A 57,049-nucleotide genomic window follows, 5' to 3' on the forward strand; every position below is an offset into this window, starting at 1 on the left:
CGGTCGAAGAGCTGCTCGAAGTCAATGATGTCGGCCCGATCGTGGCCGAGGCCATCCACAATTTCTTCAGCGAGGCGCACAACCAGCACGTGATCGAACAGTTGCGCGCGAAGGTTTCGTGGCCTGAAGGTCCGCCCGCCCCGAAGGCGCCGCAAGGCGTGCTGGCGGGCAAGACCGTCGTGCTGACGGGCACATTGCCCACGCTCTCGCGTGAAGAAGCCAAGGAAATGCTTGAGAACGCCGGGGCGAAGGTCGCCGGTTCGGTGTCGAAGAAGACCGACTATGTCGTGGCGGGCGCGGAAGCCGGCAGCAAGCTTGCAAAAGCGGAGGAACTCGGCGTTCCGGTGCTCGACGAAGACGGTATGCGCAAGCTCTTGGAAGGAGCCATTCAATGATTCGTGAAATTTTGAAGATGGGCGATCCGCGTTTGTTGCGGATCGCGCAGCCGGTCGAGCATTTCGATACGCCGGAACTGCACGCGCTCGTGCAAGACATGTTCGACACAATGCGCGACGCCAACGGGGCGGGACTGGCCGCGCCGCAAATCGGCGTGGATCTCCAGGTGGTGATCTTCGGCTTCGGGCACAACGAGCGTTATCCCGACGCGCCGTCGGTGCCTGAGACGGTGCTGATCAATCCGATCATCACGCCGAACGGGCATGACATGGAGGAGGGCTGGGAAGGGTGCCTGTCCCTGCCGGGGTTGCGCGGTGTGGTGCAGCGGTTCTCGATGATCCGCTATCAGGGCTTCGACCAGTATGGCCACGCTATCGAGCGGCTTGCCGAAGGGTTTCATGCGCGCGTCGTGCAGCACGAGTGCGATCATCTGATCGGCAAGCTTTATCCGATGCGCATCACCGACTTCTCGAAGTTCGGCTTCACTGAAGTGCTGTTCCCTGGTCTCGATCCGGCGCACGACGACTGACGCCGGGCCGGCGGCATGCACGTACTGCATGCGCCGCCAAGGCTCGCAAGGAAGCTTGACAGAAGGCCGCTTCACTTCACATGGAGCGGCTTTTTGTTCAGGCGAGGGTTTTGGGACTGCCGGAGAGGTCCGGCTGACGGAACAACGCGACGTGTTCAGGATTGGCAGTGGCTTGCAGGCGGCCATCGGGCAAGCGCGCGATCACCATTTCACCGACGCCGGGACTCATCACGACGACTTCGTCGCGCAGGGCAAGCAGGGCTTCGAGGCGTCGTCGGCCGCTGACGATTTCGAGGCCGGTTCCCGTTTCCCGCACGATGATTTCAACTGACATGGTCATTCTCCCTCGATGCCGTTCAATGCTGCCGCCGCTCATCCGGCCGGCGTGGCCACGCGCGTCGTGCCCTGGCCTGCCAGATGTATCGGATCGATGATTCATTTTCTTTAACCAAAAAGCGGTCAAAAAAGAAAAGGCACGATCCAGTGCGGATCGTGCCTTTCTGAGCGGTAAAAGTGGCGTGTTTGCGACGCGCCAGACTTGTCCCGATGCGCGCGGCGCTTAGAACGACTCGTTGTGGCCGAGATAGCGCCACTGTCCCGGCGGCAGGTCTCCAAGCATGACGCCGCCCATGCGGATGCGCTTCAGCCCGACGACTTCCAGCCCCACGAGTTCGCACATGCGGCGAATCTGCCGCTTCTTGCCTTCGCGCAGCACGAAGCGCAGTTGCTCGCCGTTTTGCCAGCTGACCTGGGCGGTCTTGAGCGGCACGCCGTCGAGTTCGAGGCCGTGGCGCAGCAGCGCGAGTTGTTCCGCGGGCAGATGCTGGTCGACATCGACGGTGTGCTCCCCGAAGCGCACGCGCACCAGGTATTCCTTGTCGACTTCCGAGTGACCGCCGATCAGCTGTTTCGCGATGCGGCCGTCCTGGGTCAGCACGAGCAGGCCGGTGGAGTCGATGTCAAGCCGTCCGGCGGGCGCGAGCGTGCGCAGGTGACTCGGTACAAAGCGAATGCCCGCGCGATCTTCTTCCCAGCGGTTGGCCGGGTTGATCAGCGTGATGGCCGGCTCGTAGCCGTCTTCCGCCTGACCCGACACATAGCCGACCGGCTTGTGCAGCAGGATGGTCACCAGTTGCGACTGCGCCGAGCGCGCGGCGGGCAGCACGTCGATTTCCTGCGTCGGACGGATGCGCGTGCCGAGCGTATCGATCACTTCGCCATCGACGAGCACCCAGCCTTTCTCGATCCACTCGTCGGCTTCGCGGCGCGAGCAGAGACCGAGTTCCGACATGACTTTCGAGAGACGCACGAGGCCGTCGTGGTGGTCATGATCGCGGGGCTTCGGTGCGGATTCGGCGGAGGGCGGCTGGCGCGTGTCTGTTTGACTTGTGCGCGCAGGTCCGCGGCTTTCCGCGTGCTTTCGCGGAGCCGGGCCGGAGCGCGCGTCGTCACCGAATGACTTGCGCGGGCCGCGGTCGCGGTCACCAAACGACGGACGCGGGTCGTCGCCACGCGGCTTGAATGGGCGACGCTCGTCACCGCCCTCAGGGCGCTCGCCGCGTGCAGGCGGCCGGCCTTCGAATGACTTGCGCGGGCTGCGCTCACGGTCACCGAACGATGGACGCGAATCATCGCCACGCGGCTTGAATGGGCGACGCTCGTCACCGCCTGAAGGACGCTCGCCACGCGCAGGCGGGCGACCTTCGAACGACTTGCGCGGACCACGGTCACGATCACCAAACGGCGGACGCGAATCGTCGCCACGCGGCTTGAACGGGCGACGCTCATCACCGCCCGCAGGACGCTCGTCACGCGCAGGCGGGCGACCTTCGAACGACTTGCGCGGACCACGGTCACGATCACCAAACGACGGACGCGAATCATCGCCACGCGGCTTGAATGGACGACGCTCATCACCGCCCGAAGGACGCTCGCCACGCGCAGGCGGGCGACCTTCGAACGACTTGCGCGGACCGCGGTCACGGTCACCAAACGCCGGGCGCGAATCGTCGCCACGCGGCTTGAACGGGCGACGCTCATCACCGCCCGCAGGACGCTCGCCGCGTGCAGGCGGGCGACCTTCGAACGACTTGCGCGGACCACGGTCACGATCACCAAACGGCGGACGCGAATCGTCGCCACGCGGCTTGAACGGACGACGCTCATCACCGCCCGAAGGACGCTCGCCACGTGCGGGCGGGCGGCCTTCGAACGACGTGCGCGGACCACGGTCACGATCACCAAACGCCGGACGCGAATCGTCGCCGCGCGGCTTGAACGGACGACGCTCGTCACCGCCCGAAGGACGCTCGCCACGCGCAGGCGGCCGGCCTTCGAACGACTTGCGCGGACCACGGTCACGATCACCAGACGGCGGACGCGAATCGTCGCCACGCGGCTTGAACGGGCGACGCTCATCACCACCCGCAGCTCGCTCGCCACGTGCAGGCCGCGCCTCGTCCGGTGCAGCGGGCCGCGTGGGCTTGCGCCCCGTGGAGGTGCCGGTCCGGACCGGCGAACGCGTCGACGAGGTCGGACGCGGATGTTTGGCTGTCAGTTTGACGCGCATAAAGTCTCAGGCTGCGATCGCGCGCAGCAGTTCGGTTTCGACCTGGATCTGGGTGCGGTTGTTCGACAGGCTCTTGCCGTCGATCAGGAACACGTCCTCGACGCGTTCGCCGAGCGTATTGATCCGCGCCGCCTGCACGCCGATCCGGTGTTGCGCGAGCACCCGCGCGATCGAATAAAGAAGGCCCTGCCGGTCGTTGGCGGACACGGACAGGATGTAGTACTGGCCGCGGTCGTCGGGACGCAGGTCCACGCGCGGCGTGATCGGAAACGTCCGCACGAGCCGCGAGACGCGGCCCTTCGACGGTTCCGGAAGAATGCGCTCGTCGGTCAGCAACGTGCTCAGTTGCTGCTCGACGAGATTCGCGATGTCGCGATAACTGCCGTCGTGCTCGGGATGCGCGACCAGAAAGTTGTCGAGCGCGTAGCCATGGCGCGTCGTCGTGATGCGGGCATCGAGCACGGACAGGCCATTGCGGTCGAAATACCCGCAGATGCCGGCGAACAGATCCGGCCGGTCCTGCACATACACGAGCACCTGCAACGCCGCGCCGATCGGCGAGGGCCGGGCGCGCACGATGGGCCGGTCGCTTTCGACGTGACGGTAGAGCACGCGCGTCTGCCAGGCGATATCGGCGGGATCGTGCCGCAGGAAATAGCCGACGTCGAGCTGATCCCACAGTCGTTTCTGCGCGCCTTCCGGGACGGTTTCGAGCCGCAGCAGCGCGAGCGCCGCTTCCTGACGCGACTTCAGTTCCGAGTGCGCATCCGGCTCGGCGCCGCCGAGCACCGCTTGCGTCGCGCGGAACAGATCCTCGAGCAGCTTGCCCTTCCAGTTGTTCCAGACTTTGGGGCTGGTGCCGCGGATATCGGCGACGGTCAGCAGATAGAGCGCCGTCAGGCGCCGCTCGGTGCGCACGACCGAGGCGAACTGCTTGATGACCTCGGGATCGCTCGTGTCCTGTTTCTGCGCGACCTGGCTCATGGTCAGATGCTGCTGCACGAGCCACACCACCAGCTCCGTGTCTTCCTGCCCGATCTCGTGTTCGCGGCAGAAGCGGCGGGCGTCGACCATGCCGAGCGTCGAATGATCGCCGCCGCGCCCTTTGGCGATGTCGTGGAACAGCGCCGCGACATACAGCACCCACGGGCGCTCGAAGTTGCCCATTAGCTGACTGCAGAACGGATACTCGTGCGCGTGCTCCGCAATCGCGAAGCGGCGCAGGTTGCGCAGCACCATCAGGATGTGCTGATCGACCGTGTAGACGTGATAGAGGTCATGCTGCATCTGTCCGACGATGCGCCGGAAGTTGATCAGATAGCGCCCCAGCACGCTCGTCTGGTTCATCAGGCGGAAGGCGTGCGTGATGCCTTCGGGCTGCTTCAGGATCTCCATGAACAGCCGGCGGTTGTCCGGGTCGCGCCGCCATGCGCGGTCCATCAGGTCGCGTGCGTTGTAGATCGCCCGCAGCGTGCGCGCCGAAAAGCCCTTCACGCCGCGCGTCTGCTCGTACAGCAGGAAGGCTTCGAGAATGGCGTGCGGTTCGTGCTCGAAGACATCGTCGCGGGCGATTTCCAGCATGCCCTGTTTCTCGACGAAGCGGCTGTTGAGCACCCGCGTGATGCCGCTCGTCGACGGAAACAGCTGTGCCTCGACGTTCTGGATCAGGATGGTTGCCAGTTGCGTGACGGCTTTCGCGGCCCAGTAATAGCGGCGCATCAGCTGCTCGCTCGCGCGCTTGGCGGCGGTCGCTTCGAAACCGAAACTTTCGGCCAGCGGCGTTTGCAGATCGAAAACCAGAATGTCCTGGCGCCGCTTGGCGATCACGTGCAGCCGTGCGCGCAGCGCCTTCAGAAAGCCTTCGTTGCGGCGCAGTTCGCGCGCTTCGCGTTCGGTGATGAGGCCACGTGTGTCGAGTTCGCGCCAGTTGCTGCCGAAGCCCGCCCCGCGCGCAATCCACAGGATCAGTTGCAGGTCGCGCAGGCCGCCGGGGCTTTCCTTGATGTTCGGTTCGAGGCTGTAGGGCGTGTCCTGGAACTTGGCATGACGCTGGCGCATTTCGAGCACCTTCGCCTGGAAGAACGCGCGCGGGTCGAGGGTCTCGTGATAGCGCTCCGAAAAGCGCTGGAACAGGCGCGTGTCGCCGCAGATGCGCCGTGCCTCGAGCAGCGAGGTCTGCACGGTGATGTCGTTGGCGGCCTCCGCGATGCACTGCTCGACCGAGCGCACGCTGCTGCCGATATCGAGCCCCAGATCCCACGCCATGCCGATGAAACGCTCGATCCGGCCGTTGAGTTCGGTGTCGGTGTCGGAGGCGCTGTCCGGCAGCAGGACCAGGATGTCGACGTCGGAAAACGGCGCGAGCTCGCCGCGTCCATAGCCGCCCACCGCGACGAGCGCCGCGTTCTCCGGCATCGCGCAGGCCTTCCAGGCGCCCTTGAGGGCGTCGTCGGTGGCGCGCGCGAGCGCGTGCATCAGCGGCTCGACGTTCGAGGTCGTCTGGAAGCGCTCGATGAGCGCGGCCTTCGCGGCCTTGTAGGCGGCGCGCAGGGTTTCACAGGGCGTGGCGACGGCGATGACGCTCATGGCTCGGATCGGCGGGCGGGAGAAGTGGCGGCGCCGCGCGGTTGCGGCGCGCGCCGGAGAGAGTGGAACGCGTTCAGGCGGTGGCCGCGATCAGCTGCGACGGCGCCTGCGTGCCCGCCGAAACCGTCAGCACGTCATAGCCCGTGGGCGTCACGAGCACGGTGTGCTCCCATTGCGCGGACAGGCTGCGGTCGCGCGTCTTGACGGTCCACTGGTCGGGCATCGTGCGGATTTCGCGGCGGCCGGCGTTGATCATCGGCTCGACCGTGAAGATCATGCCCGCCTGAAGCTCGATGCCCGTGCCCGGACGGCCGTAGTGCAGCACCTGCGGCTCTTCGTGGAAGACCTGGCCGATGCCGTGGCCGCAGTATTCGCGCACGACGCTATAGCCTTGCGACTCGGCATGCTTCTGGATGGCCGCGCCGATATCGCCGAGATGCGCGCCGGGGCGCACCTGGTCGATGCCGAGCCACATGCAGTCGAAGGTCGTCTGGACGAGGCGCTTCGCGAGGATCGAGCCCTCGCCGACGATGAACATCCGGCTCGTGTCGCCGAAGTAGCCATTCTTGATGACCGTGATGTCGATATTGAGCGCATCGCCGTTCTTGAGCACCTTCTCGCCCGGGATGCCGTGACAGATCACGTCGTTGACGGAGATGCAGGTGGCCTTCGGGTAGGGCGGGTAGCCGGGCGGCTGATAGTTGAGCGGCGCGGGAACGGTGCCTTGCTCCTTGAGCATGTACTCGTGGCACAGGCGGTCGAGTTCCTCGGTCGTCACGCCGGGTACGATGTGCGGCGTGATGAAATCGAGCACTTCGCTGGCGAGCCGGCAGGCGACGCGCATCTGCGCGATATCGTGGTCGTTTTTCAGCGTAATGGACATGACTTGGCTCGAAAGGACGCGAGTGTGCGTGAGGTATGCGGGTAATGGCTGGCGTACGCGGGTTTCGTACGCGTTCTGCAGCAATGCTGTTAGGCAATCCAGGCGGCAGTGAGCCGCCAAAGCGGCATTATCGCACCTTAGGAAATGTGCCGCACCCGGATACTTTGGGGCACATGACGCTGCGGCAAGGCGTCGGGGCTTGCCCGCCACGACTTCGGCACCTGACAGGCGGCTTGAGCCGATCAATCCTCACATGCTATACTCACGGGCTAAGTCTTGATCTACATCCACAGTGTCGTCACGGTTCGCCGGGACAATCTCCGGGGTAGTCCAACGATCAAGGCTCAGGAAATCATCAAATCGAATCCGAATCGCAAGCCGGCGCACCCAGGGTGTCCGGCGTCCGTCAGGCGAGTATCGACTATCGCCACCCGGGCGCAGGATGCGGCAGCCGGCTTAAGACCCAACCCTCGCGGAGAATTTCATGGCAGTCACGATGCGTCAAATGCTGGAAGCCGGTGTCCACTTCGGTCACCAAACCCGCTTCTGGAACCCGAAGATGGCCCCTTACATCTTCGGTCATCGCAACAAGATTCACATCATCAACCTCGAAAAGACCCTGCCGCTCTACAACGACGCGCTGAAGTACGTGCGCCAGTTGGCAGCCAACCGCGGCACGATCCTTTTCGTCGGCACGAAGCGCCAGTCGCGCGACACCATCGCCCAGGAAGCAGCACGCGCCGGCATGCCGTTCGTCAATGCGCGCTGGCTCGGCGGCATGATGACCAACTTCAAGACCCTGAAAGTGTCGATCAAGCGCCTGAAGGACATGGAAGCGGCGCTGGAATCGGGTGAAACCGAGCGCATGAGCAAGAAGGAAGCCCTTCTGTTCGAACGCGAAATGGTCAAGCTGCAAAAGTCGATCGGCGGCGTGAAGGACATGGGCGGCATTCCGGACGCGATGTTCGTCATCGACGTCGGCTACCACAAGATTGCCGTGACCGAAGCCAAGAAGCTCGGCATTCCGGTCATCGCCGTGGTCGACACGAACCACTCGCCGGAAGGCATCGACTACGTGATCCCGGGTAACGACGACGCGTCGAAGGCCGTGGCCCTGTACGCCGAAGGCGTGGCCGACGCGATCCTCGAAGGCCGCGCGAACGCGGTCAACGACGTGGTCCAGGCTGTGCGCGGCGGCGAAGGCGACGAGTTCGTCGAGGTCAACGAACAGGCGTAATCGAGCCCTGTGGCCGACAAAAAAGGGGGCTTTGCGAAAGGCCCCTTTTTTTTAGCCGAAGCGCTGGACACCCCTATTTTCCTGTCGTGGGTGAGACGTAAGGCCCGCGGCACGTATCAAACAGACTCAAGGAGCGAATGATGGCGGCAATTACCGCAAGCATGGTGGCAGAACTGCGCGCGAAGACCGACGCGCCGATGATGGAATGCAAGAAGGCGCTGACGGAAGCCGACGGCGACATGGCGCGCGCGGAAGAGCTGCTGCGCGTGAAGCTCGGCAACAAGGCAAGCAAGGCGGCATCGCGCGTGACGGCTGAAGGCATCGTCTCGGCATTCGTGGACGGCAACGTGGGCGCGCTGGTCGAACTGAACTGCGAAACCGACTTCGTCGCGAAGAACGACGATTTCCTGGCCTTCGGCAAGACCATCGCCGAACTCGTTGCCCGCAACAACCCGGCCGACGTGGCCGCGCTGTCGGCGCTGCCGCTCGAAAGCTCGACGGTCGACGCCGTGCGCCTCGCGCTGGTCGGCAAGATCGGGGAGAACCTCTCGATCCGCCGTTTCGTGCGTTTTGAATCCGCCAACAAGATTGCTTCGTACCTGCATGGCACGCGCATCGGCGTGCTGGTCGAGTTCACGGGCGCGGACGAGCAAGTGGGCAAGGACGTCGCCATGCACGTCGCCGCCATGAAGCCGGTGTCGCTGTCGTCGGACGAAGTGCCGGCCGATCTGATCGCCAAGGAACGCAGCATCGCCGAGCAGAAGGCCGCGGAATCGGGCAAGCCGGCTGAAATCGTCGCGAAGATGGTCGACGGTTCGGTGCAGAAGTACCTGAAGGAAGTCTCGCTGCTGAACCAGCCGTTCGTGAAGAACGACAAGCAGACCATCGAGCAGATGCTGAAGGCCGGCAACGCGTCGGTGCAGAAGTTCGCGCTGTTCGTGGTGGGCGAGGGCATTGAGAAGCGTCAGGACGACTTCGCCGCAGAAGTCGCGGCACAGGTCGCGGCCGCCAAGCAGTCGTAAGGCTTGCTTTAAGGCGCTGCTAAGGAGCGTCTGCTGAAATAGCGCGGCCGTGCGTCGCGCTGGCTGGTCCGGCGGCGGTCGCACCGCCGCCCGCATTCAGCGATCCGGTTCGCCTCATGCAGCGGGCGCGGCAGACCAGGGTTAACCCTTGGTTTCCGCGCCCGCCGCCCGATCCGGTCCGCTTGCAGTAAATATTGTTTCACCCCTACAGTTCTACGTTGTTGCAACCCTCCTCGGCGCGATCGGAACCTCATATGCCCACAGCCTACAAACGCGTACTCCTCAAACTCTCCGGCGAAGCCCTGATGGGCGACGATGCCTTTGGCATCAATCGGGCAACAATCGAAAGGATGGTGGCGGACATCGCGGAAGTAGTGCGGATCGGGACCCAGCTGGCGGTAGTCATTGGCGGCGGCAATATCTTCCGCGGCGTCGCGGGCGGCGCGGCCGGCATGGACCGCGCCACGGCCGACTACATGGGCATGCTCGCCACCATGATGAACGCGCTGGCGCTGCAGGACGCCATGCGTCACGCCGGGATCGAGGCGCGCGTGCAGTCCGCGCTGCGCATGGACCAGGTGGTCGAACCGTACATCCGTCCGCGCGCCATCCGTCAGCTCGAAGAAGGCAGGGTGGTGATCTTCGCGGCCGGTACGGGCAATCCGTTCTTCACCACGGACACGGCAGCCGCGCTGCGTGGTTCGGAAGTGGGCGCCGAAGTCGTGCTGAAAGCCACCAAGGTCGATGGCGTATACTCCGCCGACCCGAAGAAGGATCCGCACGCAACGCGCTACAGCACGATCAGCTTTGACGAAGCCATCGGCAAGAATCTGCAGGTGATGGACGCAACCGCCTTCGCGCTGTGCCGTGACCAGAAGCTGCCGATCCGCGTGTTCTCGATCACGAAGCCCGGCGCTCTCAAGCGCATCGTACAGGGCGACGACGAAGGGACGCTCGTCCACGTGTAAACTCTCGCAATATCGGGCGCGGCGCGCGGTGGCTCAGTCCCTGCGCGCCAGGCGCCGCTATTGCAGGTAAAACTCAGGTTTGGAGGTTCAAATGAGTGTGGCTGACATCAAAAAGGGCGTCGACCAGAAGATGCAACGGTCGATCGAGGCATTCAAGGCCGATCTCGCGAAGATCCGTACGGGCCGTGCCCATACTGGCCTGCTCGACCATATCCAGGTCGACTATTACGGCTCGAACGTGCCCATTTCGCAAGTCGCGAACATGACGCTCGTCGATGCCCGCACCATCGGCGTTCAGCCGTGGGAAAAGAAGATGGTCCCGGTGGTCGAGAAGGCGATCCGCGAATCGGATCTCGGGCTGAATCCGGCGACGCAGGGCGACCTGATCCGCGTGCCGATGCCCGCGCTGACCGAAGAGCGCCGCCGCGAGCTGACGAAGGTCGTCAAGAGCGAAGGCGAAACCGCCAAGGTTGCAGTGCGCAACCTGCGCCGCGATGCGAACGACCAGCTCAAGAAGCTCGTGAAGGACAAGGAAATCTCCGAAGACGACGAGCGCCGCGCCAGCGACGAAGTCCAGAAATTCACGGACAAGTTCGTCGCCGAGATCGACAAGCTCGTACAGACCAAAGAAGCGGAAATCATGACGGTGTGAGGCCGCTGGAACGGTCCCGCCGGCCTCGGCGCCTTACATTGAGGCCGGCTCTCACTCCTTCAGATTTCAAGATTCAGCGGCCATGACCTATACCAGCTCTACCGTTACCGTGCCCGATGTCGCAGCCGTACCGCGTCACGTCGCGATCATCATGGACGGCAACGGCCGTTGGGCGACCGAGCGGCGCCTGCCGCGCGTCGCCGGTCACACGCGCGGCGTCGATGCGGTCCGGGCGACCGTCGAAAGCTGCGCGCTGCGCGGCGTCGAATTCGTCACGCTGTTCGCGTTCAGTTCCGAGAACTGGCGCCGTCCGACCGACGAAGTCTCCTTCCTGATGCGTCTTTTCGTGACCGCGCTGGAGCGCGAGATCGGCAAGCTGCACGCGAACGGCATCCGTCTGCGCGTCGTCGGTGACACCTCGATGTTCAACGACCGCATCCGCGCGCTGATCCAGCGCGCCGAGACCAAGACGGCCCGCAACACCCGCCTCACGCTGACCATCGCCGCCAATTACGGCGGGCGCTGGGACATCATGCAGGCCACCAAGAAGCTCATCGCCGAATCGCTGGAGAGCGGCGTGCCCGCGCGCGTCGACGACGAATCGTTCGCCCAGCATCTCGCCATGGCCTATGCGCCGGAGCCGGACCTGTTCATCCGCACTGGCGGCGAGCAGCGCATCAGCAACTTCCTGCTGTGGCAGCTCGCGTACACCGAGTTTCATTTCACCGATACCTACTGGCCCGATTTCGACGCCGCCGCGCTCGACCGCGCCATCGCCTCGTATGGCGGCCGCGAGCGCCGTTTCGGGCGCACCAGCGCGCAAGTCGAATCCCAATCGCAGAAGGCCGACACCCTTTCATGCTAAAGACCCGTGTCATCACGGCAATCGTTCTGCTGGCCATTCTCGTGCCGGTCACGCTGTACGCGCCGATCGGCGGGTTCGCCGCGCTGATCGGATTCGTCGTGGTGTTCGCGGCGTGGGAATGGGGGCGTCTCCTCAAGCTGAACGGCGCCGGGCCGGTGGCTTACGCGCTGGTCGCGGGCCTCGCGCTGATTTTCAGCGCCTGGCTCGGCGTGGCGGGCAAGCCGCTGTACCAGATGGCGGCCATCTTCTGGGTGCTCGCCGGGCCCTACGCGCTGATCCGCAAGCCTGCGCTCGCCGCGGGCGCGTGGCGAGCGTTCCTGCTGTTTGCCGGGATCGTCGTGTTCATCGCCTGCTGGCACGCGGTCGTCGATGCCCGGATTCGCGGCGTGGCCTTCGTGCTATCGCTTCTGCTAGTAGTCTGGCTGGCTGACATAGGCGCATACTTCGCCGGCAAAGCCATCGGCCGGCACAAGCTCGCCCCGTCGATCAGCCCGGGCAAGACCTGGGAAGGCGCCATCGGCGGCTGGCTGGCCGTCATCGTGATCGGCGCGCTCGCCGCCGCCACCGGTTTTTACGCACCCACCGTATTTACGGCCTTCGCGGAGCGTCTCGGCTGGGACCGCGCGTTCGTGGCGCTCAGCGTGCTGGTCGCGTTCAGCGTGATCGGCGACCTGTTCGAGTCGCTCCTGAAGCGTCAGGCCGGCGTCAAGGATTCGAGCGGCCTGCTGCCGGGTCACGGCGGCGTGCTCGACCGCATCGACGCATTGTTGCCTGTTCTGCCGATCGCATTGCTCATGCTCGGCTAATCGGCTAGAGAAGAATTCATGCAAAAACGTCTCACATTGCTCGGCTCCACGGGCTCGATCGGCGATAGCACGCTCGACGTCGTGGCGCGGCACCCGGACCGTTTCTCGGTCCATGCGCTTACCGCACACCGCAACGGCGACAAGCTCATCGCGCAGTGCCTCCGGTTCCAGCCCGACGTGGCGGTCGTCGGCGACGCCGAGACGGCCGCGCGCGTGGCGTCCGCCTTGCGCGCCGAGGGCTGCAGGACCGAGGTCACGCACGGCCCCGAGGCGCTGGTGGAGGTAGCCCGCGCGCCGCAGTGCGACACCGTGGTCGCGGCGATCGTCGGCGCGGCGGGCCTCGCGCCCACGCTCGCGGCCGCGCGCGCCGGCAAGCGCATCCTGCTGGCCAACAAGGAAGCGCTGGTAATGTCCGGCCAGATCTTCATGGATGCCGTGCGCGACAACGGCGCGATCCTGCTGCCGGTGGACAGCGAGCACAATGCCGTGTTCCAGTGCCTGCCGCCCTGCGCGGACAAGGAAGCCAAACTGCACGGCGGCGTCTCGAAGATCATCCTGACGGCCTCGGGCGGTCCGTTCCGCACGCGCGAGCCCGCGTCGCTCGTCAACGTGACGCCGGAAGAGGCCGTCAAGCATCCGAACTGGGCGATGGGCCGCAAGATTTCCGTCGATTCAGCGACGATGATGAACAAGGGCCTCGAAGTGATCGAGGCGCACTGGCTGTTCGATCTTCCCGGCTCGCGCATCGAGGTGCTGATTCATCCGCAGAGCGTGATCCATTCGATGGTCTCCTACGCCGACGGCTCGGTCCTCGCGCAGCTCGGCAATCCGGACATGCGCACGCCGATCGCCCACGCGCTGGCGTATCCTGACCGGGTCGATTCGGGCGTCATGCCGCTGGATCTGGCGCAGATCGCCACGCTCACGTTCGAAAAGCCCGATTTCAAGCGTTTCCCGTGTCTTGCGCTGGCCATCGAGGCGCTGGAGGCGGGCGGCATCGCCAGCGCCGCGCTCAATGCGGCGAACGAGATCGCCGTGGAAGCGTTCCTCGAGCGCCGCATCGGCTTCATGGCCATCGGCGAAGTGGTGGAGCGCGTGCTGAATGCGCTGCCGAACACGAGCGCCGCAGCGCTCGACGACGTCCTCGCCGCCGATGCGAACGCGCGCCGGCTTGCCGCCGGTTTCGTCGCAGCGCTCACCGCGAGCGCGCCGGGCGCCGAACCCATCGCCCATTGAGGCCGTCATGAACTTTCTGACCGAAATCGTTGCCTTCGTCGTCGCGATTGGCGTGCTTGTCGTCGTCCACGAATTCGGTCACTACAGCGTCGCGCGATGGTGCGGCGTCAAGGTGCTGCGTTTCTCCGTCGGTTTCGGCAAGCCGCTGGTGCAGTGGACCAGCAAGAAGACCGGCGTCGAATGGACCATCGCCGCGCTGCCGCTCGGCGGCTACGTGAAGATGCTCGACGAGCGCGAGGTCGATCCCGACGGCGGCACGAAGATTCCTTCCGAAGACCTGGCGCGCGCGTTCAACCGCCAGAGCGTCGCCAAACGCATTGCGATCGTCGCGGCGGGGCCGATCGCCAACTTCCTGCTGGCCATTGCGCTGTTCTCCGCGGTGTTCGCGGCCGGCGTCACCGAACCCGCCGCGATCGTGTCGCAACCGGCGCCGGACACGGCCGCCGCGCGCGCCGGCTTCGAGGGCGGCGAGACGGTGGTCGCGATGCGCGACGCTTCGGGCGGCGAAACGCACACGATCCGCTCCTGGTCCGACCTGCGCTGGAAGCTGCTCGACGCCGCGTTCGATCATCGCCGCGTGGTGTTGTCAGCGAAAACGCACGACGGCACCTTCGACTTCCCGGTGAGCGTCACAGGCATCACCGACGCCGACGCCGATCAGGATTTCATGGACAAGCTCGGCTTCACGCCGGGCGGCGGCACGCTCACGGTCGCGGCCGTGGAAGCGGGCAGCGCGGCGCAGAAGAGCGGGCTCAAGGCCGGCGACACGCTGCGCACCATCGACGGCCGCACGGTCGACAATGCGACCAGTTTCATCGATTACGTGAAGGCCCACGGCGGCAAGCCGGTGACGCTCGGCATCGAGCGCAATGGCAAGCTCGATGCCGTGCAGATCACGCCCGACCTCAAGCACGACGCGACGACCGGCAAGGAAATCGGCCGGATTGGCGCGGCGCTCGGCAATGTGCTGCCTTCGGTCAAGGTGCGCTACGGGCCGATCGAAAGCCTGCGTCTGGGCGTGAACCGCACCTGGGACATCAGCGCGTACTCGCTGCGCATGTTCGGGCGGATGATCGTCGGCGAGGCGTCGCTCAAGAATCTGTCGGGACCGGTCACCATCGCGGACTATGCGGGCAAGAGCGCGAGGCTGGGTGTGTCGGCGTTTTTGTCGTTTCTGGCGCTCGTCAGCATCAGCCTGGGTGTGTTGAACTTGTTACCGATTCCGGTTCTGGACGGTGGGCATCTGTTATATTATTTGGTTGAGGCTGTCACCGGCAAAGCCGTATCCGATCGCTGGCAGCTGGTTCTGCAAAGGGCGGGCCTGGTCTGCATCGTCGCGCTCTCGATGATTGCGCTGTTCAACGACCTCGCGCGTCTGATTCGTTTCTGATCCACTTTGACAATTTCTGGCGGCGTCGCTCGGGCGACCGCTGGAACGAATGCAGCTTTAAATACTGGGGAAGCACGTTGTTCAAACCTCATCGCTTTGTTCCTAAGACGGCTGTGGCCGCGGCGCTCGCCGCGACGGGTATGGCGGCACACGCCACCACGCCGTTCGTCGTGCAGGATATTCGGATCGACGGTCTTCAGCGCATCGAACCGGGCTCCGTGTTCGCATATCTGCCGATCAAGCAAGGCGACACCTTCACCGACGACAAAGCCTCCGAAGCGATCCGCGCGCTCTACGCAACGGGCTTCTTCAACGACGTGCAGATCGCCACGGAAGGGAACGTGGTGGTCGTGCAGGTGCAGGAACGTCCGGCCATCTCGAGCATCGACTTCGCCGGCCTGCACGAGTTCGACAAGGAAAACCTGACGAAGGCGCTGCGCTCGGTGGGTCTGTCGCAAGGGCGCTCGTACGACAAGGCGCTGGTCGACAAGGCTGAGCAGGAACTGAAGCGGCAATACCTGACGCGCGGCTACTACGCGGCGGAAGTGACCACCACGGTGACGCCGGTGGACCGCAACCGCGTGTCCATCCTGTTCTCGGTGGCCGAAGGCCCGAGCGCGAAGATCCGCCAGATCAACTTCGTCGGCAACAAGGCGGTCAGTTCGAGCACGCTGCTGGGCGAAATGCAGCTCTCCACGCCGAACTGGTTCTCCTGGTACACGAAGAGCGACCTCTACGCGAAGGAAAAGCTCACGGGCGACCTCGAGAACGTGCGCTCGTACTACCTGAATCGCGGCTATCTCGAATTCAGCATCGACTCGACGCAGGTGTCCATCTCGCCGGACAAGAAGGACATGTACCTGACGATCGCCGTGCATGAAGGCGAGCCGTACAAGATCAGCAGCATCAAGCTGTCGGGCAATCTGCTCGACCGCGAGGCCGAGCTCAAGAAGCTCGTGAAGATCAAGCCGGGCGACCGCTTCTCGGCCGAGAAACTGCAGGCCACCACGAAGTCGATCGTCGACAAGCTCGGCGAATACGGTTACGCGTTCGCGCAGGTCAACGCGCAGCCGGACATCGACCAGAAAGATCACACCGTCGCGCTGACATTGCAGGTGGATCCGAGCCGCCGCGTGTATGTGCGGCGCGTGAACATCGTCGGCAATACGCGTACGCGCGACGAAGTGGTCCGCCGCGAAATGCGCCAGCTGGAAAGCTCGTGGTTCGATTCGAGCCGTCTCGCGCTCTCGAAGGACCGTATCAACCGTCTGGGCTACTTCACGGACGTGGACGTGGCCACGGTGCCGGTCGAAGGCACGAACGACCAGGTGGACGTCGACGTCAAGGTGGCCGAAAAGCCGACCGGCGCCATCACGCTGGGCGCGGGCTTCTCGTCCACGGACAAGGTGGTGCTCTCGGCGGGCGTGTCGCAGGACAACGTGTTCGGTTCGGGCACGAGCCTCTCGGTCAACATCAACACTGCGAAGACGTACCGCACGCTGACCGTTACGCAGGTCGATCCGTACTTCACCATCGACGGCATCAAGCGCATTACCGACGCGTACTACCGCACCTACCAGCCGCTGTACTACTCGACCGATTCGAGCTTCCGGATCGTGACGATGGGCGCGGACACGAAGTTCGGCATTCCGTTCTCGGAACAGGACACGGTGTTCTTCGGCCTCGGCGCCGAGCAGAACACCATGGACCTGGACGCCGCCACGCCGAAGGCCTACACGAACTACGTGAACGAGTTCGGCCGCGTGGTGAACAACTATCCGCTGACGGTGGGCTGGTCGCGCGACAATCGCGACAGCGCGCTCGTGCCTAGCCGCGGCTACTACCTGCAATCGAACGCGGAATACGGCACGCCGATCGGCAACACCACGTACGCGAAGTTCGACGCGCAGTTCCAGTATTACTACTCGTTCGCGCGCGGCTTCGTGCTCGGCTTCAACCTGCAGGGCGGCTACGGCAAGGGGCTGGACGGCCAGACGTACCCGATCTTCAAGAACTACTACGCGGGCGGTATCGGTTCGGTGCGCGGTTACTCGCCGAGCTCGCTGGGTCCGCGCGACGCCACCACGAACGACCCGATCGGCGGCTCGCGCATGGCGGTCGGCAATATCGAGTTGACGTTCCCGCTGCCGGGTACCGGCTATGACCGTACGCTGCGCGTGTTCACCTTCCTCGATGCCGGTAACGTCTGGGGCGACCCGGGTCAGGGCGGCACGACCAGCGGCGCCAACGGCCTGCGCTACGGCTACGGTGTGGGTCTCGCGTGGATCTCGCCGATCGGCCCGCTCAAGCTGAGCCTGGGTTTCCCGCTGCAGAAGCATGAAGGCGATCAGTATCAGAAGTTCCAGTTCCAGATCGGTACGGCTTTCTAAGCGGCTCACCGATGAACCCGAACTGCATTCAATTCGACGTAACGTGAGGAAGACTTTGCGAACCGGTAAGCTTGCGAAACACAGGGCACTGGCGCTTGCGTTGTCGTTGGTTCTCGGCCTGGGCGCCGCCGCCGGCGCGAGCGCGCAGGAAGCGCGCATCGCGGCGGTCAATTCAGACCGGATCCTGCGCGAATCGGCGGCGGCCAAGGCCGCGCAGTCGAAGCTGGAGCAGGAATTCGCCAAGCGCGACAAGGCGCTGCAGGACATGGCGCAGCGCCTGAAGGCGATGTCGGACAACATCGACAAGAACGGCGCGTCCATGGCTCCGGCCGACCGCGCCGCCCGCCAGCGTGACCTCGCGCAGACCGACGCGGATTTCCAGCGCAAGCAGCGCGAGTTCCGCGAAGACCTGAACCAGCGCCGCAATGAAGAACTCGCGGCCGTGCTGGACCGGGCCAACAAGGTCATCAAGCAGATCGCGGAACAGCAGCACTATGACCTGATCGTGCAGGAGGCGGTGTATGTCAGCCCGCGCATCGACATCACGGATCAGGTGCTGAAGGCGCTCGCGGCGAATTCGAACGGCACGGGCGCGAGCGGCACGAGCCCGAACTGACGAGGACTGAGAGGAGATGGCATCAGGCATGGCGATCACGCTCGACGAACTGGTGAAGCGCTTCGGCGGTGAAGTCACCGGCAACGGGGCGCATCGAGTCGGGAGTCTCGCACCGCTCGACAAGGCGGATTCCACCCAGCTCGCGTTTCTCGCGAATCAGAAGTATCTGCCGCAGGTCGAGACGACTCAGGCAGGCGCAGTGCTCATTTCGCACGCCGATCTCGAGAAAGTGACGAATCGCGCGGGCAGTAACTTCATCGTCACGCCCAACCCCTACGCTTACTTCGCCCGCGTGGCGCAGGCCTTCATCGACCTGGCCACGCCGAAGGCCGTGCCCGGCGTGCATCCGAGCGCGTATGTCGATCCCGCTGCGAAGGTTGCGGCGAGCGCCGTGATCGGACCGCACGTGACGGTGGAAGCGGGCGCGGTGATCGGCGAGCGCGTGAAGCTCGATGCCGGCGTGACGGTGGGCCAGCGCGTCACGCTCGGCGACGACGTGCATCTGTATCCCCACGTCACCGTCTATCACGGCTGTACGCTCGGCGCGCGCGTGATCGTGCACGCGGGCGCGGTGATCGGCGCGGACGGTTTCGGTTTCGCACCGGACTTCACCGGCGAAGGCGAGGCCCGCACCGGCAACTGGGTGAAGATTCCGCAGGTCGGCGCGGTGAAGATCGCCGCTGACGTCGAGATCGGCGCGAACACCACGATCGATCGCGGTGCGATGGCGGATACCGTCATCGAGGAATGCGTGAAGATCGATAATCTCGTGCAGATCGGCCATAACTGCCGCATCGGCGCGTACACGGTGATTGCCGGGTGCGCGGGCATCGCGGGCAGCACCAGCATTGGCCGGCATTGCATGATCGGCGGCGCCGTGGGCATCGCGGGACACGTGACGCTCGCGGACTACGTGATCGTCACGGCGCAGTCGGGCGTCTCGAAGTCGCTGCTCAAGCCCGGCATGTACACGAGCGCGTTCCCGGCCGTGCCGCACGCGGACTGGAACAAGAGCGCGGCGATCATGCGCAATCTCGACAAGATGCGCGAGCGCATCAAGGCGCTGGAAAGCGCGCTCGCCGGTGCGGGCACGCGCGACGACGAGCGCGGCAGCTAAGGCAAGCGGCGGCAACCGGCGGCGACCGGCCGCATTCGGCCGCGGCAGAATCGAAACGGGCCCGTCCGAACCGCCGGACTGGACCTGGCAAGAGACACAGCAATCCGGGCGGGCGTCGCAGACGGCCCGCCATCCCATTTCCACGCGGGACCCGCGCGTGAGCAGAACGACCATGAGCACAGAAAAAATCAATCTCGACATCCACAAGATCCTCACGCTGCTGCCGCATCGCTACCCGATCCTGCTCGTGGACCGCGTGCTCGAACTCGAGCCGCACAAGAGCATCAAAGCGTTGAAGAACGTGACGATCAACGAGCCGTATTTCCAGGGCCACTTCCCGACGCGTCCGGTCATGCCGGGCGTGCTGATTCTCGAAGCGCTCGCGCAGACGGCGGCGCTCCTGACCTTCGCGGAAGAGCCGCACGATCCGACCAACACGCTGTACTACTTCGTCGGCATCGATGGCGCGCGTTTCAAGCGCGTAGTGGAACCGGGCGACCAGCTGATCCTCAACGTGACTTTCGAGCGCTACATGCGCGGCATCTGGAAGTTCAAGGCGCGCGCCGAAGTGGATGGCGTGACCGCCGCCGAAGCCGAACTCATGTGTACCGTGAAGACCACGGACGCCTGAGCGCAGGGGCGTCATCCGGGTCAGAGAAACGAGCAGCACGAACAGCATAGGCGAACAGCGCATGAGCAAGATTCACCCCTCCGCGATCATCGAGCCGGGCGCTCAGCTCGACGAGTCCGTCGAGATCGGACCGTACGCGATCGTCGGCGCGCACGTCGTGATCGGCGCCGGCACGACGGTCGGCTCGCACAGCGTGATCGAAGGCCATACGACCATTGGCCGCGACAATCGCATCGGCCATTACGCGTCGATCGGCGGCCGTCCGCAGGACATGAAGTACAAGGACGAGCCGACCCGCCTGGAAATCGGCGACCGCAACACCATCCGCGAATTCACGACGCTGCATACCGGCACGGTGCAGGACCAGGGCCTGACCTCCATCGGCAGCGACTGCTGGATCATGGCCTACGTGCACGTGGGCCATGACTGCCGGCTCGGCGACAACGTCATCATGTCGAGCAACGCGCAGCTAGCGGGCCACGTGACTGTCGGCGATCACGCGATCATCGGCGGCATGTCGGGCGTGCACCAGTTCGTGCGCATCGGCGCGCATTCGATGCTGGGCGGCGCGTCGGCGCTCGTGCAGGACGTGCCGCCGTTCGTGATCGCGGCGGGCAACAAGGCGGAGCCGCACGGCATCAACGTGGAAGGGCTGCGCCGCCGCGGCTTCACGCCGGACGCCATCTCGGCGCTGCGCTCGGCTTATCGCATCGTCTACAAGAGCGGCCTGTCGCTCGAAGAAGCCAAGTTGCAGCTCCAGGATCTCGGCGCCGCGGGCGGCGAGGGCGACGAGGTGGTCAAGGCATTCGCCGGCTTCATCGCGGCCTCGCAGCGCGGCATCATCCGCTAGACCGCCGCCCGATGACCCCGTTCAACCTTCCGCCGCGCGTCGCGATGGTCGCCGGCGAGCCGTCTGGCGACCTGCTCGCGGCCTCGCTGCTCAAGGGCCTGAAAGGCGCGCTGCCCGACGGCACGCGCTATAGCGGCATCGGCGGCCCGCGCATGACGGCCGAAGGCTTCGAAGCGCACTGGCCGATGGACAAGCTGACCGTGCGCGGCTATGTCGAAGCGCTGAAGCACATTCCCGAGATTCTGGGCATCCGCAACGAGATCAAGCGGCAACTGCTGGCGGAGCCGCCGTCGGTGTTCATCGGCGTGGACGCGCCCGATTTCAACTTCGGCCTGGAGCAGCCGCTGCGCGAAGCCGGCATTCCGACCATTCACTTCGTCTGTCCGTCCATTTGGGCGTGGCGCGGCGGGCGCATCAAGAAGATCGTCAAGGCCGTCGATCACATGCTGTGCGTGTTCCCATTCGAAACCGCGCTGATGGAGAAGGCAGGCGTGGCGGCGAGCTACGTCGGCCATCCGCTCGCCGACGAGATTCCGCTCGAACCCGACACGCAGGGTGCGCGCCGTGAACTCGGCATCGCGACGGGCGGCCCGGTGATTGCCGTGCTGCCGGGCAGCCGGCGTTCGGAGATCGCGCTGATCGGCCCGACCTTCTTCGACGCGATGGAGTTGATGCAGCAGCGCGAGCCGGGCGTGCGTTTTCTGATGCCCGCCGCGAATCCGGCGTTGCGTGAATTGCTGCGGCCGCTCGTGGACGCGCATCCGAAGCTGTCGCTGACGATCACCGACGGCAACGCCCAGCGCGCGATGACCGCCGCCGACGCGATCCTCGTCAAGAGCGGCACGGTCACACTGGAAGCCGCGCTGCTGAAGAAGCCGATGGTGATCTCGTACAAGGTGCCCTGGCTCACCGGCCAGATCATGAAGCGGCAGGGCTATCTGCCGTACGTGGGTCTGCCGAATATTCTCGCGGGTCGTTTTGTCGTGCCGGAGCTGTTGCAGCATTTCGCGACGCCGGAGGCGCTCGCGGACGCGACGCTGAAACAGTTGAACGACGAGGCCAACCGCCGTACGCTGACGGACATCTTCACCGAGATGCATATCGCGCTGCGCCAGAATACGTCGCAGAAGGCGGCGGAGGCCGTGGCGCGCGTGCTCGATACGCGGAGACCCCGGTAATGACGGCAACCCGACTCACCCAATCCGGCCTCGATTTCAGTTCGCCGCTCGACATCATCTGCGGCGTGGATGAAGCGGGCCGTGGCCCGCTGGCGGGACCGGTGGTCGCGGCGGCGGTGATCTTCGATCCCGCGAAACCGCGCATCAACGGGCTCGACGACTCGAAGGCGCTGAGCGCGAAGCGCCGCGAAGAGTTGTACGAGAAGATCGTCGACCGGGCGCTGGCGTTTTGCATTGCGTCGGCGAGCGTCGAGGAAATCGACACCATCAACATCCTGCATGCATCCATGCTCGCGATGAAACGCGCGGTGGAAGGCCTGTCCGTCGCGCCTACGCTGGTGAAGGTGGACGGCAATCGCTGCCCGACGCTCTCGATTCGCGCGGAAGCGGTCATCGGCGGCGACGCGCTCATCAAGCAGATTTCGGCCGCGTCCATTCTTGCGAAGGTCACGCGCGACCGCATGCTCGTCGAATTGCACGACGTCCATCCGATGTACGGCTTCAACGTGCATTCGGGCTACGGCACGCCGCAGCACCTGAAGGCGCTGCGCGAACACGGGCCGTGCGTGCATCATCGGCGCTCGTTCGCACCGGTGCGCGAGGCGCATGCACGCTTCGGTTCGGTGCTGCCGCAAATCGCGCCGGAAGTGCTCGAAGTCACCGCAGCGGCGCAAGACGATTCGGACACGCTGGCCTTCTGAGCGGTATTCGACACTACGTGAAATCCATCACCTCGCGGGACAATCCGCTCTACAAGCGCATCAAGGCGCTCGCCGGTTCGACGGCGCAGCAGCGCCGCAGCGGCCACGCGCTGCTCGAAGGCCTGCATCTCGCTTCCGCCTATCTCGACGCCGCAGGGCAACCGGAAACCTGCATCGTCACCGAGGGGGCGCTCACGCACGAGGAAGCGCGCGGGATCGTCGCACGCATCGAGGAAAAGCGCGTGATGGTGCTGCCCGATGCGCTGTTTGGCCAGCTGTCGAGCGTCGTGCATGGCGTCGGCATGCTGCTGCTGGTCGAGAAGCTCGAAGCCGATATGCCTGCGCGGGTCGCCGACACCTGCGTGATCCTCGATGGCGTGCAGGACGCCGGCAACGTCGGCTCGATTCTGCGCAGCGCGGCCGCGGCCGGCATCACGCGCGTGTTCTGCGCACCGGGGACCGCGTATGCGTGGTCGTCGAAGGTATTGCGCTCGGGCATGGGCGCGCACTTTCTGCTGGACATCTTCGAGGACGTCGAAGCGGCCGGGCTGATCGCGCGGCTCGACGCGCCTGTCACGATCACCGATTCGCACGGCGCTGAAGCGCTGTACGACTGCGACCTGTCCGGCGCGCTGGCGTGGGTGTTCGGCAACGAAGGGGCGGGCGTGTCGCAGGTCTGGCGCGATGCCGTTACGCATCGCGTGACGATTCCTCAGCCGGGCGGCATGGAGTCGCTGAATGTGGCGGCTGCGGCGGCGATCTGTCTGTTCGAGCAGTGCCGCCAGCAGCGCTGAGCCTGTCTTGGTACGTCAGTAATACGAAGGCCGTTCGGGCTTCACTTCCTGCAGAATCGTCGTGGCGATTTCCTCGATCGACTTGTGCGTCGACGACAGCCACTTGACGCCCTCGCGCTTCATCATCATCTCGGCTTCATTGATCTCGTAGCGGCAATTCTCCAGCGCCGCGTACTTGCTGCCCGGACGCCGCTCGTTGCGGATCTCGGAGAGCCGCTGCGGATCAATTGACAGGCCGAACATCTTTTCGCGATGCTCGAGCAGCGGCGTCGGCAGCTTGCCGCGCTCGAAGTCTTCCGGAATCAGCGGATAGTTTGCCGCTTTCACACCGTACTGCATCGCCAGGTAGAGGCTGGTCGGCGTTTTGCCGCTGCGCGACACGCCGACGAGAATCACATCGGCATCGGCGAGATTGCGGTTGGACTGGCCGTCGTCGTGCGCGAGCGAGAAGTTGATCGCCTCGATGCGGTTCTTGTATTCCTCGGTATCGGCGTTCTGGTGCACGCGGCCCATCGCGTGCGTGGACTTGATTTCCAGTTCCTGTTCGAGCGGCTCGATGAAGGTCTGGAACATGTCGAGCACCAGCGCCTTGCAGCCCTTGACGACCTCGTTCGACGCACTGTCCACCAGCGTCGTGAAGACAATCGGCCGGCGGCCGTCCAGCGCGATGGTCTCGTTGATCTTCTCGACGGTCGCGTAGGCCTTGTCGATCGAATCGACGAACGGCACGCGCACGAGCCGGAATTTCTGGTCGAACTGGGCGAGGATCGAATGCGCGAAGGTTTCGGCAGTGATCCCGGTACCGTCGGAAACGATGAATACGGAAGGCGGCATCGGCGGAAAGAGGAAGCAAAGAAGAAACGGGTGGAAGCGGTGGCAAGCGTGTCTGAGGCGCCATTCAACGGGGGCGCGAAAGCACGGACGCCGTAAAAACCTGTGTTATGGTAACTGACCGCCGGCGAAGAGAAAAACGAGTGCAGACCGGGCGCCTGGGTGTGGGATGCCCCACGAACAGGCCCGAAACACCTCGATTTTGCCGTTGAACCCCCGCCTGATCGAAACAATTTTGAAATACGGCAAGGTAGAATAGCGGCAACCTGTTCGATAAGCAATTGCGGACAAACTGAAGCGCATTTTCGTCAAATCGCGGTCGTTTCGTGGCTTTTGTAGCGTGTTCCAGGTAAATCCACGGTTTCGAGCAAGTTTCCGACGTTTCGCTTCTTTTTGACCACGCCCCGGCATCAACCGGTATCAACCGGCATCAAGCGGCGCGGCTCCCCGAAGGCTTATCAAACAGGTTGTACGAGAGGCAGCATGCGCTTCCAATGAGCGCCGCCGCCTGTGAGCCCACTCGTGCGATCGAGAATTCCATCCACCTTAGGGGCTTGTATGACTAACGCAGTCAATGTCGCGAAAGATGTCGCAAAGGATCAGGCGTATGTAGTTCCATTCGAGCAGTTGCGAATGACCGACGTGGAAATCGTCGGTGGCAAGAATGCGTCGCTCGGCGAAATGATCAGCCAGCTGTCCGAAGCCGGCGTTCGCGTGCCCACGGGCTTCGCCACCACGGCCCTCGCATTCCGCGACTTTCTCCAGCACAACACGCTGACGGACCGCATCGCGAAGCGTCTCGAAACCTTCGACGTCGACGACGTCAAGGCGCTTGCCGAAGCCGGCAAGGAAATCCGTCAGTGGATCGTCGACGCGCCGCTGCAACCGCGTCTCGAAGAAGAAATCCGCCGTGGCTTCGAGGTCCTGCAAAACAGCTCGCCCGAAGAACTGTCGTTCGCCGTGCGTTCGTCGGCCACCGCCGAGGACTTGCCCGACGCCTCCTTCGCGGGCCAGCAGGAAAGCTATCTGAACGTGGTCGGCGTCGAGGACGTGCTCGATCGCATGAAGCACGTGTTCGCCTCGCTGTACAACGACCGCGCCATCTCGTATCGCGTCCACAAGGGCTTCACGCATGCTGAAGTCGCGCTGTCGGCGGGCGTGCAGCGCATGGTGCGCTCGGACGTCGGCGCGGCGGGCGTGATGTTCACCATCGACACCGAGTCGGGCTTCAAGGAAACCGTCTTCATCACGTCGAGCTACGGCCTGGGCGAAACGGTCGTGCAGGGCGCAGTGAATCCGGACGAATTCCACGTCTTCAAGACCACGCTCGAACAGAACAAGTATCCGATCATCCGCCGGTCGATCGGCTCCAAGCTCATCAAGATGGAATTCACGAAGCCGGGCGAGCCGGGCCGCGTGAAGACCGTCGACGTGCCGCACGAGCAGCGCAACCGCTTCTCGATCACCGACGAAGACGTGATCGAACTCGCGAAGTACGCGGTCATCATCGAGAAGCACTATCAGCGTCCGATGGACATCGAGTGGGGCAAGGACGGCCGCGACGGCAAGCTGTTCATCCTCCAGGCGCGTCCCGAAACGGTGAAGAGCCAGGCGTCCGGCAAGGCCGAAATGCGCTTCAAGCTGAAGGGCCAGTCGAACGTGCTGACGACCGGCCGCGCGATCGGCCAGAAGATCGGCGCGGGTCCGGTGCGCGTCATTCACGACCCGTCGGAGATGGAACGCGTGCAGCCGGGCGACGTGCTGGTCGCCGACATGACCGACCCGAACTGGGAACCGGTGATGAAGCGCGCATCGGCCATCGTGACGAATCGCGGCGGGCGTACCTGCCATGCGGCCATCATCGCGCGTGAGCTGGGCGTGCCGGCAGTAGTTGGCTGCGGCGACGCAACGGACATTCTGAAGGACGGCGCGCTCGTCACCGTGTCGTGCGCGGAAGGCGATGAAGGCCGGGTCTACGACGGCCTGCTCGAAACCGAAGTGACCGAAGTCCAGCGCGGCGAACTGCCGGCGATTCCGGTCAAGATCATGATGAACGTCGGCAATCCGCAACTCGCGTTCGACTTCGCGCAGCTGCCGAACGCGGGCGTCGGTCTGGCGCGTCTCGAATTCATCATCAACAACAACATCGGCGTCCATCCGAAGGCGATTCTGGAGTATCCGAACGTCGACGCGGACCTGAAGAAGGCCGTGGAGAGCGTTGCGCGTGGCCATGCGTCGCCGCGTGCGTTCTATGTCGACAAGCTGACGGAAGGGATCGCCACTATCGCCGCGGCGTTCTATCCGAAGCCCGTGATCGTGCGCCTGTCCGACTTCAAGTCGAACGAGTACAAGAAGCTGATTGGCGGCTCGCGCTATGAGCCGGACGAAGAGAATCCGATGCTTGGTTTCCGCGGCGCGTCGCGCTATATCGCGGAAGACTTCGCCGAGGCGTTCCACATGGAATGCATCGCGCTGAAGAAGGTGCGCGAGGAGATGGGTCTCGACAACGTCCAGATCATGGTGCCGTTCGTGCGGACGCTGAAGCAGGCGGACCGCGTGATCGAACTGCTGGCGAAGTTCGGCCTGAAGAGCGGTACGAACGGCCTCAAGCTCGTGATGATGTGCGAGGTGCCGTCCAACGCGATCCTCGCCGAGCAGTTCCTGAAGCGCTTCGACGGCTTCTCGATCGGCTCGAACGACCTGACGCAGCTGACGCTCGGCCTCGATCGCGACTCCGGCATGGAACTGCTCGCGGCGGACTTCGACGAACGCGACGAAGCGGTCCAGTTCATGCTCAAGCGCGCGATCGAAACGTGCCTGCGGCTAAACAAGTATGTCGGTATTTGCGGACAAGGCCCGTCGGATCATCCGGACCTCGCCGTATGGCTGGCGGAACTGGGCATCGAATCGATGTCGCTGAACCCGGACACGATCATCGACACCTGGCAGCAATTGGCGAAGGCCTTGTCGAAATAAGCAAAATCCGCCTTTCTCGATGCTTTCGGAAAGGCGCGAGCGTGCTATAAAAACACCCCGGACATCCTCCGGGGTGTTTGCATTTGGAGGCAGGCATGGCTGCGAGCGGACTGTTCTGGTGGGTGTCGGCGGGTGTGCTGATCGTGTTCGAACTGTTCACCGGCACGTTTTATTTGCTGATGGTGGCGCTCGGCTTTCTTGCGGGCGGCGTGGCGCATCTGCTGGGCGCGATGCCGCATGTGCAGTTCATCGTGGCGGCGCTGGTCGGTCTGATCGCGGTGGTGGCGTTGCGGCGTTCGCGCTTCGGCAACTGGAAGCGCCGCGACGCGTCGCGCGATGCGAGCGTGAATCTCGATATCGGCGCCACCGTGGAAGTGGATGAATGGCGCGACGGCCGCGCGCGTACGATGTATCGCGGCGCGCAGTGGGATGTCGAACTTGCGCCGGGCGAAACCGAAGGCGCGCGCTGGTACCGCATCACCGCGCTCGATGGCAACCGGCTCGTGGTCGTCGCGCGGCGCTGAAGTCAACATAATCAACCAGGAGTAGGGAAGATGGACGTCACCATCGTCGGGGCCATTCTGCTCGTGATCGTCATCGCGATCGCGGCGCAAACCATCAAGATCGTGCCGCAGCAGCATGCGTGGGTGCTGGAGCGGCTCGGCCGCTATCATTCGACGCTCACGCCGGGGTTGACCATCGTGCTGCCGTTCATCGACCGGGTGGCCTACAAGCACGTGCTCAAGGAAATTCCGCTGGAAGTGCCGAGCCAGGTCTGTATCACGCGCGACAACACGCAGTTGCAGGTGGACGGCGTGCTGTACTTCCAGGTCACGGACGCCATGAAGGCGTCGTACGGATCGAGCAACTTCGTGTTCGCGATCACGCAGCTTTCGCAGACCACCTTGCGTTCCGTGATCGGCAAGCTGGAGCTGGACAAGACCTTCGAGGAGCGCGACTTCATCAATCACAGCATCGTCAATGCGCTGGATGAAGCCGCGTCGAACTGGGGCGTGAAAGTGCTGCGTTACGAGATCAAGGATCTGACGCCGCCGAAGGAAATTCTCCACGCGATGCAGGCGCAGATCACCGCCGAGCGTGAGAAGCGCGCGCTGATTGCGGCTTCCGAAGGACGCAAGCAGGAACAGATCAACCTGGCCGCGGGTGCGCGGGAGGCGGCGATCCAGAAGTCCGAAGGCGAACGGCAGGCGGCGATCAACCAGGCGCAGGGTGAAGCGTCGGCCATTCTGGCGGTCGCCGAGGCGAATGCGCAGGCCATCGAGAAGATCGGCACCGCGATTCAGACCGTGGGCGGCATGGAGGCGGTGAACCTCAAGATCGCCGAGCAATACGTCGGCGCGTTCGGCAATATCGCGAAGACCGGCAATACGCTGATCGTGCCGGGGAATCTGTCGGACATGAGCTCGTTGATTGCGTCGGCGTTGACGATTGTGAAGGGCGAGGGTGGCGGCAGCGTGATCCGCAAGAGCTAAAAAAACAGGGCACTGCAAGAGCGCCCCTGTTCGCTTTATTTCGTGGCCGAGCGCATCAGCCGTGCACGTTCGCGATCCCAGTCGCGTTTCTTTTCGGTCTCACGCTTGTCGTGCAGCTTCTTGCCCTTGGCGAGGCCAATCTCGCATTTCACGCGGCCTTCCTTGTAGTGGAAGTTGAGCGGCACGAGCGTGTGGCCGCGCTGCTCGACCTTGCCGATGAGCTTGTCAATCTGGTCGCGATGCAGCAGCAGCTTGCGCGTGCGCACCGGATCGAGGTTCTCGAACTTCGATGCCTCGGGCAGCGGACTGATATGCGTGCCGATCAGAAAGAGCTCGCCCGCCTTGATGACGACGTAGCCTTCCTTGATCTGCCCACGGCCCGCGCGCAGCGCCTTGACTTCCCAGCCTTCGAGCACGAGACCGGCCTCGTAGCGTTCCTCGATGAAGTAATCGAAGAAGGCTTTTCTGTTGTCGATGATGCTCATGAATGGAAAGTGCTCAACTCGTTTAAAATCACGATTTTAGCAGCGCGCCGGCACGCGAATGTTCTGATGCCGTGTTCTCTTGCGCGTTGCCGCCCAATTCAGCCTTCGCTGCGCCCTATATGGCAGATGTCCAGAAAACCGTGTTGATCCGCCATTCGGCGGAGGAAATGTTCGACCTCGTCACCGATGTCGCCGACTATCCCAACTTCCTGCCCTGGTGCGGCGGCGTCGAGATAGGCCGTCATGACGAGAACGGGATGGAAGCGAAGATCGACATCAGCTTCAAGGGCATCAAGCAGCATTTCGCCACGCGCAACACCCAGAAACGTCCGACCAGTATCGATATGGAGTTCCTGAGCGGCCCTTTCAAGAAGTTCACCGGTTACTGGCGCTTCACGCCGCTGCGGGCGGATGCGTGCAAGATCGAGTTCGCACTGCACTACGAGTTTTCCAATGTGATCCTGGAAAAGCTCATCGGGCCGGTGTTCAGTCATATTGCCAATACTTTCGTCGATTCCTTCGTGAAGCGCGCCGACCAGCGCTACGGCAAACCATGATGCAGATCGACGTGTGCTATGGCCTGCCCGACGGCGCCAGCTTCCTCGCGCAGGTCACGTTGCAGGACGGCGCGACGGTGCGCGACGCCATCGAGGCAAGCGGCGTGCTGCGCGTGCATCAGGACATCGACCTCACGCGGCAGAAGGTCGGCGTGTTCGGCAAGCTCAGTACGCTCGATGCGACGCTCGTCGCGTTCGACCGCGTGGAAATCTATCGGCCGCTGACGGTGGACCCGAAGACAGCCCGGCTGCGCCGCGTCGAAAAAACGCGCCGCGCGGGATCGATCGAAGGGCGCAAGTGGCAGTCGAAGGATGCCCGCTGAGCGTTGACTCGTTTCAATGTGCCGGAGCTTCCTGCGCGGAAACCGCCGGCTGCACCGTATGCTGCCTCACTGACCAGCTGACGCCCGCGAGCAGCAGCACCACGGCGAGCACTTCGGGCGTGCGCGGCCAGCGGCCGTCGTAGATGAAGGCGTAGAGCAGCGCGAAGAGCGTCTCGAACGCGATCATCTGACCTGACAGCGTGAGCGGCAGGCGCTTGGCCGCCGCATTCCACAGCATGTTGCCGAGCCACGAACCGCCGGTTGCCAGGGCAATGCTCACGATCCAGAAAAGATGCCAGCGTTCGGGCGCGACGGCGGCCTGGACGGTGCCCGCGGGCAGCATCCACGCGATCGCGCCGAGCACGGCACCCAGCAATCCCGTCACGATCCCCCACAGCACGGACCACTCGTTGCCGTCGAAGTGGTCGTTTGCCTGAAGATAGCGGGCGTTGACGACCGCGTACCAGGTCCACGCGGCGAGCGCGCCGACGGCGCAGGCGAGGCCCGCGAGGCGCGTGCCAATGCTGGTCTGGGACACGGCCCCGGACACGCCGAGCAGATCGCGGAACACATCGAGGTTGATGCACGCGATGCCCGCCAGCACGAGGAGCAGAGGACCGGCGAGCCGTTTCAGGTCGATTGCGCCGTGATCGCGCCGGCCGGCAAGTGTGACGGTGACCGGCAGGATGCCGACGATCAGCGACGCCGGCGCCACGCCGACGAGCTGCACGGCACTGGCCAGCAGCATGTAGTAGAGCAGGTTGCCGACCAGCGCGAGCCGGGCGAGGGCCATGAAGTCGGCGCGCGTGAGTTTGGCGAGCAGTCCGCGCGCGATGGGCAGCGCGACCGCGAGCGAGACCGCGCCGTACATCAGATAGCGGCCGATGCTGAGCGTGAGAGGCGAAAAGTCAGGCAGAACCCGTGGCGCCAGGAAGATGAAACCCCAGATCGCGCCCGCCGACATTCCGTACATCACACCGCGCTGCATGGCCCGACTCCCGTCCGCATCCTTGAAGAAGGCGCGAAGCGTAGCACGCGCGCCTCCGGTGCGGTCCACGAAGACGCTCCGGCACGCGCCGCGGCGCCGGCCCGGTTTTGTCCGAGAGTGGCCTAACTTGCTGTTCGGACAGTGAAAACCCGGAGAACTATCGGTATAATCTGCTTTTGCGCCCATAGGATTTGCCATGCGTCTGATCCAGAAAGCACTCACGTTCGATGACGTGCTCCTCGTGCCCGCCTTCTCCAGCGTTCTCCCGCGCGACACCAGTCTGAAATCCCAGCTGACTCGCAACATCTCCCTGAACATGCCCCTCGTGTCCGCCGCCATGGACACGGTCACCGAAGGCCGGCTCGCCATCGCCATGGCGCAGCTGGGCGGCATCGGCATCGTCCACAAGAATCTCACCGCCAAGGAACAGGCGCGCGAAGTCGCCAAGGTGAAGCGGTTCGAATCCGGCGTCGTGCGCGATCCGATCACCGTGCCGCCGCAAATGCGCGTGCGTGACGTCATTGCGCTGACGCAGCAACATGGCATCTCGGGTTTTCCGGTGGTCGAGGGCGCGCAGCTGATCGGCATCGTGACAAACCGGGACTTGCGCTTCGAAGAACGCATGGACGAGCCGGTGCGCACCATCATGACGCCGCGCGAACGGCTCGTGACGGTCAAGGAAGGCACTTCGCTCGCCGAGGCCAAGGCGCTGATGCACAGTCACCGCCTGGAGCGCGTGCTGGTCGTCAACGACGCGTTCGAACTGCGCGGCCTGATGACCGTGAAGGACATCACGAAGCAGACCGAGAACCCGGATGCGTGCAAGGACGAAGACGGCAAGCTGCGTGTGGGCGCGGCCGTGGGCGTCGGTGCGGACAATGAGGAACGCGTGGATCTGCTGGCGCAGGCGGGCGTCGACGTGATCGTCGTCGACACCGCGCACGGCCACAGCCAGGGCGTGCTCGAACGCGTGCGCTGGGTCAAGCAGAACTATCCGCACGTGCAGGTGATCGGCGGCAATATTGCGACGGCGGCGGCGGCCAAGGCGCTCGTCGAGTACGGCGCGGACGCGGTCAAGGTCGGCATCGGCCCGGGCTCCATCTGCACGACGCGGATCGTCGCGGGCGTCGGCGTGCCGCAGATCACGGCCATCGCCAATGTGTCGGACGCGCTGCGCGGCAGCGGCGTGCCGGTCATCGCGGACGGCGGCGTGCGCTTCTCGGGCGACGTCTCCAAGGCGCTGGCAGCGGGCGCGAATGTCGTCATGATGGGCAGCATGCTGGCGGGCACCGAGGAATCCCCGGGCGACGTCTTCCTGTTTCAGGGCCGCCAGTACAAGGCGTATCGCGGCATGGGTTCGGTCGGCGCGATGAAGGACGGCGCAGCGGACCGCTACTTCCAGGACAACTCGGCGAACATCGACAAGCTCGTGCCGGAAGGCATCGAAGGCCGCGTGGCCTATAAGGGTTCGGTGAACGCCATCCTGTTCCAGATCATCGGCGGCGTGCGGGCGAGCATGGGCTATTGCGGTTGCAGCACCATCGGCGAAATGCACGAGAAGGCGGAGTTCGTGCAGATCACCGCGGCGGGCATGCGCGAATCGCACGTGCACGACGTGCAGATCACGAAGGAAGCGCCCAACTATCACGTCGACTGAGCGTCGCCGTTCCCTGGCCTTGCGCTTGTTCGTCAACTGACCTGGACTGCCCATGAAACCGTTGCTGCGCGTCGTGCTGGTCATCAATGCCCTGATCTTCCTGGCGTTCGGCCTGTTGTTCCTGCTGACGCCTTGGGCGGGCCTGTACAGCGCGTTGCAGCTGGACGCCATCCGCGTGCAGCCCGCGTTCGCCGGGCAGTTGCTCGGCGTGGCGCTGATCGGCCTCGCATGGCTCGCGTTTCACGCGGCGGTCGACGGCGCACTGACCGCGCGGGCGGCGCGCGTCTCGGGGCACGTGCAGTGGCTGTCGGGCGTCGTGGTGCTGGTCTGGCTGCTCGGATTGAAGATGCCGCAGGTCGATGGCTTCGGACAGATGAGCGCGGCGGTGGTGGGCGTTGTGCTCGTGGTGCTCGGGTTCGGCAGCGTGAGGTTGTCGTCGGCGGTACGCCGGCGCGAGCGTGCCGCGCAGGCGGGCGCCGCGTCGGCGCAACGTGCCGAGAAGCGGGCCGCAAAGACGCGCGACGGCGCGCGCGCGGAGCCAGAGGCGGTGACGCCCGTGGCGACGGCGGCTGCCGTTTCAGTGCCTCCCGATATGGCCCTGCGTCCTTCGGCGCGGGCGCCCGAGGCGGTTGGCATCGATCCCGTCAGTGGCCGCACGGTGGCGCCTTCGGGCCGTCCGCTCGACGGCGGCGCCGTGGATCCCGCGACCGGCGCGACACTCGATCCCGTCACGGGCCGCAAGCTCGATCCTGTCAGCGGACACGAGATCGACGCCGCGACGGGCAGGCGCATCGAGCCGGAGATCAGCCGCGGGATCGATCCGGCTACCGGGCGGCGGATCGAGCCGCGTGATCCGCTCGATCCGCGTGATCCGCTCGCGGGTCCGGCTAGCGGAGCGCCCCGCTGAACGCGCGCACTACCCGGGCCGGCGCTGCTGCTAAGCGTGCGGGGCGCGGGCGGCAACAGGACACACCAGCACGGTCGGCCAGGGCGCCGGCCGTCGATTCATTTGCGAACACTTTCGCTGACGGCTCGCGCACCAGGGCGGCCCGGCAGCATCGACATCAATCGTTCTTCTAGCCTTTGGCCGCAGCCATGCACGACAAAATCCTGATTCTCGATTTCGGCTCTCAAGTCACCCAGCTGATCGCGCGGCGTATCCGCGAATCGCACGTCTACTCGGAGATTCATCCGTACGACGTCGATGAAACCTTCATCCGCGAATTCGCGCCGAAGGGCATCATTTTGTCGGGCGGCCCGAATTCGGTCACCGAAGCGAAGTCGCCGCGCGCGCCGCAGATCGTTTTCGATCTGGGCGTGCCGGTGCTCGGCATCTGCTACGGCATGCAGACCATGGCCGATCAACTGGGCGGCAAGGTCGAGCTCGGCAATGTGCGCGAGTTCGGTTATGCCGAAGTGCAGGCGCTGAACCATACGGGCTTCCTGGAAGGCATCGAGGACTTCAAGGCCGAGAAGGGCGACTCCATGCTGAAGGTGTGGATGAGCCACGGCGACAAGGTCGTGGACCTGCCGGCGGGCTTCAAGCTGATGGCCTCGACGCCCTCATGCCCGATCGCCGCCATGGCCGACGACGACCGCCGCTTCTACGGCCTGCAATGGCATCCGGAAGTGACGCACACGGTGCAGGGCCGCGCGATGCTCGAGCGCTTCGTGCTGGAACTGTGCGGCGCGAATCCGGACTGGGAGATGGGGCATTACATCGACGAAGCGGTCGACAAGATTCGCGCGCAGGTGGGCAAGGAGAAGGTGATTCTCGGGCTGTCGGGCGGCGTGGATTCGTCGGTGGCGGCGGCGCTGCTGCATCGCGCGATCGGCGACCAGCTGACCTGCGTGTTCGTCGATCATGGCCTGCTGCGTCAGAACGAGGCCGAGCAAGTGATGTCGACGTTCGCGGATCACCTTGGCGTGAAGGTGATCCACGTCGATGCGAGCGAAGTCTTCCTGCAGAAGCTGGCCGGGGTGACGGACCCGGAGGCGAAGCGCAAGATCATCGGCGCGGAGTTCGTCGAGGTGTTCCACGCGGAATCCGACAAGCTCACCGATGCACGATGGCTCGCGCAGGGCACGATCTATCCGGACGTGATCGAATCGGCGGGCAAGGGCAAGAAGGGCGCGCACACCATCAAGAGCCATCACAACGTCGGCGGCTTGCCGGAGACGCTGAACCTCAAGCTGCTGGAGCCGCTGCGCGAACTGTTCAAGGACGAAGTGCGCGAACTCGGCGTGAAGCTGGGCTTGCCGCCCGCGATGGTGTATCGCCATCCGTTCCCGGGACCGGGTCTGGGTGTGCGGATTCTCGGCGAGGTGAAGCGGGAGTTCGCGGATCTGCTGCGTCGCGCGGATGCGATTTTTATCGAGACGCTGCGGACGACCATCGACAAGGAAACGGGCAAGTCGTGGTACGACCTGACGAGCCAGGCGTTTGCGGTGTTCCTGCCGGTGAAGAGCGTCGGCGTGATGGGCGATGGACGCACGTATGAGTATGTCGTCGCGCTGCGCGCCGTGCAGACGCTGGATTTCATGACCGCGCACTGGGCGCATCTGCCGCATGAACTGCTCGGGCATGTGAGCAATCGCATCATCAATGAGGTGCGGGGGATCAATCGGGTGGTGTACGACATTTCGGGGAAGCCGCCGGCGACGATTGAGTGGGAGTGAGGGGTGGGCAAGCTCGGAGTGTGCAGTCGCTCAGCGTTGCGCCGAGCTGGCTGTCCCTTGTATCGTGCGCTTGACTGACGTAGAAGCGAGTGGAAACTTCGGAGCCCGCCAAGTGCGGGCTCTTTTGCACGTCGGCAGCCCTTTGTCCGTATAACGACGCAATAAAAACAAGCAGCGTACTTCTGCGTGGATTCGCCGCGAGCGCACGGATAGCAAGTTCGTCAAACCGGAATGGCGACCATGCGAAATCATTTTGATTGATGGGAGATCCAATGCAGAAACTGAAGGCCATACTGGAAGAACTCGCGGATGCTGAACCCTACAAGCCTTCGGAAAAGCTGCGCATGGAGTGTGCGAGGAAGTGGGTTAGGCGGTTGCTTGGCCTCGGTCTGCTGTGCATGCTTCTGCTTGTCCTATCAGGCGTTTGGTACAAGCTGCAGCACACACCAGCACTGGCTTATATCGCGCTCGCGTTCTACGTTCTGACTTGCTTGTTCAGCATGTTGGCTCTGCTTGTTGAACCGGCTGTCCTGGTCCGGGTCATGTTGCGCAGGAAAGCGGAAACAACGAATACCTTCATCGCCGAAATCGAAAACGACGAAGCCAGCGTCAAGCGCCTGATCCGCTATGACGAGGATGCGCTGAAACGAGCGCAGTACTGGATTCAACTCAAGATCAAGCGACTCGATACACGCATCGTGTTCTTCTTCGGAGGGAGCGCCGCCATGTACTCGCTGCTCGCGCTCACATTCTCAACATCAAGGATGCCGGTGGACTGGCGTGGTTCCAACATACGTTCCTGCGCGGTTTTGCAGCCGACAACGTGACGAATAACGCGATCCTTTGGGGCATCGCGTTGATATTCGGTGTGTCGATTGGAACGATGCTGATGAAGTTCGTACAGTCCTGTTATGTGTATCAACAGGAATTGCTGGAGATGGCGTTGATGCGAAAGGCGTCAGCTCGGTCGACACCCTGAAAGCGATCGCTGGCGCTTCAGGCGCTTGGCGTCACCGCATCCGAAGCAGATTGCTGATCGCCTCCGCCAACCCCTCCGGATTATCGTAGGCGATCATATGCGCCGTATCCGGCACGCATTGCACGACACACCCGGCTTGTTCGAATTTCCCGATATCCTCGCTGGTCGCCGAAGCCGACAGGATGACGCCTTTCTCGCCGTCCAGCCGCGCGAGATCGCCGATCCAATCGCTCGCGTTGTCATCCAGCGCCGATGTGGCCCACTGATAAATCGCATGCGAAGACGCGACTGAAAACGGCCCGAGCCACGCATCGTTCGTCCCTTGCACTTTCAGTTCTGCCAGAAACGCCGCGAATCCTTGCTCGACGAATTCGTCTTCGCTCATCGCGGTGATTTCAGACAGCATGGACACGCCATATTCATTGATCCCAGGTTCGCACAGAATGAGCATGCCGCGTCGCTTCGGCAGGTCCTGCGCCAGTTTCAACGCAATGAATGCCCCGGCGCTGTGCCCGAAAAGATCGACACTGGAAAACGCCTGAGCGCCGATGAATTTCGACAGCGATGCCACCTGCGCTACCGAGGAATACTTGCCCGCGTGAGGCTTGTCGCTGAAACCGGATCCCATTAGATCCATCAGAAGCGATCGCTGTCGGGAATAACTCTTCGAAGCAACTACTGGCGAATAATCGCTGCTTGAGGCGCAGCCTAAACCGTGAATGAAAAGCAGCGGTTGCTCCGTACTCGAGTCCGAATAAAGATCAAGGTAACGAAGAATATTTCCTGTTTCATCTGCGGCGAATGTGTTCATTGTCATCCTTGGAAACAATGTATTGGGTCAGGCAAGTTCAGGTAATCATCGACCCATCTCTCAAACACTGAGAAAGCCCGGTTCCATGATAGTTCGGCCTGACACTCGCAAAATCCGTGTATTCAATTGTGACGATTCCAATCTCTCGACGTGCGGTTCAACTGTCGCTGCATCGCTTTCCCGCAAGAACGAATCCACTCGACGACGAACAGGACGCGAGGGCGCGCGCTTCGCTCGAACGTCGTTGTTCGCTTGCGTTCTGAAATTCAGAACACGACTATCGTGGCGCGCTCCTTTTTTTGCCACTGACCGCCAACTAGCATCACGACTTCGCAATTCCGATTTTGTCGCGGAGTGAAACATGTCGTATGGGTTCAAGTCGGCAGTAGTCAGCGTCAGCGTCGCGAGTCTTGTGGGGCTTGTTGGGTTCCCCGGTTTCTGCCAGGCCGCCTCAAGTCCCACTCCGAATTTCATTCTGGAAACAAGCCTGCCGACCGGCGGCAACCCCGAGGGCATCGTGGCGCTCGATGATCACGCGTTGTTTGTGGCGACGACAGCCACAAACCCGAGCGGCGTGCAAGTCGCCGAAGTGGTGATCTTCGCAAAAGTCAACCACACGTACCAGCAAACGGGCACGGTCACGCTCAAAACCGGCGACCAGGCGCAAAGCATGAGCATTACGCCGGACAAGACCACCTTGCTCGTTGCGTTGGCGAACAACGGCGTGGCGCTGGTGGACGTCCATGACGCGCTGGCCGGCAAGGCAACGCCTTCGTTTGTGGACCAAAGCAATGGCGGCGCCTTCGCCAGTCCCGGCACCTTCGGGACAGCCGTCACGCCAGACGGCAACTATGCGCTCATCGCCAATGAATACGCCCAGTCGACGCCGCAGTCCGCTGCCGGAAGCATCGGGCTCATCGCGCTCGACAAGCAACAGGACGGGCGAACCCAAGGCACGGCGGTGGGCTTCATCCTGGTCGCCGGCAGTGTGCTGCCCGATGTGTCGATTTCGCCGGACGGCAAGCGAGCCTACGCGGTCACCGAGGTCGTATCCGCCGCCGAAAGCAAGACGCTGTCAGGTATCGACAACGCGGCGCTGGTCAGCACGCAATGCGTTCAGGGCGATCCCAAAAGTCCGCAACCGAATGGCGTGCTCAATGTCATCGATGTGGCAAAGGCCATCGAAGGCGCCGCGACGCCCGGCAGTGCGCCGAACGTGATCAGCAACGCCGTCGTGACCCACGTCGCCGCAGCGTGTTCGCCGATTCGCGCCGAGGAAACGCAGGACGGGTCCTCAGTCTGGGTCGTCGCGCGGGGCAGCAATGAACTGCTGCAATTCGACCGCGCCACGCTTGCCGCCGATCCCGACCATGCGTTGCTGCAAACCGTGTCCAGCAACGGCCTGTCCCCGATCGCGCTGTACCTGGATCCGCTGCATCCCACTCTGATGGTGACGAACTCGAATCGCTTTGGAACAAGCTCGGCGAGCGGGGCGAATCCGCCCATCGACCAGGTGAACCTTTCGGTCTTCGATGTCTCGGCACCGCACGCGACGCTGGTTCAGACGCTCCCGACCGGCCAGTTTCCACGCGACATTGCCACGATCGACCAAGGGCGAACCGTATTCGTCAGCGATTTCGATTCCGGCACCGTAAGCGTGTTCGGACAAACGGACGAAGGATCGGATCCCGGCGGCGCGGGCATCAGCCCGTTTGGAACCTCCAGCGCGCACCCGTAACGGCGTTAAGCTCACAGGGCGGACGACCGCGCATGAGGAAACCGCCGACATGCATCCAACCCTGCCGCGCCTGATTGCATCGCAAGGGGGCGACCCGACATGAGCGCCGATTCACCGAACCGGGCGCGCGCCGCTGCCACCGACTCGCTGTTCTTCGCCCTGTTCCCGGACGAAGCCGCGGCCGCGCGTCTCGCCGACTTGTCGGCGCAACTCCGCTCGCAGTACGGCCTGAAGGCGAGGGTGATACCGTCCGGAAGGCTCCACGTCACCCTGCATTATCTCGGCGCGTTCGCAGGCCTTCCTGACGAACTGATCGCCCGGGCGCAGGCCGCGGCATCGAGCATCGCGCTGCCGCCCGCCGAAATCGAACTCGCTCGAATCGAAAGCTTCCCGGGCCGTCGTGCGAAGCGTCCGCTGGTACTTTCAGGCGATGCAAGCCCATCGCTTCACGCCCTCGAACACACCCTTCACGCCGCGCTCGCTGACGCGGGCATCGCCGTCAAGCGTCATCCGCGATTCGTGCCGCATATAACCCTGCTCTACGACGAACAGCGCGTGCCGCCTCATCCCGTCGCGCCGGTCGCCTGGCGCGCGCGCGAATTCGCGCTGGTGCGCAGCCTGCTCGGCCAGTCGCGCCACGAAGTGCTGACGCGCTGGCCGCTCGAAGGCTGATCCGGCAAAACCATTGGACGGAAAGGCTTTCGAAGATTTTTCTGACGGGTTAAGGTTCGGGTATCGATACCCAAGCTGCACGCAACAGCGCTCCGCCCGGATCTCGAATACATGACTCGTTCCCGTTTGCTGCACGTCACGCCCGATACGCATCATGTCCAGATCGATCTGGTCTACGCGACCGATCGCAACCTCACCGGCAAGCCCATCTACAAAGCCCAGCACTGCCTGCTGCTGGAACCCGCCGAAGCCGCCTTGCGCAAGGCCGTCGAGATTGCGCGCAGCCTCGGCATGACGCTCAGGATCTTCGACGCCTACCGTCCGCCGCAAGCACAAAAGGTGCTCTGGGACTTCCTGCCCGATCCGACCTTCATCGCCGAACTCGGACGCGGCTCGAATCACAGTCGCGGCACGGCGCTGGACCTGACGCTCGTCGATCGCGACGGCCGGGAACTCGACATGGGCACCGGTTTCGACGCGATGGTGCCCGCATCCGAACACTTCCACGCCGGCCTGCCCGAGCACGTGCAGCGCAACCGCATCTGGCTGCTGGGCGTGATGCATGGCGCGGGCTTCACGCATATCAAGAGCGAGTGGTGGCACTACGAATTGCCGGGTTCACGCGAACTCGAGGTGATCGACAACGAAGACAGCGGCCCGCTGCGGCTCATGTAATGGCGGCTTCCACGAGATCCACAGGACCACACCCGATGAAGAAGGCATTGACGGCGCTCGCGTTCGCGGCTGCGCTGACGGCAGGTTTCGGCACGCAACCGGCGGGCGCGGCCACGCCGAAAGACATGTTCGTCATGGCGACCCTGCTCGACGAATTCACGTCGCTCGATCCCGGCGAGATCTACGAACTCGTGCCGGAGGAATACGTCGCGAACACGTATGACCGGCTGGTGCGCGTGGACCTGAAGGATCCGTCGAAATTCAACGGCGATGTCGCCGAGTCTTGGACCGTGAGTCCCGACGGCCTGACCTTCACGTTCAAGCTGCGTCCGGGCCTCAAGTTCCATTCCGGCAATCCGCTCACGGCCGACGACGTGGCCTGGTCCATCCAGCGCACCGCGCTGCTCGACAAGGGCGCGGCGGCGGTGCTGGCGGGCATCGGGCTCACGAAGGCGAACGCGTTGCAGAACGTGAAGAAGCTGGACGACAGCACGGTTTCCGTGACGACCGATCGCCGCTACGCCCCGACCTTCGTGCTGAACGTGCTGGGTGCGTGGCCGGCGTCGGTTGTAGATCGCAAGCTGCTCGAAACGCACGCGAAGGGCAACGACTACGGCAACGAGTGGCTCAAGACCAACGAGGCCGGCTCGGGCGCCTACAAGCTCGTCAAGTGGACCGCGAACGACAGCATCGTGTTGCAGCGTTTCGATGGCTATCGCGTGCCGCTCGCGATGAAGCGCATCGTGCTGCGCCATGTGACCGAGGCCGCGAGCCAGCGGCTGATGATCCAGAACGCCGACATCGACGTCGCGCGGGATCTCTCGCCCGACGACCTCGACACGCTCTCGAAGTCCGGTGTCATCAAGGCGACAGCCGTGCCGCAGGCCACGCTGATGTACCTCGGTCTCAACAACAAGAACCCGAATCTCGCGAAGCCCGAAGTCTGGGAAGCCATGAAATGGCTGATCGACTATCAGGGCATTCAGAAGAACGTGATCCGCACGACTTACAAGGTGCATGAAACCTTTCTGCCCGAAGGCTTTCTTGGCGCGTTGAACGAGAACCCGTATCACCAGGATGTCGCGAAGGCCAAGGCGCTGCTCGCGAAGGCCGGTCTCGCGAACGGCTTCACCGTGAAGATGGACGTGCGCAACGACTATCCATACAGCGAGATCGCGCAGGCGGTGCAGGCCAATCTCGCGCTCGCCAACATCAAGGTGCAGCTCGTGCCGAGCGACAACAAGCAGACGCTCGGGCGCTATCGTGCGCGGGCCCATGACATCTACATCGGCGAGTGGTCGGCGGACTATATCGATCCGCACAGCAACGCGCAGGGCTTCGTGTGGAATCCGGACAACTCGGACGCATCGAGCTACAAGATGCTCGCGTGGCGCAACGCGTGGGACATCCCGCAACTGACGAAGGAAACCGACGCCGCGCTCGCCGAGAGCGACACGAAGAAACGTGCGCAGCTGTACGAGAAGATGCAGCGTGAAGTGCTCGCGAAGTCGCCGTTCGTGATCATGTTCCAGAAAGTGTCGCAGGTGGCGGCGCGTCCGGGCGTGACCGGCCTCGAAGTCGGGCCGATCAACGATCTCGTGTCCTATCGCAATCTCAGGAAGCAGTGAGCACGGCCACGTTCATCGAGCGCATGCGCGCAGCCGGCGCGCGGCGCGGCGGCGTGCGCTTCGCGTGGACGCTGCTGCGCTGGTTCGCAATGCTCGCCATCACCTTCACCGGGCTGCTGGCGATCACGTTTTTTATCGGCCGCAAGATTCCGATCGACCCGGTGCTCGCCATTCTCGGCGATCGCGCGTCCGCCACCGCCTATGCCGCCGCGCGTCTGCAACTCGGGCTCGACAAGCCGCTCGTCGAGCAATTCCTGATCTACGCGCGCGACGTGCTGCACGGCCAGCTCGGCATCTCGCTGCTGACGGCCAATCCGGTCATCGACGACATCAAGCGCGTGTTCCCCGCCACGCTTGAACTGGCGACGCTGTCGACCTTCGTCGGCGTGGCGATCGGCGTGCCGCTCGGCGTCGCAGCGGCGGTGCGGCACAACCGCATCGTCGATCATCTCGCGCGCGTGATCGGGCTCGCGGGCAGTTCCGTGCCGGTGTTCTGGCTCGCGCTGATGGGCCTCCTGCTGTTCTACGCGCGGCTGCATTGGGTGTCGGGTCCGGGCCGCATCGATCCGATGTACGACGGCATGGTCGATACCCGCACCGGCAGCCTGCTGATCGATTCGCTGCTCGCCGGCGAGTGGGATGTCTTCAGGAACGCTTTCTCGCACATTGCGCTGCCGGCGGGCGTGCTGGCGTTCTATTCCATCGCGTATCTGTCGCGCATGACGCGCTCGTTCATGCTCGAACAACTGAGCCAGGAATACGTGACGACGGCGCGTGCCAAGGGCTTGCCCGAGCGCCGCGTGATCTGGCGTCACGCGTTCGGCAATATCGCGGTGCCGTTGCTGACGGTGATCGCGCTTGCCTATAGCTATCTGCTCGAAGGTTCGGTGCTGACCGAGATCGTGTTCGCGTGGCCCGGCATCGGCTCGTATCTGACGGGCGCGCTGCTCAACGCCGACATGAACGCCGTGCTCGGCAGCACGCTCGTGATCGGCGCGACCTTTATCGCGCTCAATCTGTTGACCGATGCGCTGTACCGCGTCTTCGATCCCCGCGCACGCTGACATGGAAGACACACGCCGATGCAATCGCCCGCGGAACGCACGCCGATGACACGCCAACGGGGAAGCTGGCGCGCCTGGCTGCTCACCGACACGCCCGCGTCGGCGCGTCAGGCGTCGCTTGGACGCGCGTACCGGCGCTGGCGGAGTTTCGCGTCGAATCCGCTCAGCATGCTCGGCCTCGCGATCCTGCTGCTGCTCGTGGCCACGGCCGCGTTCGGGCCGCTCGCCGTCACGCGCGATCCGTTGGCGCAAGTGCTCGCCGAACGCCTGACGCCACCTAATGCGGCGCACTGGTTCGGCACTGATCAACTCGGCCGCGACATCCTCTCGCGGCTCGTGTACGGCTCGCGCCTGACACTGGCCATCGCGCTGCTGGTGGTCGTGCTGGTCGTGCCGGTGGGCTTGCTGATCGGCACGGTGGCGGGCTATTGCGGCGGCATCGTCGATACGGTGCTGATGCGCGTCACCGACGTCGCGCTCGCGTTTCCGAAGATCGTGCTGGCGCTGGCGTTCGCCGCGGCGCTCGGGCCGGGCGTGCTGAACGCGGTCATCGCGCTGTCGATCACCGCCTGGCCGCCGTACGCGCGGCTCGCGCGCGCCGAGTCGCTGCGGCTCGCGCAGTCGGACTATATCCACGCGGCACGTCTGCAAGGCGCCTCGCATCTGCGCATCGTGCTGCGCTATATCGTGCCGATGTGTTCGTCGTCGGTGATCGTGCGCGCGACGCTCGACATGGCCGGCATCATTCTCGCCGTCGCGGGGCTTGGCTTTCTCGGGCTGGGCGCCCAGCCGCCGAGCCCGGAATGGGGCTACATGGTCGCTGCCGGCCGCAACGTGCTGCTGGACGCCTGGTGGGTCGCGACGATCCCCGGCCTCGCGATCCTCGCGGTGAGCCTCGCCTTCAACCTGCTCGGCGACGGTCTGCGCGACGTCTTCGATCCCCGTCATGGAGGCTGACATGGACGAGCCGCTGGCACGGATCGACGGCCTGACAGTAGCCTTCGCCGCCACCGACGGCACGCTCACGCCCGCCGTGCGCGGCGTCTCGCTGACGGTGCGGCGCGGTGAACGGCTCGGCATCGTGGGGGAGTCGGGGTCGGGCAAGTCGCTGACAGGGCGTGCGCTGCTCGGCTTGCTGCCGCCCGCGGCGCATTGGTCTGCCGACGCGCTGCGCTTCGAAGGGCAGGACCTGCTGGCGATGCGGCCGAAGGAACGGCGCCGGCTGTGCGGCACGCGCATGAGCATGATCCTGCAGGACCCGAAATACTCGCTGAATCCGGTGATGACGGTCGCGCAGCAGATGCGCGAGACCTTCGTCCGGCAAACGCCCGGCGAGAGCCGGCGTCAGCTGCGCGAGCGCATCGTCGCGGCGCTCGAGGCCGTGCATATCCGCGATCCGCAGCGCGTGGCCGACGCCTATCCGCACGAGCTGTCGGGCGGCATGGGGCAGCGCGTGATGATCGCGATGATGGTGAGCGCGGGGCCGCGTCTCCTGATCGCCGACGAACCGACGAGCGCGCTCGACGTCCTCGTGTCGATGCAGGTGCTGGCCGTGCTCGACGAGATGATCGAACGCCACGACACCGGGCTCGTGTTCATCAGTCACGATCTGCCGCTGGTGATGTCGTTCTGCGACCGCGTCGCGGTGATGTACGGCGGACGCATCGTCGAGACCTGCGCGGCGCGCGATCTGCGGCACGCGACGCATCCCTACACGCAAGGGCTGCTCGCCGCGCATCCGCCGCTTGATCATCCCCCCGACGAACTGCCGACCTTGCGCCGCGATCCCGCCTGGCTCGCGGAGACGTTCGACGCCGGAGCCGCACGATGATCGAGATCGACCGCGCGCTGATCCGCTTCGGCACCCGGACCGGCCACGTCGACGCCGTGCGCGACGTGTCCTTGCAGGTGGAAGAGGGCGAGGTGTTCGGGCTCGTCGGGGAGTCGGGCAGCGGCAAGTCGACGCTCCTGCGCGGGCTCGCCGGTCTCGTGCCGCTCGCGGGCGGGACGATGCACATCGGCGGCGAGACGGCGCCACGCCGCGTGCGCCGCGACGTGCAGATGGTTTTCCAGGACCCGTACGGCGCGCTGCATCCGCGCTTTACCGTCGACAAGACCCTGCGCGAGCCGCTCGCCATTCACGGCATGGACGACCCGGATGCGCGCATCCTCGCCGCGCTGAGCGAAGTCGGGCTCGGGCCAGCCTTCAGGTTTCGCTATCCGCATCAGTTGTCGGGCGGCCAGCGGCAGCGGGTGTCGATCGCGCGTGCGCTGATCGTCGGACCTCGCGTGCTGCTGCTCGATGAACCCACGTCCGCGCTCGACGTGTCCGTTCAGGCCGAAATCCTCAATCTGCTGCGGCGGCTGCATCGGGAACGCAGGCTCACGATGATGCTCGTCAGCCACAACCTGTCGGTGATCGGCTTTCTGTGCAGCCGGATTGCCGTGATGCGCAATGGCGAGATCGTCGAACAGATGGACGTGGAAGCGGTGCGTGCGCGCCGCGTCGAACACGAATACACGCGGCGCCTGCTGTCCGCCACCGAAGGCTACACGCGCCGTCCGGAAGGGGCGCCGCCGGTTTAGTCGTCGTACAAGCATATCCGGCATCGGGCGGTCAAACCCATGTTGCGCAAAGGACGCATATCGATGTCAGTAAGCCCTGTATACGGTGGCAGCCCACATACGGCGCTTCATCAGACGAAAACCGCGCCGCAGCCGCTGATAGAATAGGCACTGGATTGTCGAGACGTGCCGAACACCGCGTGAACGTGGTCTTCCGGCTGCCCTCCGACTTCAGGCTAACCAACGCAAATCGTGACAGACCGCGCCCGCCCCAGACGGGCGCCAGCCGGTCGAAATCCCCGATGAAATTGCTAGATGCTTTGGTCGAACAGCGGATCAATGAAGCCGCCGCGCGTGGTGAGTTCAAGGACTTGCCGGGCGAGGGCGCTCCGCTCCAGTTCGCAGACGACGCCCTCGTTCCCGAGGAAGTGCGCGTCGCGAATCGAATTCTCAAGAATGCGGGCTTTGTTCCGCCTGCCGTCGAGCAGCTCCGGGCCCTGCGCGGCCTTCAGGAGGAGTTCGACCGGGTGACGGATCCCGCCGCCCGCTGCCAGTTGCAAGCCAGGATGCTCGCCTGCGACATGGCCCTCGAATCGCTGCGCGGCGGCGGTTGCGTGCCGCACGAGTATCGTCGGCGCATCGCTGAACGGCTCTCGGAGCGCGCGCTGTCCCGCGCGGCGCAACCGCCGAAGTGACCGGCACGCCCGATTCCCAGCCTCCGGGCGTCGCGCCTGCAGCGCTTTCTCCCGCGGATTTCCCCAGCGAACGCGACCGCCGCTTCATGGCGCTCGCCCAGCGCGCCGCCGACGAAGCCCGCCGCGCAGGTGAGGTGCCGGTGGGCGCCGTCGTCGTGCTGGGCGATGAAGTCATCGCCACCGGCTTCAATCATCCGATCCACGCGCACGATCCGTCCGCGCACGCCGAAATGGTCGCGCTGCGCGCTGCGGCGCAGAAACTCCAAAATTACCGGTTGCCGGGCTGCGAACTCTATGTGACGCTCGAACCCTGTTTGATGTGCTCGGGCGCGATCATGCATGCGCGTATCGCACGTGTCGTCTACGGCGCCACTGATCCGAAAACGGGTGCGTGTGGCAGCGTGGTGGACGTGTTCGCGAATGCGCAGCTCAATCACCACACGTCGGTGACGGGCGGCGTGCTTGCCGACGAATGCGGCCACGCGCTAAAGAATTTCTTCTCCGAACGCAGGCGTCTTGCCCGGGAAGAACGCGATGCACGTCGCGCGCGGGAAGCGGCAGCCACGTCCGGCACGGGCGTACCTGCTTCCGCTCCAATAACGAATTCAACGACAACACCGTGAAATCACGCACCATCGACCTTGTCGCGCCCTCCGGTTATCCGAGCGATCCCGCCGCGGTCGAGCGCGGTCTGACGCGTTTGCGCAGGGAAGGGCACCGGCTGGAGAACGTCGAGGCGACGCGGCGGCGCTTCCAGCGTTTCGGCGGCACGGATGCGGAGCGCGCGGCGGATCTGAACCGTCTCGCCGACGCTGCGCGTCCTCTGCCCGACATCGTGCTGGCGGTGCGCGGCGGTTACGGCGCGACGCGTCTGCTGCACGGGCTGGATTATCTGGGCTTGCGGCGTCTGGCGGATCAGCCGGTGGCGATCGTCGGTCACAGCGATTTCACGGCGATCCAGTGCGCGCTCTACGCGCAAGCGGGGGTGAAGAGTTTCGGCGGCCCAATGTTCGCGGGCGATTTCGGCGCCGAGAACCTGAGTGCCTTCACGATGCAGCACTTCTGGAACGCGATCTCGCACGCGCAGTTCACGGTGCGGAGCAACGTGCCGCAGCGCGAGTCGGTCGATGTCACCGGCATGCTGTGGGGCGGCAATCTGGCGATCCTGGCGTCGCTGGTCGGTACGCCGTATTTGCCGCCGGTCGAAGGCGGGATTCTGTTCATCGAAGACGTCAACGAGCACCCGTTCCGGATCGAGCGGATGATCTATCAACTGCATCAGGCGGGCGTGCTCGGGCGGCAGCAGGCGATCGTGATGGGCGAATTCTCCGGTGGCCGGCTCTCGGACTACGACAACGGCTATTCCCTCGACGCCATGATCGAGCAGGTGCGCACGGCGACGAGCGTTCCGGTGGTCACGGGCCTGCAATTCGGGCACGTCGAGAACTTGCTGACGCTGCCTTTCGGTGCGACGGCGCGTCTCGTCGCGGAGCCGCGCGGGTTCACGCTGAAATTGTCCGATTACCCGCATCTGACTTGAGGCTTGATGCGGAATCGCGATCGTAAAGGCGCCGAAAGGCGCTTTTTTTTGTGCCATCGCCGGCAACTAACCGCCGATTTTGCGTCCGCACGGCAGTTCAGACGCCCCAATCTCCGGCGGTGAATTGTCGACAAAAACGTGCATGCAATGCTGACAAAAACTGGGGTAATCGGCTGGGAGTCCCGTATCTTCGGCCTCACGGCGTACACGAGCCGCTGAAAACAGCCAATTCGCAGCGATAAACCGAAATTGATTGTTGACAATCATTATGTCGCTTCTAAGATGATCAACATGCAAGCGAGCACATCATGTCCGACGCCCAAGCGACTACCGCACTGAACGCCTTATCGAGCGCCCCCGGCAACCCGGGCGCGGCGAATGCCGAGTCGATCGCCGAGAGCATCCGCGACGCGATCCTCGAACATCGTCTGGCGCCGGGCGCCAAGCTGACCGAGGCGCAACTGTGCGAAGTCTTTGCGGTAAAGCGCGGCACGGTGCGCCAGGCGCTGGCGCAACTGGCCAACGAGCGGCTCGTCGATCTGGAGCCGAATCGCGGAGCCTTTGTCGCGAGTCCGTCGCTGCAGGAAGTGCATGAAGTGTTCGAGATGCGCCGCATCATCGAGTTGGCCGTTGTAGAACGGATCGCGCAGGGGCATGGCACGCGCCGCCTCAAGTCGATCAGCGCGACGATCGGACGTGAGCGCCGCGCTTTCGAAAGCCACGATTTTTCGTCGTGGATCCGGCTGTCCGGCGAGTTCCATACGGAGCTCGCGGCGCTCACCGGCAACACGGTGCTGTGCGACTGTCTCGCCGGTCTGGTTGCACGCTCGACGTTGATCTCGGCACTGTATGAGTCGCTCGGCAAGAGTTCGTGCTCGTTCGAGGATCACGAAGCCATTCTCGCCGCGCTCGACGCAGGACGCGCGCCCGAGGCGGCTGACTTGATGGCCCGTCATCTGCGCGATGTCGAATTGAAGATGCTGGAGCGGCCGGCGCGCGGTGCGGTCGATCTGAGAGAAGTATTCGCAAGGCCTGCCGGACGCGACACGCCGTCCGACACGTAGGAACCACACGATCCAGTCACACCGCGCCCCGTCGGACACCGGGCGCGCGGCAAGTCGCATGCGTAGAAAACGCCATGCGCGTTGCATTGAACCGCACGCTCATATGAGCAGCACATGAGCGGCAGATGAACAAACGCCGCCGGGCGGGCGCCGAGGCATACGTTTCGGGCGCTCTCGGCCTCACGCCCGGCGGTGCAAAAGCAAATCCAAAGAGTATCGCGCTGCGCCGGACAGGAAAGGACGACAGCGAAGGTATCCGACCCACCAGGGTCTTTCGGGAATCTGCAGTCATTCATCACGCAAGCAGCCAATGAAGGAGACGTCATGGCCCAGTTCAGTGCATCAGGCAGCTCAGCCCTGCCGCAATACGAAGAGCAGGCACCCGGACACGACCCGGGCATGCCCGCCGGTTACAGCGACCGGCTCTACAACGAAGATCTCGCCCCGCTCAAGAATCAGACCTGGGGTGCCTACAACATTTTTGCCTTCTGGATGTCCGACGTGCACAGCGTCGGCGGCTACGTGTTCGCCGGCAGTCTGTTCGCGCTCGGCCTGACGAGCTGGCAGGTGCTGGTGTCGCTGTTGATCGGCATCGGCTTCGTCAACGTGCTGTGCAACCTGATCGCGAAGCCGAGCCAGGTCGCGGGCGTGCCCTATCCGGTCGCGTGCCGCGCCACCTTCGGCGTGCTCGGCGCGAACATTCCGGCCGTGATCCGCGGCCTCATCGCGGTGGCGTGGTATGGGATCCAGACCTATCTGGCATCGAGCGCACTGGTGATCGTTGTGCTGAAGTTCGTGCCTTCGCTGATGCCTTACGCCGATGTCCACAAGTACGGCTTCGTCGGGCTCTCCGCGCTCGGCTGGGCAGGCTTCATGCTGCTGTGGGTGCTGCAGGCGGTCGTGTTCTGGCGCGGCATGGAGATGATCAAGAAGTTCATCGACTTCGCCGGTCCCGCCGTCTACGTGGTCATGTTCATGCTTGCCGGCTATATGGTGTGGCGCGCGGGCATCAAGAACATCGGCCTGAACCTCGGCGGCGTGAAGTATCACGGCATGGAAGTGATCCCGGTGATGATCACCGCGATCTCGCTGGTCGTGTCGTACTTCTCCGGCCCGATGCTCAACTTCGGCGACTTCTCGCGCTACGGCAAGAGCTTCCGCAGCGTCAAGCGCGGCAACTTCTGGGGACTGCCGGTCAACTTCCTGGCGTTCTCGCTGGTGACCGTCATCACCACCGCGGCTACCTTGCCGGTGTTCGGCCAATTGATCACCGATCCGGTGGAAACCGTCGGCCGCATCGATCATCCGACTGCCGTGATCCTCGGCGCGCTGACCTTCACGATTGCGACCATCGGCATCAACATCGTGGCGAACTTCGTTTCGCCGGCCTTCGACTTCTCGAACGTCGCACCGAAGCTCATCAGCTGGCGCATGGGCGGCATGCTCGCCGCGATCGCGTCGATCTTCATTACGCCGTGGAACCTGTTCAACAACCCGGCCGTCATCCACTACACGCTGGATATCCTGGGCAGCTTCATCGGACCGCTGTACGGTGTGCTGATTCTTGATTTCTACATGGTCAAGCGCGGCAAGCTCAACGTCGACGATCTCTACACCGTCTCCGAGCAAGGCCGCTACTGGTACACGAAGGGCGTGAACCGCCGCGCGGTGATGGCGTTGCTGCCGGCTGCCGTGATCGCGATCCTGTGCGTGATGCTGCCGTCGCTCGAAGGCGCCGCCAACTTCTCGTGGTTCATCGGTGCGGGCCTGGGCGCGGTGTTCTATTTCTTCCTGGCGGACCGCAAGCACGTCTGACGGTGTGAACCCACAAGAACCTGAGAGCCTTTTTGTAGCAGTACGTGGAGAACCGCAATGCGCATCAAACTGATCAACCCCAACACGACGCAGCGCATGACCGACGCAATGGGACACTGCGCCCGGCAAGTCGCCGCGCCCGGCACGGAGATCGTGGCGGTCAGCCCGACGATGGGCCCGCCGTCCATCGAAGGCTATTACGACGAAGCGGTGGCCTCGCTCGGCCTGCTGGCCGAGATCGAGGCGGGAGAGAAGCAGGGTTTCGACGGCTATGTGATCGCCTGTTTCGGCGATCCCGCCCTGTACGCGGCGCGTGAGCTGGCGCGCGGCCCGGTGATCGGCATCGCGGAGGCGGCGATGCATGCGGCGAGCGTGATCGCGCCGGGCTTCTCGGTGGTGACGACCTTGCAGCGCACCGTAGGCATGGCGTGGCATCTGGCGGAGCGCTACGGCATGTCGCGCTTCTGCAAGAACGTTCGCGCTACCGACGTCGCCGTGCTCGAACTGGACGAGCCGGGTTCGTCGGCGCGCCAGACGATCATCGACGAATGCCGGCGCGCGCTCGACGAGGACGGTTCGGATGCCATCGTGCTCGGCTGCGCGGGCATGGCCGAATTCTGCCGCGAGGTGGAGGACGCGATCGGCGCGCCGGTGGTGGAGGGCGTCACGGCGGCGGTGAAATGGACCGAGGCGCTCGTCGCGCTGAAACTTCATACCGCCAAGCGCGGCGACTACGCGCGGCCGCTGGCGAAGCGCTATGACGGCGTGCTGGCCGATTACAGTCCGCGCTGAGCCTGCCTCGGCGGCCACGCCGGCGCCCACATACCGCCGGCGTGACCCGGATTATCTGCCCTGATGTATGGGCGCGTCCGGGTCTTTTGGCTACACTGAATCGTCAACAATCCCGATTTTCAACGCCTGCCTGCGAACGCCCAGCTATGTCACACGATCCGAACTATCCACGCGACCTGATCGGCTACGGCCGCCACCCGGTCCAGGCCAACTGGCCGGGAAACGCACGCGTCGCCGTGCAATTCGTGCTCAATTACGAGGAAGGCGGCGAGAACTGCGTGCTGCACGGCGATCCGGGCTCGGAGCAGTTCCTGTCGGAGATCGTCGGCGCGGCGTCGTATCCGTCGCGTCACATGAGCATGGAGTCGATCTACGAATACGGCTCGCGCGCGGGCGTGTGGCGCATCCTGCGCGAGTTCGAGAAGCGCGGCCTGCCGCTCACCATCTTCGGCGTGGGCATGGCCATCGAACGTCATCCGGAACTGGCGAAGGCGTTCGTTGAACTCGGGCATGAGATCGCGTGTCATGGCTATCGCTGGATTCATTATCAGGACATGTCGGCAGAGCGCGAGGCGGAACACATGCGCCTCGGCATGGAGGCGATCGAACGCGTGACCGGCGTGCGGCCGCTCGGCTGGTACACCGGCCGCGACAGCCCCAATACGCATCGGCTGGTGGCGGAATACGGCGGCTTCCTCTACGACTCGGACAACTACGGCGACGACCTGCCGTTCTGGACCGAAGTGGAGGTGACGGGCGGCGAGAAGAAGCCGCATCTGATTCTGCCGTACACGCTCGACACCAACGACATGCGCTTCGCGACGCCGCAGGGCTTCAATACCGGCGATCACTTCTTCACCTATCTGAAGGACGCGTTCGACGTGCTGTACGCAGAGGGCGACGAAGCGCCGAAGATGCTCTCGATCGGCATGCATTGCCGTTTGCTGGGCCGTCCAGGCCGGTTCCGCGGCCTGCAGAAGTTCCTCGATCACATCGAGCAGCACGACCGCGTGTGGGTCACGCGGCGCGTGGACATCGCGCGGCACTGGCGCGAGCACCATCCTTTCGATCAATCCAGCACCGGGACGGCGGCATGAAGGCGATGCACTACTCACTCGACCAACTCAACACGCTGCCCGCCGACACCTTCGTGACGGTGCTCGCGGGCATCTTCGAACATTCGCCGTGGGTGCCGGAAGCGGCGGCGAAGCAGCGTCCCTTCAAGGACATCGACGCGCTGCATGCGGCGATGTCGCGCATCGTCGAGACGGCGGGCGAAGAAAAACAGCTCGCGCTCATCAACGCGCACCCGGAACTTGCCGGCAAGGCGGCGGTGCGCGGTGAACTGACCGCCGAGTCCACGCGCGAGCAAAGCGGCGCGGGCCTCGATCTCTGCACGCAGGAAGAATTCGACAGGCTCCAGTCACTCAATACGCGCTATCGCGAGAAGTTCGGCTTTCCGTTCATTCTCGCGGTGCGCGGCTATGACCGTCACGGCATCATCGCGAACTTCGAGCAGCGCGTGAATCACGATCGCGCCGAAGAGTTGCGCACGAGCCTCGACCAGATCTACCGGATCGCCCGTTTCAGGCTGAACGACCTGATCCAGGCTTGATCCGCCTTCACCGCCACGCTCCACGATAAGGACTTGATAAATGGCTATTCCGACACTCGATCCCAACGCACCCGAATTCACGCGCCGCCATGTGAACCTGGCGGATCCGCGTCTGGGCGCGCAGGCACTCGAGGCGAGCGATGATTTCTTCGCGCCGAAGGAGCGCATGCTGAACCCGGAGCCGGCCGTGTTCATTCCCGGCAAGTTCGACGATCACGGCAAGTGGATGGATGGCTGGGAAACCCGCCGCAAGCGCTCGACCGGCTATGACTGGTGCATCATCAAGCTGGCGCGGCCGGGCGTGATCAAGGGCATCGATCTCGATACGAGCCACTTCACCGGCAACTTCCCGCCGGCGGCGTCGATCGAGGGCGCGCATGTGATCGAAGGCGCGCCGAACCAGTCGACGCAATGGACCGAAGTCGTGCCGTCCACGAGCTTGCAGGGCAACACCCATCACTATCTGGACGTGAAGACGGAGCAGCCGTTCACGCATCTGCGCGTGAACATCTATCCGGACGGCGGCATTGCGCGTCTGCGCGTCTATGGCCAGCCGCAACTCGACTGGAGCCGGGCGGACCGCCACCAGCTCGTCGATCTCGGCGCGATGGAAAACGGCGCCTATCTGGTCGGCACCAACAACCAGCACTTCGGCTTGGCCTCGACGCTGCTGATGCCGGGCCGCGGCGTCGACATGGGTGACGGCTGGGAAACGCGCCGCCGCCGCGAACCGGGCAATGACTGGTGCATCGTCGCGCTGGCGCAACCGGGCGTCATCAAGAAGGTGGAAGTGGACACCGCGCACTTCAAGGGCAACTATCCGGACCGCTGCTCGCTCCAGGCAGCGTTCGTGAAGGGCGGCACGGACAGTTCGCTGGTCACGCAGGCGATGTTCTGGCCGGTCCTGCTCGGCGAACAGAAGCTGCAGATGGACAAGCAGCATTTCTTCGAGTCGGAGCTGGAAGCGCTTGGCCCGGTGACGCACGTGCGCTTCAACATCTTCCCTGACGGCGGCGTATCGCGCCTGCGTCTTTTCGGAACCCTCGCATCATGAAGAAACTCGTCATCGAACCGTTGACGCGCGCTGCATTCGAGCCGTTCGGCGATGTCATCGAGCTCGATGGCGCGAAGCAGATTCCGATCAACCTCGGCACGACGATCCGGTTCCATGATCTGTGCCATGTCGATGTAACGGATGGCGGCGGTCACGCGATCGTCAATCTCTTTCGCGGCCAGCCGCGCGCGCTGCCGTTCGAATGCACGATGCTGGAACGGCATCCGTTCGGCAGCCAGGCATTCATTCCGCTGGATGACCGGCCTTATCTCGTGGTCGTCGCGCCCGCGGGCGATCTCGACGAGACGAAGATCCGCGCCTTCGTCACGCGCGGCTGGCAGGGCGTCAACTATGCGAAGGGCGTGTGGCATCACCCGCTGCTGGCATTGGAGAAGGTGAGCGATTACATCGTCGTCGATCGCGGCGGCGGCGAAGGGCATAACCTCAACGAGCAGGACCTGAGAGAGTCGTTGTGGCTGACTCAAGAAGCGATGCGCTGAGACGCATCTTCGGAGGCGCAGGGAAGGACCGGTTGCAGTCGAGCCGGTCCTTTTTATTTGGGGGCGTTAAGATAGGCGGCTCTTTTCCCCGACGACCCCTACACGATGATCGATCTGCGCAGCGATACCGTCACCCGTCCCAGTCAGGCCATGCTCGCCGCGATGTCGGCGGCCGAAGTCGGCGACGACGTCTGGGGTGACGATCCCACCGTCCTCAAGCTCCAGGCGACGCTCGCCGAACGCACCGGCAAGGAAGTTGGACTGTTCTTCCCGAGCGGCACGCAGAGCAATCTCGCGGCCCTGATGGCGCATTGCGCGCGTGGCGACGAGTACATCGTCGGGCAGGCGGCGCATACCTACAAGTACGAAGGCGGCGGCGCCGCGGTGCTGGGCAGCATCCAGCCGCAGCCCATCGAGAACGCGGACGACGGCTCGCTGCCGCTGGACAAGATCGCGGCCGCCATCAAGCCCATCGACAATCACTTCGCACGCACGAAGCTGCTTGCGCTCGAGAACACCATCGGCGGGAAGGTGCTGCCGGCGGCGTATGTCGAGGAGGCGGCGCAGCTTGCGCGCGCTCGCGGTTTGTCGGTGCATCTGGACGGCGCGCGCGCGTTCAATGCGGCGGTGGCGTCGGGCAAACCGATCGCCGATATCTGTGCGCCGTTCGACAGCGTGTCGATCTGTTTCTCGAAGGGACTGGGCGCGCCGGTCGGCTCGGTGCTGGTGGGGCCGCGCGCGTTGCTGGAGGTGGCGGGCCGCTGGCGCAAGGTGCTGGGCGGCGGGATGCGGCAGGCGGGGTTGCTCGCGGCGGCTTGTTTGCATGCTCTGGATCATCATGTTGAAGGGCTCGCGCGGGATCACGAGAACGCCGAGCGTCTCGCCGCGGGACTTGCGCAGATCGAGCCGATCAAGGTGCTGTCGCAGGCCACGAACATGGTGTTCGCGCAGATTCCTGAGGCGCATTGCGCGTCGCTGGAAGCGTATCTCAAGGAGCGGGGCATCTTGATGCAGATGCTTTACGCATCGCGGTTTGTGACGCATCGGGATGTGTCGCGGGAAGACATCGATACGGTGATTCAGGCGGTCAAGGGGTATTTTGCGGGGTGAGGCGCTTGCCTGGTTGAACCGGCTCAAAGGAAAGAGCCGGTTCAACCAACGGTCTGCAGGAGATTTAGCTCAACAAGGAAACCAATTCCCTTCGAATATCGCGAAGTCGAGTCAACGATTGTCGATGAAAAATCCGTCCAACCGAATCTGGGCCAGATAACCGTCTTCCGTTGCCCCAAACGCAAGCTTTTCATCGATTGCGTACCAGGCCGCCGCAGTGAGCCAGGACAGATAGAGCGTTCCATTGGTAGGCTCGTAATAGATCCTGGGCTCTTCCATTCCTGCGCGATTGTTTGAATCGAAATCCGCCGAGAAGGTGAGTATGGAGCGGGGCGCTTCGGCATACGGGAGAGTGCAATCGATCCATTGCGTCGGAGTCATCAAGATATCCCAGTCAATCACTCGCTTTCTCGAATCGAGGGCCATGGAGAACGAACTGCCTGTGAGAACGTAGCCACGGGGATGGATGCCGAACTGATGATCCAGTACTTGACTCAAAGCGGTAGTGGACGTCGCAAGATCGCTGTCGACGTAAGCAATCTCGCAAGACAATGAGAGACTTTCACCGTCCCAACAGGACCTGATCAAAGGAGGCTCGTGCAGCGCGGGCTCTGCCTTGATCATCGGTTTCATTTAATGCATCCGTGGAGAAACTGAAGGAATGAGCGCACGAGCGCGCTATCCTCGCAATGCTCTCGCTACAAATCGAAGGCTGATACACGAATTGTCTGAAATTGTGTTTCGACGCATGCCAGGTGACTGCAAAAGTGGCGGACATCCCGCAATCGGCGCCTAAAAAGCAAAACCCCGTTCGTTGGCCGAGAATCCAACGAACGGGGGCGCCGTTCACTCATCAATCACGCTCTTTCAAGCCCGATCCACAGCCTCACTCCACCGCCCCTCCCGCAAACCACGCCGCCACCTTCTGCCGCTCGGCATCGGTCATCTGCGTGACATTCCCCAGCGGCATCGCCTTCAGCGTCACCGCCTGCTGATTCACGCGCTGCGCGTTCTGCTTGATCTCCGCCGGCGTATCCAGCAACACGCCTGCCGGCGCGCTGCCCATCATCGTCGGATGCGCGGAGTGGCACGTCGCGCAGCGCTGCTGAATGATCGGCTGGATATCCGCGACCTTGATCGTCGGCGCACCGGCGGCCTGCGCGACGGGCATCGTCGGCGCGGGCATCGTCCACGCAAACGCGCCCAGCACCAGCACCAGTCCCGCGACCGGCATGTACCACAGCACCTGGCCGCGATGACGCATCACGAAGAACTGGCGGATCAGCGCGCCCGCCAGCATGATCAGCACCAGAATGAGCCAGTTGAA

At 64.0% G+C, this 57,049-nt stretch carries 56 protein-coding genes (2 of these 56 cut by a window edge); 46 read left to right on the forward strand and 10 right to left on the reverse strand.

Going from position 1 to position 57,049, the window contains the following annotated elements; translation table 11 throughout:
• Together ligA and def are read left to right on the forward strand one after the other, a co-directional pair.
• Nucleotides 1-395, forward strand: the 3' portion of a protein-coding gene (gene ligA, locus QCE88_RS07575; RefSeq protein WP_309900610.1) for an NAD-dependent DNA ligase LigA. It extends 1,684 nt beyond the left edge of the window; 395 of the gene's 2,079 nt are visible here — the last part of the coding sequence; its start codon lies beyond the left edge, outside the window; its stop codon occupies nt 393-395.
• Nucleotides 392-925 (forward strand): peptide deformylase, encoded by a 534-nt coding sequence (gene def, locus QCE88_RS07580; RefSeq protein ID WP_309900611.1) that lies wholly within the window; start codon nt 392-394, stop codon nt 923-925. Before ligA ends, def begins: the two co-directional genes overlap by 4 nt.
• Nucleotides 926-1,022: 97 nt before the next feature.
• On the opposite strand, the gene QCE88_RS07585 is transcribed toward def, so the two are convergent.
• The 4 genes from QCE88_RS07585 to map form a co-directional block, all read right to left on the reverse strand.
• The gene (locus QCE88_RS07585; RefSeq protein ID WP_309900613.1) at nt 1,023-1,259 is read right to left on the reverse strand and encodes a hypothetical protein; all 237 of its coding nucleotides are present in this window, start codon (nt 1,257-1,259) and stop codon (nt 1,023-1,025) included.
• A 225-nt stretch (nt 1,260-1,484) separates the two neighbouring features.
• Nucleotides 1,485-3,494 (reverse strand): pseudouridine synthase, encoded by a 2,010-nt coding sequence (locus QCE88_RS42035; protein WP_409018059.1) that lies wholly within the window; start codon nt 3,492-3,494, stop codon nt 1,485-1,487.
• A 6-nt stretch (nt 3,495-3,500) separates the two neighbouring features.
• Entirely contained in the window at nt 3,501-6,080 is a 2,580-nt protein-coding gene (locus QCE88_RS07600) for a [protein-PII] uridylyltransferase (protein ID WP_309900619.1), read from the reverse strand.
• 73 nt (nt 6,081-6,153) lie between these two features.
• Nucleotides 6,154-6,963: a type I methionyl aminopeptidase gene (gene map, locus QCE88_RS07605; protein WP_309808071.1), complete on the reverse strand. Its 810-nt coding sequence runs from the start codon at nt 6,961-6,963 to the stop codon at nt 6,154-6,156.
• Nucleotides 6,964-7,447: 484 nt separating this feature from the next.
• On the opposite strand from map, the gene rpsB reads away from it, so the two are divergent.
• From rpsB to QCE88_RS07685, 16 genes are all read left to right on the forward strand, one after another.
• Nucleotides 7,448-8,200, forward strand: coding sequence for a 30S ribosomal protein S2 (gene rpsB, locus QCE88_RS07610; RefSeq protein WP_309900622.1), 753 nt, complete (start codon nt 7,448-7,450; stop codon nt 8,198-8,200).
• A 140-nt stretch (nt 8,201-8,340) separates the two neighbouring features.
• Entirely contained in the window at nt 8,341-9,222 is an 882-nt protein-coding gene (tsf, locus tag QCE88_RS07615) for a translation elongation factor Ts (protein WP_309900625.1), read from the forward strand.
• 254 nt (nt 9,223-9,476) lie between these two features.
• A complete protein-coding gene (pyrH, locus tag QCE88_RS07620) occupies nt 9,477-10,190 on the forward strand; it encodes a UMP kinase (RefSeq protein WP_309808074.1) in 714 nt (237 codons plus the stop codon).
• A gap of 91 nt (nt 10,191-10,281) precedes the next feature.
• Nucleotides 10,282-10,842: a ribosome recycling factor gene (gene frr, locus QCE88_RS07625; protein ID WP_309808075.1), complete on the forward strand. Its 561-nt coding sequence runs from the start codon at nt 10,282-10,284 to the stop codon at nt 10,840-10,842.
• An 82-nt stretch (nt 10,843-10,924) separates the two neighbouring features.
• The gene (uppS, locus tag QCE88_RS07630; protein ID WP_309808076.1) at nt 10,925-11,707 is read left to right on the forward strand and encodes a polyprenyl diphosphate synthase; all 783 of its coding nucleotides are present in this window, start codon (nt 10,925-10,927) and stop codon (nt 11,705-11,707) included.
• Nucleotides 11,701-12,513 carry a phosphatidate cytidylyltransferase gene (locus QCE88_RS07635; protein ID WP_309900628.1) on the forward strand — a complete coding sequence of 271 codons (813 nt, stop codon included), beginning with the start codon at nt 11,701-11,703 and terminating at the stop codon, nt 12,511-12,513. The genes uppS and QCE88_RS07635 overlap by 7 nt, the downstream gene beginning before the upstream one ends.
• Nucleotides 12,514-12,531: 18 nt before the next feature.
• A complete protein-coding gene (locus tag QCE88_RS07640; protein ID WP_309900631.1) occupies nt 12,532-13,749 on the forward strand; it encodes a 1-deoxy-D-xylulose-5-phosphate reductoisomerase in 1,218 nt (405 codons plus the stop codon).
• Nucleotides 13,750-13,756: 7 nt separating this feature from the next.
• Nucleotides 13,757-15,139: an RIP metalloprotease RseP gene (gene rseP, locus QCE88_RS07645; RefSeq protein ID WP_309900633.1), complete on the forward strand. Its 1,383-nt coding sequence runs from the start codon at nt 13,757-13,759 to the stop codon at nt 15,137-15,139.
• Nucleotides 15,140-15,216: 77 nt separating this feature from the next.
• Complete coding sequence (gene bamA / locus QCE88_RS07650) at nt 15,217-17,529, forward strand: outer membrane protein assembly factor BamA (protein ID WP_309831929.1); 2,313 nt, start codon at nt 15,217-15,219, stop codon at nt 17,527-17,529.
• Nucleotides 17,530-17,572: 43 nt separating this feature from the next.
• Entirely contained in the window at nt 17,573-18,145 is a 573-nt protein-coding gene (locus QCE88_RS07655) for an OmpH family outer membrane protein (protein WP_409018060.1), read from the forward strand.
• Between the two features lie 28 nt (nt 18,146-18,173).
• Nucleotides 18,174-19,262, forward strand: coding sequence for a UDP-3-O-(3-hydroxymyristoyl)glucosamine N-acyltransferase (gene lpxD, locus QCE88_RS07660; protein WP_309903452.1), 1,089 nt, complete (start codon nt 18,174-18,176; stop codon nt 19,260-19,262).
• A gap of 172 nt (nt 19,263-19,434) precedes the next feature.
• Nucleotides 19,435-19,893 (forward strand): 3-hydroxyacyl-ACP dehydratase FabZ, encoded by a 459-nt coding sequence (gene fabZ / locus QCE88_RS07665; protein WP_309808082.1) that lies wholly within the window; start codon nt 19,435-19,437, stop codon nt 19,891-19,893.
• A gap of 61 nt (nt 19,894-19,954) precedes the next feature.
• Nucleotides 19,955-20,743 carry an acyl-ACP--UDP-N-acetylglucosamine O-acyltransferase gene (lpxA, locus tag QCE88_RS07670; protein WP_309900636.1) on the forward strand — a complete coding sequence of 263 codons (789 nt, stop codon included), beginning with the start codon at nt 19,955-19,957 and terminating at the stop codon, nt 20,741-20,743.
• Between the two features lie 11 nt (nt 20,744-20,754).
• Nucleotides 20,755-21,921 (forward strand): lipid-A-disaccharide synthase, encoded by a 1,167-nt coding sequence (lpxB, locus tag QCE88_RS07675; protein WP_309900638.1) that lies wholly within the window; start codon nt 20,755-20,757, stop codon nt 21,919-21,921.
• Nucleotides 21,921-22,622 carry a ribonuclease HII gene (gene rnhB, locus QCE88_RS07680; RefSeq protein WP_309900640.1) on the forward strand — a complete coding sequence of 234 codons (702 nt, stop codon included), beginning with the start codon at nt 21,921-21,923 and terminating at the stop codon, nt 22,620-22,622. The genes lpxB and rnhB overlap by 1 nt, the downstream gene beginning before the upstream one ends.
• Nucleotides 22,623-22,639: 17 nt before the next feature.
• Nucleotides 22,640-23,416 (forward strand): RNA methyltransferase, encoded by a 777-nt coding sequence (locus tag QCE88_RS07685; RefSeq protein ID WP_309900642.1) that lies wholly within the window; start codon nt 22,640-22,642, stop codon nt 23,414-23,416.
• Between the two features lie 15 nt (nt 23,417-23,431).
• Here the strand turns inward: QCE88_RS07685 and QCE88_RS07690 are convergent, their stop codons facing one another.
• Nucleotides 23,432-24,250, reverse strand: coding sequence for a pyruvate, water dikinase regulatory protein (locus tag QCE88_RS07690; protein WP_309831945.1), 819 nt, complete (start codon nt 24,248-24,250; stop codon nt 23,432-23,434).
• A gap of 555 nt (nt 24,251-24,805) precedes the next feature.
• Between QCE88_RS07690 and ppsA the strand changes: the two genes are divergently transcribed.
• The 3 genes from ppsA (at nt 24,806) to QCE88_RS07705 (ending at nt 28,716) form a co-directional block, all read left to right on the forward strand.
• Nucleotides 24,806-27,223: a phosphoenolpyruvate synthase gene (gene ppsA, locus QCE88_RS07695; RefSeq protein ID WP_309900643.1), complete on the forward strand. Its 2,418-nt coding sequence runs from the start codon at nt 24,806-24,808 to the stop codon at nt 27,221-27,223.
• Between the two features lie 95 nt (nt 27,224-27,318).
• A complete protein-coding gene (locus tag QCE88_RS07700) occupies nt 27,319-27,747 on the forward strand; it encodes an NfeD family protein (protein ID WP_309900646.1) in 429 nt (142 codons plus the stop codon).
• 30 nt (nt 27,748-27,777) lie between these two features.
• Nucleotides 27,778-28,716: an SPFH domain-containing protein gene (locus tag QCE88_RS07705; RefSeq protein WP_309900648.1), complete on the forward strand. Its 939-nt coding sequence runs from the start codon at nt 27,778-27,780 to the stop codon at nt 28,714-28,716.
• 35 nt (nt 28,717-28,751) lie between these two features.
• Here the strand turns inward: QCE88_RS07705 and smpB are convergent, their stop codons facing one another.
• Nucleotides 28,752-29,201: an SsrA-binding protein SmpB gene (gene smpB, locus QCE88_RS07710; RefSeq protein WP_309831954.1), complete on the reverse strand. Its 450-nt coding sequence runs from the start codon at nt 29,199-29,201 to the stop codon at nt 28,752-28,754.
• Between the two features lie 119 nt (nt 29,202-29,320).
• Here smpB and QCE88_RS07715 point away from each other — a divergent pair, with 119 nt between their 5' ends.
• Nucleotides 29,321-29,758: a type II toxin-antitoxin system RatA family toxin gene (locus QCE88_RS07715; protein ID WP_309831957.1), complete on the forward strand. Its 438-nt coding sequence runs from the start codon at nt 29,321-29,323 to the stop codon at nt 29,756-29,758.
• Nucleotides 29,755-30,081, forward strand: coding sequence for an RnfH family protein (locus tag QCE88_RS07720; protein ID WP_309900650.1), 327 nt, complete (start codon nt 29,755-29,757; stop codon nt 30,079-30,081). Before QCE88_RS07715 ends, QCE88_RS07720 begins: the two co-directional genes overlap by 4 nt.
• A gap of 13 nt (nt 30,082-30,094) precedes the next feature.
• On the opposite strand, the gene QCE88_RS07725 is transcribed toward QCE88_RS07720, so the two are convergent.
• Nucleotides 30,095-31,069: a DMT family transporter gene (locus QCE88_RS07725; RefSeq protein WP_309903454.1), complete on the reverse strand. Its 975-nt coding sequence runs from the start codon at nt 31,067-31,069 to the stop codon at nt 30,095-30,097.
• Between the two features lie 196 nt (nt 31,070-31,265).
• Here QCE88_RS07725 and guaB point away from each other — a divergent pair, with 196 nt between their 5' ends.
• The 4 genes from guaB to QCE88_RS07745 all read left to right on the forward strand — a co-directional run bounded on the left by guaB (nt 31,266) and on the right by QCE88_RS07745 (nt 36,232).
• Entirely contained in the window at nt 31,266-32,726 is a 1,461-nt protein-coding gene (gene guaB / locus QCE88_RS07730; protein WP_309900652.1) for an IMP dehydrogenase, read from the forward strand.
• Nucleotides 32,727-32,778: 52 nt separating this feature from the next.
• Complete coding sequence (locus tag QCE88_RS07735; RefSeq protein WP_309900655.1) at nt 32,779-33,633, forward strand: hypothetical protein; 855 nt, start codon at nt 32,779-32,781, stop codon at nt 33,631-33,633.
• A 188-nt stretch (nt 33,634-33,821) separates the two neighbouring features.
• Nucleotides 33,822-35,405: a glutamine-hydrolyzing GMP synthase gene (gene guaA, locus QCE88_RS07740; protein ID WP_309900656.1), complete on the forward strand. Its 1,584-nt coding sequence runs from the start codon at nt 33,822-33,824 to the stop codon at nt 35,403-35,405.
• A 272-nt stretch (nt 35,406-35,677) separates the two neighbouring features.
• Complete coding sequence (locus tag QCE88_RS07745) at nt 35,678-36,232, forward strand: hypothetical protein (RefSeq protein ID WP_309900658.1); 555 nt, start codon at nt 35,678-35,680, stop codon at nt 36,230-36,232.
• 183 nt (nt 36,233-36,415) lie between these two features.
• Here the strand turns inward: QCE88_RS07745 and QCE88_RS07750 are convergent, their stop codons facing one another.
• Nucleotides 36,416-37,195, reverse strand: a complete 780-nt coding sequence (locus tag QCE88_RS07750) for an alpha/beta hydrolase (RefSeq protein WP_309900660.1) — start codon at nt 37,193-37,195, stop codon at nt 36,416-36,418.
• Between the two features lie 361 nt (nt 37,196-37,556).
• Here QCE88_RS07750 and QCE88_RS07755 point away from each other — a divergent pair, with 361 nt between their 5' ends.
• The 19 genes from QCE88_RS07755 (at nt 37,557) to ltaE (ending at nt 55,722) form a co-directional block, all read left to right on the forward strand.
• Nucleotides 37,557-38,933: a hypothetical protein gene (locus QCE88_RS07755; RefSeq protein WP_309900663.1), complete on the forward strand. Its 1,377-nt coding sequence runs from the start codon at nt 37,557-37,559 to the stop codon at nt 38,931-38,933.
• Nucleotides 38,934-39,032: 99 nt separating this feature from the next.
• Entirely contained in the window at nt 39,033-39,605 is a 573-nt protein-coding gene (gene thpR, locus QCE88_RS07760; protein WP_309900665.1) for an RNA 2',3'-cyclic phosphodiesterase, read from the forward strand.
• Between the two features lie 111 nt (nt 39,606-39,716).
• Nucleotides 39,717-40,280, forward strand: a complete 564-nt coding sequence (ddpX, locus tag QCE88_RS07765) for a D-alanyl-D-alanine dipeptidase (protein ID WP_309900667.1) — start codon at nt 39,717-39,719, stop codon at nt 40,278-40,280.
• Nucleotides 40,281-40,315: 35 nt separating this feature from the next.
• A complete protein-coding gene (locus QCE88_RS07770; RefSeq protein WP_309900669.1) occupies nt 40,316-41,908 on the forward strand; it encodes an ABC transporter substrate-binding protein in 1,593 nt (530 codons plus the stop codon).
• Between the two features lie 23 nt (nt 41,909-41,931).
• The gene (locus QCE88_RS07775; protein ID WP_409018105.1) at nt 41,932-42,972 is read left to right on the forward strand and encodes an ABC transporter permease; all 1,041 of its coding nucleotides are present in this window, start codon (nt 41,932-41,934) and stop codon (nt 42,970-42,972) included.
• A 45-nt stretch (nt 42,973-43,017) separates the two neighbouring features.
• Nucleotides 43,018-43,929 (forward strand): nickel transporter permease, encoded by a 912-nt coding sequence (gene nikC, locus QCE88_RS07780; protein ID WP_309900673.1) that lies wholly within the window; start codon nt 43,018-43,020, stop codon nt 43,927-43,929.
• Between the two features lies 1 nt (nt 43,930).
• A complete protein-coding gene (locus QCE88_RS07785; protein WP_309900675.1) occupies nt 43,931-44,803 on the forward strand; it encodes an ABC transporter ATP-binding protein in 873 nt (290 codons plus the stop codon).
• On the forward strand, nt 44,800-45,558 hold the full coding sequence (locus tag QCE88_RS07790; protein ID WP_309900677.1) for an ABC transporter ATP-binding protein: 759 nt from the start codon (nt 44,800-44,802) through the stop codon (nt 45,556-45,558). The genes QCE88_RS07785 and QCE88_RS07790 overlap by 4 nt, the downstream gene beginning before the upstream one ends.
• A gap of 281 nt (nt 45,559-45,839) precedes the next feature.
• Complete coding sequence (locus QCE88_RS07795) at nt 45,840-46,232, forward strand: DUF1992 domain-containing protein (RefSeq protein WP_309903456.1); 393 nt, start codon at nt 45,840-45,842, stop codon at nt 46,230-46,232.
• Nucleotides 46,229-46,855 (forward strand): tRNA adenosine(34) deaminase TadA, encoded by a 627-nt coding sequence (gene tadA / locus QCE88_RS07800; RefSeq protein WP_309900679.1) that lies wholly within the window; start codon nt 46,229-46,231, stop codon nt 46,853-46,855. Before QCE88_RS07795 ends, tadA begins: the two co-directional genes overlap by 4 nt.
• Nucleotides 46,852-47,772 carry a muramoyltetrapeptide carboxypeptidase gene (gene ldcA, locus QCE88_RS07805; RefSeq protein WP_309900682.1) on the forward strand — a complete coding sequence of 307 codons (921 nt, stop codon included), beginning with the start codon at nt 46,852-46,854 and terminating at the stop codon, nt 47,770-47,772. Before tadA ends, ldcA begins: the two co-directional genes overlap by 4 nt.
• A gap of 308 nt (nt 47,773-48,080) precedes the next feature.
• Entirely contained in the window at nt 48,081-48,836 is a 756-nt protein-coding gene (locus QCE88_RS07810; RefSeq protein WP_309900683.1) for a GntR family transcriptional regulator, read from the forward strand.
• 324 nt (nt 48,837-49,160) lie between these two features.
• Nucleotides 49,161-50,651, forward strand: coding sequence for an NCS1 family nucleobase:cation symporter-1 (locus QCE88_RS07815; RefSeq protein ID WP_309900686.1), 1,491 nt, complete (start codon nt 49,161-49,163; stop codon nt 50,649-50,651).
• A 57-nt stretch (nt 50,652-50,708) separates the two neighbouring features.
• Nucleotides 50,709-51,443 carry an aspartate/glutamate racemase family protein gene (locus tag QCE88_RS07820; protein ID WP_309900688.1) on the forward strand — a complete coding sequence of 245 codons (735 nt, stop codon included), beginning with the start codon at nt 50,709-50,711 and terminating at the stop codon, nt 51,441-51,443.
• Between the two features lie 146 nt (nt 51,444-51,589).
• On the forward strand, nt 51,590-52,540 hold the full coding sequence (gene puuE / locus QCE88_RS07825; RefSeq protein WP_309900690.1) for an allantoinase PuuE: 951 nt from the start codon (nt 51,590-51,592) through the stop codon (nt 52,538-52,540).
• Nucleotides 52,537-53,058 carry a 2-oxo-4-hydroxy-4-carboxy-5-ureidoimidazoline decarboxylase gene (uraD, locus tag QCE88_RS07830; protein WP_309900691.1) on the forward strand — a complete coding sequence of 174 codons (522 nt, stop codon included), beginning with the start codon at nt 52,537-52,539 and terminating at the stop codon, nt 53,056-53,058. Before puuE ends, uraD begins: the two co-directional genes overlap by 4 nt.
• A gap of 40 nt (nt 53,059-53,098) precedes the next feature.
• Nucleotides 53,099-54,112 (forward strand): allantoicase, encoded by a 1,014-nt coding sequence (gene alc, locus QCE88_RS07835; RefSeq protein WP_309900693.1) that lies wholly within the window; start codon nt 53,099-53,101, stop codon nt 54,110-54,112.
• On the forward strand, nt 54,109-54,612 hold the full coding sequence (locus QCE88_RS07840) for an ureidoglycolate lyase (protein WP_309900695.1): 504 nt from the start codon (nt 54,109-54,111) through the stop codon (nt 54,610-54,612). The genes alc and QCE88_RS07840 overlap by 4 nt, the downstream gene beginning before the upstream one ends.
• A gap of 105 nt (nt 54,613-54,717) precedes the next feature.
• Entirely contained in the window at nt 54,718-55,722 is a 1,005-nt protein-coding gene (gene ltaE / locus QCE88_RS07845) for a low-specificity L-threonine aldolase (protein ID WP_309900697.1), read from the forward strand.
• Between the two features lie 111 nt (nt 55,723-55,833).
• Here ltaE and QCE88_RS07850 read toward each other — a convergent pair whose 3' ends face one another.
• Entirely contained in the window at nt 55,834-56,355 is a 522-nt protein-coding gene (locus QCE88_RS07850; protein ID WP_309900699.1) for a hypothetical protein, read from the reverse strand.
• 253 nt (nt 56,356-56,608) lie between these two features.
• Nucleotides 56,609-57,049: the final stretch of a urate hydroxylase PuuD gene (locus QCE88_RS07855; protein WP_309900701.1), read on the reverse strand. It continues 753 nt past the right edge of the window; the window shows 441 of its 1,194 coding nt (coding positions 754-1,194); its start codon lies beyond the right edge, outside the window — the gene reads right to left on this strand; its stop codon occupies nt 56,609-56,611.

This window comes from Caballeronia sp. LZ035, from assembly GCF_031451175.1.
GTDB lineage: Bacteria > Pseudomonadota > Gammaproteobacteria > Burkholderiales > Burkholderiaceae > Caballeronia.

Coding starts and splice junctions, on each gene's coding strand:
- def (WP_309900611.1), top strand. CDS start 392: ATGATTCGTGAAATTTTGAAGATGGGCGATCCGCGTTTGTTGCGGATC.
- QCE88_RS07585 (WP_309900613.1), bottom strand. CDS start 1,259: ATGTCAGTTGAAATCATCGTGCGGGAAACGGGAACCGGCCTCGAAATC.
- QCE88_RS42035 (WP_409018059.1), bottom strand. CDS start 3,494: ATGCGCGTCAAACTGACAGCCAAACATCCGCGTCCGACCTCGTCGACG.
- QCE88_RS07600 (WP_309900619.1), bottom strand. CDS start 6,080: ATGAGCGTCATCGCCGTCGCCACGCCCTGTGAAACCCTGCGCGCCGCC.
- map (WP_309808071.1), bottom strand. CDS start 6,963: ATGTCCATTACGCTGAAAAACGACCACGATATCGCGCAGATGCGCGTC.
- rpsB (WP_309900622.1), top strand. CDS start 7,448: ATGGCAGTCACGATGCGTCAAATGCTGGAAGCCGGTGTCCACTTCGGT.
- tsf (WP_309900625.1), top strand. CDS start 8,341: ATGGCGGCAATTACCGCAAGCATGGTGGCAGAACTGCGCGCGAAGACC.
- pyrH (WP_309808074.1), top strand. CDS start 9,477: ATGCCCACAGCCTACAAACGCGTACTCCTCAAACTCTCCGGCGAAGCC.
- frr (WP_309808075.1), top strand. CDS start 10,282: ATGAGTGTGGCTGACATCAAAAAGGGCGTCGACCAGAAGATGCAACGG.
- uppS (WP_309808076.1), top strand. CDS start 10,925: ATGACCTATACCAGCTCTACCGTTACCGTGCCCGATGTCGCAGCCGTA.
- QCE88_RS07635 (WP_309900628.1), top strand. CDS start 11,701: ATGCTAAAGACCCGTGTCATCACGGCAATCGTTCTGCTGGCCATTCTC.
- QCE88_RS07640 (WP_309900631.1), top strand. CDS start 12,532: ATGCAAAAACGTCTCACATTGCTCGGCTCCACGGGCTCGATCGGCGAT.
- rseP (WP_309900633.1), top strand. CDS start 13,757: ATGAACTTTCTGACCGAAATCGTTGCCTTCGTCGTCGCGATTGGCGTG.
- lpxD (WP_309903452.1), top strand. CDS start 18,174: ATGGCGATCACGCTCGACGAACTGGTGAAGCGCTTCGGCGGTGAAGTC.
- fabZ (WP_309808082.1), top strand. CDS start 19,435: ATGAGCACAGAAAAAATCAATCTCGACATCCACAAGATCCTCACGCTG.
- lpxA (WP_309900636.1), top strand. CDS start 19,955: ATGAGCAAGATTCACCCCTCCGCGATCATCGAGCCGGGCGCTCAGCTC.
- lpxB (WP_309900638.1), top strand. CDS start 20,755: ATGACCCCGTTCAACCTTCCGCCGCGCGTCGCGATGGTCGCCGGCGAG.
- rnhB (WP_309900640.1), top strand. CDS start 21,921: ATGACGGCAACCCGACTCACCCAATCCGGCCTCGATTTCAGTTCGCCG.
- QCE88_RS07690 (WP_309831945.1), bottom strand. CDS start 24,250: ATGCCGCCTTCCGTATTCATCGTTTCCGACGGTACCGGGATCACTGCC.
- ppsA (WP_309900643.1), top strand. CDS start 24,806: ATGACTAACGCAGTCAATGTCGCGAAAGATGTCGCAAAGGATCAGGCG.
- QCE88_RS07700 (WP_309900646.1), top strand. CDS start 27,319: ATGGCTGCGAGCGGACTGTTCTGGTGGGTGTCGGCGGGTGTGCTGATC.
- QCE88_RS07705 (WP_309900648.1), top strand. CDS start 27,778: ATGGACGTCACCATCGTCGGGGCCATTCTGCTCGTGATCGTCATCGCG.
- smpB (WP_309831954.1), bottom strand. CDS start 29,201: ATGAGCATCATCGACAACAGAAAAGCCTTCTTCGATTACTTCATCGAG.
- QCE88_RS07715 (WP_309831957.1), top strand. CDS start 29,321: ATGGCAGATGTCCAGAAAACCGTGTTGATCCGCCATTCGGCGGAGGAA.
- QCE88_RS07720 (WP_309900650.1), top strand. CDS start 29,755: ATGATGCAGATCGACGTGTGCTATGGCCTGCCCGACGGCGCCAGCTTC.
- QCE88_RS07725 (WP_309903454.1), bottom strand. CDS start 31,069: ATGCAGCGCGGTGTGATGTACGGAATGTCGGCGGGCGCGATCTGGGGT.
- guaB (WP_309900652.1), top strand. CDS start 31,266: ATGCGTCTGATCCAGAAAGCACTCACGTTCGATGACGTGCTCCTCGTG.
- QCE88_RS07735 (WP_309900655.1), top strand. CDS start 32,779: ATGAAACCGTTGCTGCGCGTCGTGCTGGTCATCAATGCCCTGATCTTC.
- guaA (WP_309900656.1), top strand. CDS start 33,822: ATGCACGACAAAATCCTGATTCTCGATTTCGGCTCTCAAGTCACCCAG.
- QCE88_RS07745 (WP_309900658.1), top strand. CDS start 35,678: ATGCAGAAACTGAAGGCCATACTGGAAGAACTCGCGGATGCTGAACCC.
- QCE88_RS07750 (WP_309900660.1), bottom strand. CDS start 37,195: ATGAACACATTCGCCGCAGATGAAACAGGAAATATTCTTCGTTACCTT.
- QCE88_RS07755 (WP_309900663.1), top strand. CDS start 37,557: ATGTCGTATGGGTTCAAGTCGGCAGTAGTCAGCGTCAGCGTCGCGAGT.
- thpR (WP_309900665.1), top strand. CDS start 39,033: ATGAGCGCCGATTCACCGAACCGGGCGCGCGCCGCTGCCACCGACTCG.
- ddpX (WP_309900667.1), top strand. CDS start 39,717: ATGACTCGTTCCCGTTTGCTGCACGTCACGCCCGATACGCATCATGTC.
- QCE88_RS07770 (WP_309900669.1), top strand. CDS start 40,316: ATGAAGAAGGCATTGACGGCGCTCGCGTTCGCGGCTGCGCTGACGGCA.
- QCE88_RS07775 (WP_409018105.1), top strand. CDS start 41,932: ATGCGCGCAGCCGGCGCGCGGCGCGGCGGCGTGCGCTTCGCGTGGACG.
- nikC (WP_309900673.1), top strand. CDS start 43,018: ATGACACGCCAACGGGGAAGCTGGCGCGCCTGGCTGCTCACCGACACG.
- QCE88_RS07785 (WP_309900675.1), top strand. CDS start 43,931: ATGGACGAGCCGCTGGCACGGATCGACGGCCTGACAGTAGCCTTCGCC.
- QCE88_RS07790 (WP_309900677.1), top strand. CDS start 44,800: ATGATCGAGATCGACCGCGCGCTGATCCGCTTCGGCACCCGGACCGGC.
- QCE88_RS07795 (WP_309903456.1), top strand. CDS start 45,840: ATGAAATTGCTAGATGCTTTGGTCGAACAGCGGATCAATGAAGCCGCC.
- QCE88_RS07810 (WP_309900683.1), top strand. CDS start 48,081: ATGTCCGACGCCCAAGCGACTACCGCACTGAACGCCTTATCGAGCGCC.
- QCE88_RS07815 (WP_309900686.1), top strand. CDS start 49,161: ATGGCCCAGTTCAGTGCATCAGGCAGCTCAGCCCTGCCGCAATACGAA.
- QCE88_RS07820 (WP_309900688.1), top strand. CDS start 50,709: ATGCGCATCAAACTGATCAACCCCAACACGACGCAGCGCATGACCGAC.
- puuE (WP_309900690.1), top strand. CDS start 51,590: ATGTCACACGATCCGAACTATCCACGCGACCTGATCGGCTACGGCCGC.
- uraD (WP_309900691.1), top strand. CDS start 52,537: ATGAAGGCGATGCACTACTCACTCGACCAACTCAACACGCTGCCCGCC.
- alc (WP_309900693.1), top strand. CDS start 53,099: ATGGCTATTCCGACACTCGATCCCAACGCACCCGAATTCACGCGCCGC.
- QCE88_RS07840 (WP_309900695.1), top strand. CDS start 54,109: ATGAAGAAACTCGTCATCGAACCGTTGACGCGCGCTGCATTCGAGCCG.
- ltaE (WP_309900697.1), top strand. CDS start 54,718: ATGATCGATCTGCGCAGCGATACCGTCACCCGTCCCAGTCAGGCCATG.
- QCE88_RS07850 (WP_309900699.1), bottom strand. CDS start 56,355: ATGAAACCGATGATCAAGGCAGAGCCCGCGCTGCACGAGCCTCCTTTG.